Raw genomic sequence first — 57,040 nt, 5'->3', positions numbered from 1 at the left:
GCGCTTTCCAGCGGGCTGCCGGTGACCGTGGGGGCGAACAGGGTCTCGTGGAGGATGTCGCGCACATCGCGACGGGTCTTGCCTTCGATGAAGTACTCGGTGTGCGCCAGGTGCGTCATTTCCTTCAGGTAAGGGCCGAGGACATGCCCGCCGTCTTCGCAAATACGCGCCATCATTTTCAGCTCTTCATCGACCACCATATACAGTTCATCGGCTTCCTTGCGGTCGGCCAGGAAGTCCATGACCTCTGCCAGGTCGGGGCCTGCGGGCGGGTAGCGGTAAGTGCCGCTGATGGGGTTCATCACCGCGAGCCCATCCTTGACGCTGATGTGGCGTTCGGGGGATGCGCCGACGAAGGTGCGGCTGCCGGTGTGAATGATGAAAGTCCAATAGACGCCTTTCTCGCGCTCCAGCAGATGCCGAAAGAACGACAGCGCACTGGCCGGGCCGTACTCGCTGATCTCCGCCAGAAAAGTGCGCTTGATCACGAAGTTGGCGCCTTCCCCGGAGCCGATTTCGTTGTCGATCACCTGACTGACGATCTCGGCGTAGCGGGCGTCGCTGAGGTCGAAGCGTTCATTGTTCAGCTGGATTGGCACGTTGGGCAGTAACCCCAGCAATTGCTCGATGCCGATGGATTGCTGCTCGGTAATCGTCATCGCCAGCAACGGCGACTGATCGTCCACCGCCTCGAAGCCACGTTCGGCGATCTGGCGGTAGGGAATCAGCGTCAGTACATCCAGGCGCGGGGCGCCGATCGAGGGGGCGGGCAGGTCGATATCGGCCAGCACCTGTGGCTCCGTCATTTCGCCGATCAGCACATTCAGCAGCCCGGGGCCGCTGGATTCCGGACGGTACAGGAGGGCAAACGGTTCGGGCGTCGGTTGCAGGATGCGTTCCATGAGGCGGGCGGCGGCTTGGCTCATAGCACCACCTCATCGGTGGTGATGACCATGGCGCAACGGCTGGCGGCATATTCCATGGCCATCCAGTGGTGCTTCTTGCTGAAATCGGCGATGGCGTCGACAACCAGGAAAGGTTGGATATCGTTGGAATACGCATCCACGCTGGAAATCAATACCCCGACATGTGCATACACGCCACACAGGATCAACTGATCGCGCCCGCTGGCGTGCATGCGTTGCAGCAAGTCGGAGTTGAAGAACGCGCTATAGCGCCACTTGGTCAGCAGCCAGTCACCGGGCCTGGGAGTGAGTGCGTCGACGACCTCGCGGTCGGCAGGACTGGCCTTCATGCCCGGCCCCCAGAAATCCTTGAGCAGCCCGCGTTGTTCCTCGTTCATGCTGCCCGGCTGGGCGGTGTAGGCCACGGGCACGCCGTTGTCGGCAGCCCATTTGCGAACGCGGGCGGCATTGCCCACGACTTCGTCACGCAGGGCCTGCGGCAAGGGGCGCAGGAAGTAGCGCTGCATGTCGTGCACCAACAGCACGGCGCGTTCGGGGTCGATGTGCCATTGCGCAAGATTGGAAGGCAGGTCGTGGGTGGTAGGCAGAGCGTAAGGGATGATCGATGGAATGCCGGTCATGGCGACGAACTCCAGTCAAAGGGATGCAAAAGAGGGAGGAGGGCAGGCCTGCCAGGCCATCACCGCAGTAATGGCTTGCCCTGGGTTCAGGCGCGGGTCGCACAGGCTTTTATAGCGGCTGGCCACCTGGCTCAGGCCGGCAGCATCGGAGGCGCACTCGCTGACGTCATCGGGGGTGGTTTCCAGATGCAGGCCGGCGGCCACGCCACCGGCCGAGATCACGGCCTGTTTGAAGGCACTGATTTCCTCGGTGATGGTCTGCACCATGCGGGTCTTGTTGCCACAGGGCGCGACGATGGTGTTGCCGTGCATCGGGTCGCTGAGCCAGATCACCTTGTGGCCGGCATGGCGCACCGCCTCAACCAGCGGTGGCAGGCGTTCGGCAACCTTGTGGGCGCCCATGCGGGCAATCAGGGTCAGCCGGCCGGGTTCGCGCCTGGGGTCCAGGCGCTCGCACAGGCTCAGTAGCTGGTCCCGGGTGATATCCGGGCCGACCTTGCAGGCCACCGGGTTGAGCACTTCGCTGAGCAGCGCGACGTGAGCGCCCGTCAACTGGCGGGTACGTTCGCCGATCCACGGCCAGTGGGTGGAGCCCAGAAATATCCGGCCCTGTTCATCCTGGCGCACTTGCGGCAGTTCGTAGTCGAGCACCAGCATCTCGTGACTGGTCCAGGCCGGGGAGCCGGTGAGCTGCATCTCGCCGGACGGCTCCTTCCATCCCAGGTGCCCCATGATGTCCTGAGCGGCGTGATAGCCGCGTACCAGGCGCTGCGCATCGTGCTGGCGATGGCCGTGGACGGCCTCGCGACCGTTGACCATGTCGCCGCGGTATACCGGCAACTCGACATCGCCAATGCGTTCACTGTGGTTGGAGCGCGGCTTGGCGAACTGCCCGGCGATCCGTCCCACCCGCACCACCGGTTGCCGGGTCACCAGCCGGAACGCGCCGGCCAGAATGTCCAACATCGCGGCTTTGCGGATCACATGATCGCAAGCGCTTTCATCCATGTCCTCGGCGCAGTCACCGCACTGGATGATCATCGCTTCGCCCGCCGCCACCCTGGCCAGCGTGGCGCGCAATACCAGAATGTCTTCGACGCGAATCAGTGACGCGCTGTCCCTGAGGTAGGCCTGCGCATCATGCAATTGCGAGGGTTCGCTCCATTGAGGCTGCTGGACCGCTTCACACTGTAGAACCCGTTTCAGTAAGTCTTCCATGATGCGATCACTCTCCCAAAGGCTCAGGCAGGAATGCCTTCACGCTTGATGTGCGGCACTGGAATACCCAGGGCGCGCAATTGTTGAAATACATTCATGAATTCGCGATTGCGTTTTACTTTGCCGTCTTGCAGTTCGAATGAGTGCAGGAAGTGGTTCTCGTAATAACCTTCCGGGTAACCTGGAAAGAGAATCTTGCCGTGGCCATCACACTCGACCCAGATATGGTTGGGGTCATCGGTTTCAAATACCTTGACGTTGTACCATTCCCAATCAGGAAAGCATTTGAGTGACCAGACTGCATGTTCGGCCAGTTTGCTTTTGCCGCTGATGACAATCGGTGCACCGGTGTCCGTGGTCCATAAGCCGCCTGAACCGTCTTCGGTAAAGAGTTCATGCCGGCGCAGGCGGTCCTGGCCTTTGGTACGCATGTATTGTTCAACCGTGGCGCGGTTCTTGCGACGCAGTTCAGTATCGTCAGCGGTGAGTTGTTGCACGGCGCTATCAGGCATGTTCAAACTCCAATGAATAGAGGGTTTTATGAAGCGGGGATACCTTCACGCTTGATGCTTGGCACCGGGATGCCCAAGGCGCGAAGTTGTTCAAACGGGTTCATGAATTCACGGTTTTGCGTGATCTTGCCGTTGTCCAGTTCGAAGGAATGGATGTAATGGTTTTCGCAATGCCCCTCTGGATAACCAGGGACTCGAGTGGTACCGCGACCGTCACTCTCCACCCAGAAGTGGTTGGGGTTGTCGGTCTCGAACACCCGCACGTTGTGCCACTGCCAGTCCGGGAAGCACTGGTGCAGCCACACGCCGAGCGCGGCCAGTTTGGCGTGGCCTTTAAAAACAAGCGGTTCACCGGTTTCGGTGTTCCAGGAGCCGCCACTGCCATCCGGAGTGAACAACTCATGCCGGCGCAGACGATCTTCGCCGTTGGTGCGCATGTACAGATCGACAGTTGCGCGGTTTTTCCGGCGAAGCTCAAGCTGATCATTAAAGCCGCCAAGTAGAAGTGAAGCAGGCATGGGCGCTGTTCTCCTTAGTTGATTGTGTTTCTTAAAAAGCAATTAAATAATTAGTTAGTTGCGCATGACAAAATTGAACAATATTTAACAGTTGTGCCTTTGGGGCTGTTTTGTGCGGTGTTGTTTATACACCCGCATTTCCGGGGCCTGGAACTACCAGATCTTGTAGTGGCTCAGCAGGAGTGGGGCGCTTTGGAAGCGGTCGGATGGAGTGTTGCATTATTATGAAGGGCGGAGTTCTTGATCGGCTGAGAGGTAGTGGCTTAAGGCTAGTTAGTTGAGTTAGACATAAAAAATATGTCGCTAGTGCGAAGCAGTCTATGGCGCATGATCTTGTGTGTTGACAGGCGTTCAGTTTGGTTTAGTCTCTCCACTTCCCTGGAGTGTTATAGGTGTTCAAAATGGAATTAGGACAGTTGTTGGGGTGGGATGCTTATTTTTACAGTATTTTTGCACAAGCCATAAACATGGAGGAGTTCACAGTTGTTGCATTGAGGGCTTTGCGGGAACTGCGGTTTGATTTTTTTGCCTATGGCATGTGCAGCGCGACGCCGTTCATGCGGCCCAAGACGTATATGTACGGCAATTACCCCCAGCACTGGATACAGCGCTACCAATCCGCAAACTACGCGAAGATCGACCCCACGGTAAAACACAGCAAGGTGTCGTCGGCTCCCATTTTGTGGAGCAACGAGTTGTTCCGGGACTGCCCGGGCCTGTGGTCTGAAGCCAACGACTCGAATCTGTGCCATGGCCTGGCCCAGCCTTCGTTCAACACCCAGGGACGTGTCGGGGTGTTGAGCCTGGCACGTAAGGACAACGCCATCAGTCTTCAGGAATTCGAAGCATTGAAGCCTGTAACCAAAGCGTTTGCGGCTGCGGCCCTGGAGAAAATTTCCGCGCTGGAGGGTGACATTCGTGTGTTCAACACCGATGTGGAATTCAGCGAACGCGAATGTGATGTGCTGCGCTGGACTGCGGATGGCAAAACCTCGGAGGAAATTGGCGTGATCATGGGCGTGTGCGCCGATACCGTGAACTACCATCACCGCAACATCCAGCGCAAGATCGGCGCCAGCAACCGCGTGCAGGCGGTGTCTTACGCCGTTGCGCTGGGCTATATCTGAGGGTCATCGGTGTGCAAGGTCGACTTGGCCGTTATATCAAGCGCTGCGCTTTAATAAGTCCTCGGACATGAAGGCTGAAGGTAAGCGGGCCCCACGGTGGTGTTCACGGTGAGCCGATAGCTTGATGGCGAGGATTTTTTCGTCCTGGTGAGTGATGACTGGCCCCAGGCGTTCGTAGTTGACCCCGTTGATTTTGTAATAGCGTTCCATCGTGCTGTTGACGATACCGACGATGGCATCGGCGCCCGCCAGGCTCGCGGTCTTGAGGGTTTCCCAGAACAAAGGCATGGCCAGTTGCGGCTCGCAAGTGGTGAAGCGCGTCATTTCCCAGATGGCAGCATGCCTGGGCGGTGTGCCGGCGCAGGTATGGCTGAAGACGCCTTCCAGCAGGTTGGGGAGCGTGGTGGGTATGAGACGGGCGCAGCCTACGATTGATCGCTGTTCGTTGAAGGCCAACAGGTAGCGAGCGTACTCGGTATCGTATTGATCCCATTCATAACCGGCCTGATGCGGCGGTATAGGCAATCGCCATCCCAGTTTCTCGACGAATTGTTCATGCCGAAAGCGGCCCAGCATAAGTTTAAGCTCGTCGCTCATAGCGCTCAGCGTATGCTCTTCCATGTGCATGGCAGGGTGTTCCTTGAGGCGGGGAAAGTGCGGTTTTTTATAGAGGACTTGTGGGGGCTTAGCGACTACAAGATCTTGTAGGGTAAGCAGGCGTGGGTGTCGGACAGGGGGACAAGGTAGTGACAGGGATGGGATGAGTTCTGCCATCCGAGGAACAAGCGCGCAGTCGTTCCACTGTCCGGCGTAGATGTTCTGGCGCTGACGCCTAGCTCAAATCATGCAGATCTCGCCCGAGAGGCTGGCTTAAAGACCACTCAGAAAACTTGACCTTCAAACCCTGGCGCTGCGGTGTGCAGCACATGGGACCAACCGTATAGGTTTTCGCCTCTGGAAAAGGTGCAAGCCTGAGCAATGGCCAAGTCACCCCATCTGTTGAATACTGCAAGCGCAGCGCACCCTCGGAAACGGTGATGCGAAGCCAAAAATCGTTCGGGTTGCCGGGGAAGCAGCCAGGCGCCCAGTCCGACTGGCCTTGGGTCAGCACGCTGCTGATCATCGGCGTTCCGTCATTGTTTTCCATGCCTGCCTTGAGCCAAGTCCTCTCATCGAGCCGGACCATAATGCCTGCTTGATCGTACAACTCGCGAAAGTCAGCGTTGACTCTGACCTGGGCCGTAAAGGCTGCTGAAGTAGCAAATCCCAGGAAATGCCCGCTATCGCGTATGAATCCGTAGTGCGTTTCGCGCCAAAAGTCGGTTTGGGCGCCGGTCACTACCTCCAGGGAACCGTCAGTGAAGGTTTGGTAAAGGTTCGGTTTATTCAGCCAATTAGCCTTGCGCCAAATTGACGATTCAAAGTCCTGAACGACCTCTGCAATTCGATTTCTATCCACCATGCTACCTCCAGAGTCTGTTAGCCGTACCTGCGTTGCACGCCAGGTCTTGCAGTGCGCTGGTCCGACGCTGACCCACCTATCATTTGGAACGACCCACTGCACCTTTAAGTCTACCTGTATCAACTTATGTTTAAGGTACAGCGCAATGGATAAGACAATCACCGTCGATAAACTGACTACCACCGACCTTGAGTCCATCAACGAAATATGGCTCGGTGGGACGCATACCCAACTATGCCTGTGGCGCGGCGAACAAGCCTTCACTCACGAAATGATGAGCGAGGGCACCCACGATCAGAATATCCGACGTCTATGCTTGCAGCTGGTCGACCCTGACGATCAAGCTGCCGTGGCCAGCGTTGAGGCAATTGTGCGTGAGCGGCTGAAAGAAATGGGGAAGGAGGGCGAGTTTTATCCCGCTGAGGAGACGGATACTTATCAATAAAGAAGGGAGTCTCGGCCATTGATGGGGCCAACCAAGGCCTGGAATCGTGAGAAAAACGTGTACAAATTGAAAATCATGTACAGTTTTTTTCATTCATGACGATATAGCTGGCAAGGTGCCATGGATCGGGCCCGTAATATTTATGAGTCCAATCGTCATGACTATCTTCTTCAACCTGCGCCGTGATCGCCGCGCGATTCAACAACTGGTAGCTGCAATCACTCGTGGTGTACCGCCACAGGTAGACGGGTGCGCTGAAAGCGCTGCAGTGCTGGATGCCTGGAGGGTTTTTGACTCACTTGATCGCGACTCCAAGTCTCGTATAGATGAGCTTGAGCGTGAATTGGAAGCAGCCCGTGAGATGCTTTCCGAGGCAGCGTCGTCCGCTTCAGCCCATGAAATCCGGTTCGATCTTGTGAACCGAGCTTCCAGCGAGGGGCTATGGGATATGGAGGTCGTCGCCGGCGACCCGGTGAATCCTAGAAATCGTTTTTGGTGGTCTCAGCAATTGCGAAACCTGCTGGGGTTCAGAGATGAACGCGATTTCCCAAATGTCTTGGCCAGTTGGGCCGATCGCCTGCATCCGCAGGACAAACAAGCCACGCTTGATGCGTTTGCCCGCCATCTGAACGATAAGTCCGGGAATACACCCTACAAGGTGAAAAATCGGCTGGCGATGAAGGACGGTTCGTACCGTTGGTTCTATGCCCAGGGAGAAACCCTGCGCGATGATCGCGGGATGCCCATACGCGTAGCGGGGTCTCTGCGGGATATTCATGATCAGCTTGAGCGCGACCAGGAGCACGACGTCATCATCACCCGGTTTGAACTGGCCAGGGAGATGCTCTCGGACGGGTTGTGGGATATGGAAGTCATCGCGGGAGACCCGGTAAATCCAAAGAACCCGTTCTGGTGGTCTCCCCAGTTCCGGCGACTGCTCGGATTTGAAACCGTGGAGGAGTTCCCGGATGTCCTGGACAGCTGGGCATCCAGGCTGCACCCGGACGATAAGGAGCGAAGCCTCAACGCTTTTGGTGCTCACCTGAATGACCGATCCGGTAAAACGCCCTTTGATATCGAGTACCGCTTGAAAATGAAGAGCGGCGAGTATCGATGGTTCAGAGCCAGAGGTCAGACTCGGCGCGACCCCGCAGGCTTACCGCTTCGGGTAGTCGGTGCACTGGTGGATGTCCATTTGCAGCATGAGCAGGAGGCTCTACGACAAGCAGAGGTCAAGCATCAGCGCACGCTTGAGGAAAACATCGCTCAATTGTCGCAGATCGTTGGGACGATTCAGAGCATTGCCAGCCAGACCAACCTCCTGGCGCTGAACGCGGCGATCGAGGCCGCGCGCGCGGGTGAGGCAGGTCGTGGCTTCGCGGTGGTTGCCGACGAAGTTCGCAAGCTGGCAACTCGCACGACTGAAGCCACCGAACAAGCTGCCGGGATGATTACTCGCTGATCAGACTATCTGTCCAGCAGCGACCTAGGGTATCAAGCGTCTCTCGCGTAGTTGGTCGAACACGTCGAAAAACGCTTGATCGCTCGCCTGGTAGGCGGTGAAGCCCAGGGCACGGCTCTTCGACATATCCGTGACAACTTCGATGGGTCGACCCAGGTCTGCATCGGTATGCCAGGGAGATATCAGGCGGCTGATATCGGATTCTTTCAGCCCACGTTCCGCGACTATTTGCGTCCACACGGCCTGATCGTCAGCCATCTGCTGCTCAAGGGGGGAGGGTGAAGCGGGATAATCGGCAGCGGACACGTCGAAGTAGTCGGCGATGCGGCCCCACATCCATTTCCAGCGAAACACATCGCCGTTGGTGACGTTGAATGCCTGATTGGCCGCAGCCGGCGTGGTGGCCGCCCACAATTGTTGTTTGGCCAACTGCCGTGCATCCGTCATATCGGTGAGGCTGTCCCACTGCACGCGTGAACCGGGAAATACAAAGGGACGATTGGTGTGTTTGCAAATCGAGGCATAGACGGCGAGGGTGGTGGCCATGTTCATCGCGTTGCCCACGGCAACCCCGGTGACGGTATGCGGGCGATGAACGCTCCAGGTGAAGCCGTCCTGTTCAGCCGCGGCGAAGAGTTCGTCTTCCTGGGCGTAGTAGAAGTTTTCGATATCCAGACGAGGCTGATCTTCGCGAAACGGTGTGTGCGGGAGGCTGCCTTTACCATAGGCCTCGAATGGGCCGAGATAGTGTTTCAGGCCAGTCACTAACGCTACGTGCTCGACGCTTTTGGCCGGCCGGATGGCGGTTAGTACGTTGCGAACCATGGCGGCATTGACGCGAATGTTCTCGGCTTCCGTGGCTTGCCGTGACCATGTGGTAATGAACACATGCGTAGGTTTCAACCCCGCGAGCGCCTGTTCCAGCGAAGCAGGATCCTGTAGGTCTGCCGCGACAGGTATCACGCCTGGCGCCTGAGACGGGTGCCTGGACAGCGCGGCGACCTGCCAGTTGTTGTCGATGAGTAACTGAGTGATGGCGCTGCCGACGATGCCGCTGGCGCCCACAACCAAAGCTGTATGGGTCATAGGTTTCTCCTGGATTCAGGTTTGGGAGTCCATCCAAGTGACGGAGGTTCAACTGAATCTGATCCGCATGCGCGCCCCTTGATGTGATTTGAGAAACTTTCATGACCTTTTCCCAATAGGGTCACTGGATTGTCAATCCCGACGCGGGTGCGTAAGCTACAGCCATGAACCAACCCTCTATTTCCTCGCGCGGCGTTCGCGGCCCAGCCGATCATGACATTCGCGATCAGATTGTCTCCGCCGCCAACCAGCATTTCAGCCAGTATGGCTACAGCAAAACCACGGTCTCCGACCTGGCTAAAGCTATTGGTTTTTCCAAGGCTTACATCTACAAGTTTTTTGATTCCAAGCAAGCGATTGGGGAAGCTATCTGCGCCAACTGCCTGGCTGAAATTGTTGCGGCGGTCGAACAGGCCATAGACGCTGAGGGTATTTCGTCGACAGAGCGCTTTCGACGCCTGGTCAAAACGTTGATTTCCACGGGTGTAAGCCTGTTCTTCAATGACCGAAAACTCTACGATATCGCGGCGTTTGCCGCATCGGAGAGCTGGCCGAGTTCGCAGGTATACGACGCCCAGATCAAGCGCTTCGTGCTGCAAATCGTGCGTGAAGGGCGGGAAAGCGGCGAATTTGAACGCAAGACACCACTGGATGAAACGGTAGACTCCATACATTTTGCATTGCGGCCTTTCGTCAACCCTTTGCTGCTTCAATACAATCTCGACTTCGTTGAGACAGCCCCGACCCTTACCTCGAACCTGATCCTGCGTAGCCTCATGCCATGACGCCTTGCTGCGCCAGCCTCGCAATCCTTATGTGAAGGTCCAAATAGCCCATCTCTAGCCTCGCGTTCAGCCATCGATGAACCCGTGCAGAAAATATTCGCACGGACCGTGACCATTGACATAATTAGTCACTTGAATAAGCATGGCGTGTCAGTCTAAAAGGGGCACTTACAGAACCCCTCCTGCTGATTCCTTTCGATGTTGAACGAAGAGCGCTAATAATGAAAAAAATCCTCCTCAAAAGTCCGCTTGGGCTGGCTGTCGTGCTTGCTTCTTCCAGTGTGTTGGCCAGCGGTTTTGCGCTCAACGAACAGAGCATCAGTGGGATGGGCTCCGGGTTCGCCGGTCGTTCTTCTTCTGCCGAGGATGCGAGCACCGTCTTCGGTAACCCGGCGGGCATGGCGCGCTTGAAAAGCGAGCAGGTCAGCGTGGGCGGCGCGACGCTGTTCGCGAAGTCCGATATAAGCCACACGCGCAGTACATTCGGTGGTCAGGAAGACGGCGACATGGTGCCGGTGACCACGGTGCCGATGGGGTACTACGTCAAGCCGATTGATGAGCATTGGGCTTTCGGCGTGGGGTTCTATGTGCCGTTTGGTCTGATGACCGATTACGGCAGCGGTTTTGCCGGCCGCTACTACGCCAACAAAAGCGAGGTGACGACCCTTACGTTTCAGCCCACCGTCAGCTATGCCTTCAACGATAAAGTGTCGATGGGGTTCGGTCCCACCATCAACCGCATCAGCGGTGAGCTGTCTGCAATGGTGCCCAATCCGCTCAGCCCCGGCCGCAATGATGGGAAGCTCAAAAGTACCGGGGATGACACGGCTCTGGGTTTCAACGTCGGTATTTTGGTGCAGGCTACAGACCGAACACGTCTGGGGGTGACCTACCATTCCAAGGTCAGCTACCGCCTGGATGCCAAGACCAAGGTCACTGACGGGCTCTTCAGTGTGCTGGGGGTGAACGGCCGCAGCTATGACGCTTCGTTGGAAGTGGACACGCCAGAATCCGTGGATATGTCGATGACTCATCAACTGGATGACGACTGGACCCTGTACGCAGGGAGCACCTGGACTCGGTGGAGTCGGTTCAAGGAATTGACCAGCGAGACCAGGGGATTGCCTGCTGTGTTGAATGCTCAACTGGGTTCCGTCACCGAACAGCAGAACTGGCACGATACCTGGGCTCACGCGATCGGCGCGGCGTACAAGCTCAATGACCAGTGGGTGCTTCGTTCCGGCTTTTCGGTCGATCAGTCACCCACCAATAACACTGATCGAGGGCCACGCATCCCTACGGGCGACCGTAAGGTGTTCAGCGTCGGGGCAGGCTGGACCCCGGCAGACAACGTCACGATCGATGTCGCTTATTCTTACCTGTGGGAAGAGAGTGTCCAGATCAACCACGTCTCCGCGACCCGGGGCGCATACAGTTCCAAGTATAAAAACAGCGCGAACGGCCTTGGGGCATCGGTCAGTTATCGGTTCTGATTGGCGGGTGTTCCATACATCGGCCGGAAGTGGGGCATTGCTTCCGGTCGTTTGGAGCGCATCACGGTGAATGGGCCTGCCTTATCGAGTCGCCACAGGCTGGCGTTCAGGCGCTTCTTGCCAGCCACCGCCGAGCGCTCTGAAGGCGGCGACCGCCGCCCGCGCCGATTCTGTTTGAGCTTGCGCGCGTGCGTCGGACGCCCGTAGCAAGGTCTCGTCGGCGTGCAGAACATCAATCAGGCTGGCTGTACCCTTTTCATAGGCCGTGAACGACGATTGGCGGGCCTGTGTCAGAGCGTCTTCGCCTGTGGTGAGGGTGGTTGCCTGGGCCTCCCGGTTCACCAGTGCGGAGAAGGCGTTTTCGACATCCTCGGTGGCACGCAGTACCGACTGACGGTAAGCGGCGAGCGCTTCGGCTTCCTGCCCCTTGGCTTGATCAATCCGGGCGTTTATGCGGCCGAAATCGAAAAGCCTCCAGCGCAGCCCCAGGACGCCGGCCGACTGGCTGGCACCACTGGTAAACAGGTTGCCGCCGGATACGGCCGTGGCGCTGCCGAGCAATGCGCCAAGTGAAAACTTCGGGTAATACTCCGCAGTGGCCTCACCAATGCGTGCGTTGGAGGCCGCAAGGCGGCGCTCAGCCACAATCAGATCTGGCCGGCGGCGCAGCAGATCGGCAGGCGTTCCTGTGTCGTTCAGTTGCGGCGCCAGAGGAATCGTGCCCTGACTCGCCAATTGTCTTCGATGTGTGCCAGGAGGTGTGCCGAGGATCACATCAAGGGCGTTCATGGCGGCATCCAGGCCGGTTCGCAGGGCCGGTACTGTCGCCTGGACTTGCGCCAGCGCGCCCTGCGTTTGGCGAACCTCATAGCTGGCGGCGAGGCCTTTGCCGTAGAGCAGTTGGACTTTTTCCAACAGTTGCTCCTGGGTTTTGACTTGTCGGTTGGCGATGTCCAGCCGGGCCTGCAATCCCCGGACCGTGATGTAGATATCAGCCGTCTGCGCCGCGATGGCCAGGCGTGTGGCGGCAGCGCCGGCCTCGGAGGCCTGGTACTCCGCCAGTGCGGCCTCGCGCCCGCGTCGCAGGCCGCCAAACACATCCACCTCCCAGCTCGCATCAAGGTTGAGCTCGTAGGCGCTTGCGTATCGATCAAAGCCAGGGGTTGAATTCAACACCTGGCCCAGTGGCGTCTCGACGGACTGATAGGAGCGCGCGGCCTGACCACTGATGTTTCCCGAGGGCAGTAAAGCGGCATTGGCAGCGCCCAGTCCTGCCCGCGCTTGCGTGACTCGCGCCGCCGCTTGTGCCAGGTCCAGGTTCTGCGCAAGGGCTTTAGCGACGAAGTCGGCTAGCTGGGGATCCCCAAAGCTTCTCCACCACGCGACCAGGCTGGCCTGCGTGGGACTCGGCCTGTGTTCAATCGCGGCCTGGCCCATATATCGCTCGGGGAGCGCAGGGTTCGGTCGTTGGTAGTCCGGACCGACCGAGCAACCGACCATAAGGCTGGCGCTCATCAAAAGAGCAAGGGGGCGAGGGGAGGGCATTGAGATTCCTTGAGCCAAATGTCTTGTGACCATCGTACTTTATAGTCACTACTTGTCAATTCACGCTAATCAACAAGTTCAGTAGGTCCATACGGAAGAAGCCGTCCGCAGTTTGTGACGATTGACAAAGATAGTCACAAGCTGAAAACTATGATTTCCATTCTATTATTGAGTCACGGGAATCTATGCGCCGGCTTCGACCTGTCCCTATTGCCGCTTGCTTGTTGCCGCTTGTCCTGACGGCATGTGGCGACTCATCCACCGCTGAAGATCCGCGCACGCAGCCCCCGCTGGTGAGGTCGGCAGCCGTTCAGGGTTCCTCCGCGATCTCGCGTTCATTCACCGGGGTGGTCGCTGCCCGTACTCAGGGCGATTTGGGCTTTCGGGTGTCCGGCAAGATCCTTGAGCGTCTGGTTGACACCGGCCAGACCGTCAAGCGTGGCCAGCCGCTCATGCGCCTCGACCCGATTGACCTGGGTTTACAGGCGCGGGCACAACAAGAGTCAGTCATTGCCGCGAAAGCCCGAGCCAAGCAGACCGCGGATGACGAAGCGCGCTACCGTGACCTGGTCGCTGCAGGCGCGATCTCTGCATCGGCCTATGACCAGATCAAAGCGGCGGCCGATACCGCCAAGGCGCAACTGGGCGCCGCGCAAGCGCAGGCTGACGTCGCCCGCAATGCTTCGGGTTACGCGGTGTTGGTCGCCGATACCGACGGCGTCGTGGTGGAGACGCTCGCCGAGCCTGGGCAAGTCGTCAGCCCGGGGCAGCCGGTGGTTCGGCTCGCGAGGGCAGGGCAGCGCGAAGCGATCGTGCATCTGCCCGAGACCGTGCGCCCGGCAGCCGGGTCTTCTGCGCAAGCGACACTTTATGGCAGTACCACCGGCGCTGTTACTGCAAGGCTCAGGCTGCTGTCGGACGCGGCGGACCGTATGACTCGCACCTTCGAGGCGCGGTATGTGCTGGAGGGCGCGCTGGCGAATGCACCGATTGGTTCGACCGTCACCCTCAGGATTGCCGAAGGCGCGGCTCAGGGGCCGGTGTTGCAAGTGCCCATTGCGGCCATTTATAACCCAGGCAAGGGGGCAGGGGTGTGGGTCATCGCCGGGACACCCGCGAAGGTGACCTGGCGACCTGTCCAGGTCCTGGGTTTGAGCGACGACTCGGCCCGCGTTGCAGGCGACCTCAAGGAAGGTGAGCCTGTCGTTGCCTTGGGCGCCCACCTGCTGCGCGATGGCGAAGCGGTGCGGCTGGCTCAACAGGATGACGCCACGGTTGCGGGGACGCATCCATGAGCGAAGGGCGTTTCAATCTTTCGGCGCTCGCCGTACGCGAGCGTTCGATCACGGTGTTCTTGATCTTCCTGATTGCCGTTGCGGGCATCCTGTCCTTCTTCCAGTTGGGACGTGCGGAAGATCCTCCTTTTACGGTCAAGCAGTTGACGGTCATCACCGCGTGGCCGGGGGCGACGGCCCAGGAGATGCAGGACCAGGTCGCGGAACCCCTTGAAAAACGCCTGCAGGAGCTGAAGTGGTACGACCGCTCGGAAACCTATACCCGCCCAGGCCTGGCGTTCACGATGCTGTCATTGCTCGATAGCACGCCGCCGTCGCAGGTGCAGGAGGAGTTCTATCAGGCCCGTAAAAAACTCGATGATGAGGCGATAAAACTACCGGCCGGTGTCATAGGGCCGATGGTCAACGACGAATTCTCGGACGTGACATTCGCCCTGTTTGCCCTGAAAGCCAAAGGCGAGCCACAGCGCCTGTTGGTGCGCGATGCCGAATCGTTGCGCCAGCGCCTGCTGCATGTGCCGGGTGTGAAGAAGGTCAATATCATCGGGGAGCAGCCCGAACGTATCTTTGTCTCGTTTTCCCATGATCGCCTGGCCACCCTGGGCGTATCGCCTCAGGACATTTTTGCCGCACTGAACAATCAGAATGTGCTCACGCCCGCAGGTTCCATTGAAACCCAAGGGCCCGAAGTGTTCCTGCGCCTGGATGGCGCCTTCGACAAGCTGCAGAAGATTCGCGACACACCTATTACGCTCCAGGGACGCACGCTCAAGCTCTCTGATGTGGCGACGATCGAACGGGGTTACGAAGATCCCAAAACCTTTCTCGTGCGTAACAACGGTGAAGAGGCGTTGCTGCTGGGGATCGTGATGCGCGAGGGCTGGAACGGCCTGGACCTCGGCAAGGCGCTGGATGCGGAGACGGTCAAGATCAACCAGGGCATGCCGCTGGGCATGGCGCTTACCAAAGTCACCGATCAAGCGGTGAATATCGACTCGGCCGTCGGCGAGTTCATGGTCAAGTTCTTCGTCGCACTGCTCGTGGTGATGCTGGTGTGTTTTCTCAGCATGGGCTGGCGTGTCGGCGTTGTGGTGGCGGCCGCTGTGCCGTTGACGCTGGCCGTGGTGTTTGTGGTGATGGAAGCCACCGGGAAGAATTTTGACCGGATTACCCTCGGCTCGTTGATCCTGGCGCTCGGCCTGCTGGTGGACGACGCCATCATCGCTATCGAAATGATGGTGGTAAAAATGGAGGAGGGCTACGACCGCATCAAGGCGTCCGCGTACGCCTGGAGCCATACGGCGGCGCCGATGCTGTCCGGCACCCTGGTGACGGTGATCGGCTTTATGCCCAACGGCTTCGCGCAATCGACCGCCGGCGAGTACACCAGCAACATGTTCTGGATTGTCGGCATTGCGCTCATCGCCTCGTGGGTGGTGGCCGTGGTCTTCACCCCGTATCTGGGCGTGAAGATGCTGCCGGACATCAAGACGGTCGAAGGTGGCCACGCCGCCATCTACAACACCCGTCATTACAACCGCTTCCGCCGGGTGTTGGCGCGGGTCATTGCGCGCAAATGGCTGGTGGCCGTTACCGTCATCACGTTGTTTGTGGTGTCGATCCTTGGCATGGGGCTGGTCAAGAAGCAGTTCTTCCCGACCTCGGACCGTCCCGAGGTGCTGATTGAAGTGCAAATGCCCTATGGCACCTCCATTGAGCAGACCAGCGCCACCAGCGCCAAGATAGAGGCCTGGCTGCAACAGCAGGATGAGGCAAAAATCGTCACGGCCTACATCGGGCAAGGTGCACCGCGCTTCTATCTGGCGATGGCACCGGAACTGCCGGATCCGTCATTCGCGAAAATCGTGGTGCTGACGGACAGCCAGGAGGCCCGTGAGGCCCTCAAGTTCCGTCTGCGCGAGGCGGCTGCCGAAGGCCTTGCGCCGCAAGCGCGGGTCAGGGTCACCCAACTGGTATTTGGTCCGTACTCGCCATTCCCTGTTGCCTACCGGGTGATGGGGCCTGATCCGGTAAAACTTCGCGAAATCGCCGGCCAGGTACAGGATGTATTGCAGGCCAGTCCGATGATGAGAACCGTCAACACCGACTGGGGCCAGCTGACGCCGACGTTGCATTTCAACCTGGACCAGGACCGCTTGCAGGCCGTGGGGTTGACGTCAAGCGCGGTTGCACAGCAACTGCAGTTCCTGCTGGCGGGCGTGCCGATCACGGCGGTGCGCGAGGACATCCGTTCAGTGCAGGTGATAGGCCGCGCGGCAGGCGCTATCCGCCTTGATCCCGCCCGGATAGAAGGCTTTACCCTGGTGGGCACGGCGGGTCAGCGGATTCCATTGTCCCAGGTCGGGCAGGTCGACGTACGTATGGAGGACCCGATCCTTCGCCGTCGTGACCGCACACCGACCATCACCGTACGCGGCGACATCGCCGAGGACCTGCAGCCGCCGGATGTGTCGAGCGCGATGGTGAAGGAGCTGCAGCCGATCATCGACAAGCTGCCTGATGGCTATCGGATCGAGCAAGCGGGTGCAATCGAGGAGTCGGGTAAGGCCGGTAAAGCAATGTTGCCGCTATTCCCGATCATGATTGCCATGACCCTGCTGGTCATCATTTTGCAGGTCCGCTCAATCTCCGCGATGATCATGGTGTTCCTCACCTCACCGCTGGGGTTGATTGGCGTAGTACCAATATTATTAATCTTCCAGCAACCCTTTGGGATCAACGCACTGGTCGGGCTGATCGCGCTGTCAGGCATCCTAATGCGCAATACGCTGATTCTGATCGGGCAAATCCATCACAACGAACAAGAAGGGCTGGACCCTTTTCATGCGGTGGTCGAAGCCACGGTACAACGGGCCCGACCGGTATTGCTGACCGCGATGGCGGCCATCCTGGCGTTCATCCCGCTGACCCATTCCGTCTTCTGGGGGACTTTGGCCTACACACTGATCGGAGGCACGTTGGTCGGGACCATCATGACGTTGGTGTTCCTGCCGGCGATGTACGCCATCTGGTTCAAGATCCGCCCTTAGCCTGAGAACAGCACTCAGGCAGCCAAACCCACCCAAGCACTTTCGACTGATAAATGAAGAGGGCTCAATGAATAATCTCAACGGTCAAAAGCGAATCGTCGTCACGGGCGTCGGCATTGTCGGGCCGCTGGGGTGCGGCGTTGAGGAGGTCTGGAAGCGGCTGTTGGCGGGGCGTTCCGGCATCCGCCAGTTACCGGTCGAGGTTACCGAGGGCACCGGTGTTGCAGTCGGCGGTCAGGTGCCGTCTCTGGAGGAAGACGCCATCGCGGGGTATGACCCGGAGCGCGTCATTTCGGCCAAGGACCGCAAGAAGATGGATCGCTTCATCGAGTTTGCCCTTGTGGCGGCGCACGAGGCGCTTGAGCAGGCCGGCTGGCACCCGACCGAGGAGGCAGACCAGGAAAGGACCGCGACGATCATTGCATCTGGCGTGGGCGGGTTTGGTGTGATTGCCGATGCTGTGCGGACCACCGACACACGTGGCCCGCGCCGATTGTCGCCATTCACCGCGCCGTCTTTTCTGGCCAACATGGCGGCAGGGCACGTCTCCATCCGGCACGGTTTCAAGGGCCCGCTCGGCGCCCCGGTTACGGCCTGTGCCGCCGGCGTACAGGCCATCGGCGATGCGGCCAGGCTCATCAGAAGTGGCGAGGCGGACATCGCCCTGTGCGGCGGTACCGAAGCGGCGATCGACCGTGTGACCCTGGGCTGTTTTGCCGCGGCCCGTGCGCTGTCCACCGGTTTTGCCGAACATCCGCAGCAGGCTTCACGGCCTTTTGATCGGGAGCGCGACGGCTTCGTGATGTCCGAAGGCGCGGGGTTATTGGTGATCGAGTCACTGGAACATGCCGTGGCGCGTGGCGCCAAGCCCCTGGCCGAGCTGGTGGGTTATGGCACCAGTGCCGATGCCTACCACCTTACGGCGGGCCCGGAAGATGGCAGCGGCGCACGGCGTGCCATGGAACAGGCACTGCGTCAGGCTGCTGTCAGTCCTGGCGACGTGCAGCATATCAATGCGCATGCGACATCCACGCAAGTCGGAGACAAGGGGGAGCTGGCCGCCATTCGCTCAGTGTTCGGGAAGGGTTCCGGCGTGGCAATCAGCTCGACCAAGTCTGCCACCGGACATCTACTGGGCGCGGCCGGCGGCATTGAAGCGATCTTTACCGTCTTGGCGCTTCGCGACCAGATCGTGCCTCCCACGTTGAACCTGAATCATGCCGATGAGGCGGCTGATGGGCTTGACCTGGTCAGCCTCAAGTCCCGGGAGATGCCGATCATGAATGCGCTCTCAAACGGGTTCGGTTTTGGTGGTGTTAATGCGAGCGTGTTGTTTCGTCGCTGGGAGTCTTAGTTTGTGGTGTGATGGCGAGCTGCGCTTGGGAGGGGGTTATCCATCGGTAGTCCCTCATTCGCTCTCTACGGGGGCGCCGCCTTTTTCAGGCCGCTGCAGCGCGTTCAGATTGAACGCGCTTGTCTCATTCATGCTGGACCGCCTCAGCTCACTCCGGGGTGATTGATCCCGCCTCTTGATACCCTTTGCGCAGTTTCTCCGCGATCAGCTTTTGCGCTTCACGCGAAGCGCGTTCGGGGCTGTCGAGGGACTTGATCAGAGTCTGGCCCTTGGTGCCGATGCGGCCGAAATTCACCACTACCTCAGCCTCGGTGACGCCGATACGCCAGAACTTGTTGGAATTGCCTTCACCAAAGGTGAACTCGCGCATCAAGGGTATCACTTCAGGGGTAACTGGCGGCTGGGCTTGGATCTCGATGGTTTCCTCTGGCTGCTCCGGTTCTGGAAGTGCAGCGGCTTCCTTGCCCCTTAGTAACGCTTCGATGCGATTGAGTACCTCGTCCTGGTCGCGCAGCCAGTCAATACTGAGCACGTCGATAATCTTCCAACCAAAGCTGCGCAATACCGTCGGACGGAAGATGTAGCGCTCACGCACGTCAGCGGCGGTCGCCATATCACCGTCCAGCAGTACGCCGAGGCTGAAGTGTTCACCACTGGTGTCACTGATCGCGAGGTCGCAGCGGAACTGCGAACGTCCGACATATTCCTGTACCGAATGCCCACGTTTGCGCAACGCGGCGGCAAGCGCGCCGCGCAGGTGGTCCTTGGGCAGGCTGACGGCAAAGGACTGCTTGGCGCCTGGATTGAGGTTGGCGAGGATACCCTGGGAGCGCGGCGCATCCCCGCAGGCACTGGCCTGGGCGAACTGCAGGAATGCACGCAGTGCGCCGGCACCGTCGTTATGGGTGTTGGTGATGGCTTCGGACTCAATGCTGGAAACAATCGCCATGCGCTTGCGGGCGCGACTGAAGATCACATTCAGTCGTTTTTCCCCACCACGCTGGTTGATCGGGCCGAAGTTCATCAGCATCTTGCCGTTCGGTCCTGGCGCGTAGCAAATGCTCAGGATGATCACATCACGCTCATCCCCCTGAACGTTCTCCAGGTTCTTGACGAATAGGCCATTGAACTGGCCGGCGTCTTCACGCACGTATTCGCGCTCAAGCCGTGTGGCAAAGGCCGAGTCGCCGCTGGCCAAGTCTTCCAGGGCCTGCTCGATGGCGCCTTGCTGGGCCTCGGAAAAGGCCACGATACCCAGGCTCAGACCAGTCTCCCGTTGCAGCAGCTCCCGTACCAGGTTAGCGATATACCGCGCTTCGGCCAGGTTGCTGCGGCTGAGGTAGACACCGTCGCTCATCTTCAAGAAGCTGATCGGGCTGTCGAGCAGCGTGTCGGCGCCGCGGATGGCCGCCTGGGCGTCAGTGGAGTCCAGTGCGGTCTGGGCCGGGGCAGGGCGCTCGATACGACGGTCGGGAATGGTGATCAGCCGCCCTTCGTAGAACGCCGCGTTGGAAAAACTGATCAAGGCTTCGTGGCGGCTGCGGTAGTGCCAGGCCAGGAGGGTAGCCGGCAAGTTTCGCGCGGCTTGGCTCAGCAAGCTGTCGGCATCAAGGTTGATTGCGATCTGTTCGCCATCCTCCATGGCAGTCAGTTCGTTATCGTCCTGGTCGCCGGCACTGGAGAAGAAGTTGGTCGGTGGCAATTGCATCTCATCACCGACCACAATCACCTGCTGCGCGCGGCTCAGTGCAGGCACAGCTTCTTCGCTGGGGATCTGACTGGCTTCGTCGAAAATCACCACATCAAACAGGTCCGGCGTCAACGGCAGGGTGTCGGACACCGACAGCGGGCTCATCAACCAGATCGGCTTTAGATCGTTGATCACGCGGCCACTGTCGCCACTCGCCATTTCGCGAATGGAGCGATAGCGCATGGTCTTGCCCAGCTCATGTTCCAGTTCACGGCGGCCTTTGGCGTAGGCTTTCTTGAACTCGCGGGCCTGGGCGTCGAGTTGAGTCACCGACATCGCCGATTGCTTCACATGCTCCAGAAAACGCTGGTGCAATGTGGCGCTTAGCACGTGGGCATTGCTTTTGAGCAGGTTGCCTTCAGCCTGGCTAACCTGGCGCGCCGCCAAATTCAAGGCCGCGCCGTCGAAGCGCGCCAACTGCGGATTGGCGCGGTACAGGCGAGTCAGATTTTCCTGGGCAATCAACCCGTCCAGTGCGCGTTGCGCCAAGGCGTACTGTTGCACGACCGCCAGGCAGACAGGATCGGCTTGGTGCAGCTCATTGAGCAGGGGCAGGGTGTCGGGCAGTTCGTCGAGTTCCTCACGCAGATCGCGCAGGTATTCAGCCAATTCGCCCAGGCTCAGCGCCGGGTCGAACACACAATGTTGCGCAACTAGCTCGGCCAAGCGCGCTACCGGCTGGCGCAGGCTGGCTTCCTGGCGTAAACCGGGCAGGGCGTCCGGATTACCCCGCAGGCCCTCAACCCATTGACGCAACAGTGGTGATGCGCTCAGTTGCTGAAGTAAGGCTTGCAGGTTGTGCACGAACAGGCCGATATCCGGGATGCCATAACGGCCTTGCAAGCGTTGCTGCTCGGCGTGCAGTTCGGCAGTGGCGCGATGCTCGTCGGCCAGGTTGTCCAGCACGCTGCGGAAACTGGGGCGAATCGCGTGCTGGCTGAAGTCGTAGCGTCGTTGCAATTCATTGCGCAGCCGCCACCAGGCAGGTTGCAGCCAACGCAGCAGCGAGCCTTCCAGGCGCTGTACCAGATCGATGGCAGCCTGGGTGTCCTGGGGCGCGAGTTTTTCACGCCAGTGGTGGTTGGATTCACGGGCGTTGTGTTGCTGTACGGCCAGTGCTTGCAACGCCGCCTGCTCGGCGTGCAGCGCTTGGGCGCCTGATGAGCCCGGTTCCAGCAGGTCGAGGTGCGCTGCGAGGTTGGCGCTGGTCAAGTGTTCGGCGGCCTGGGTCAGCACGCACGCGTCCGCCAGGCGAGTGTCCGCGGACAACAGGCTCGACGATGACTCCAGGCATTGCTCGACGCTGTCGATCAGCCCACCGGCTTCATCCAGGAACGCCTTGAGTTGGCCGTACGCATGTTCGTGGGTAATCAGGCTTGAGGCCAAGCGGCTGAAAGGGTGACGTGCGAAGCTGTCGAGGCCGAAACGTTCTTTGATCGCCTGATACACGCGGCCGATCAGTTCGCTTTGTGCCTGCCAATAACGCCATTCGGGTAAACGTTCCAACGCTTCGGGAGGCAGCGTGGCAGCAACGGGCGGCAATTCGATCAGGTGACGTACCAGCTCGCGTACCGAGCATGCCAAGGACTCCGGCATCCCACGCATTGCCTGTTCAAAACGCTCTATCAAACCCAACTGCTGGCTCAGGCCTGCCAGCAAGGTGTCGCGCCTGGCTTGCAACTGCGACGACTGCGCATCGCCGGCTATCCAGCGCTCATAGCACTCGCGCAGGTTGCCCACGAAGGCCTTCTTGTCGGTCTGGGAGTCGTGGATCAGGCAGCACAAATCACCCAGTTCACTTTGCTGCAGGCGATGGAACACCACGTCCAACGCTGCACGTTTTTCACAGACAAACAGCACTCGCAGGCCCCGACCGGCGTAGTCCGCAATCAGGTTAGTGATGGTCTGGGATTTGCCGGTGCCTGGCGGTCCCTGAATGATGAAGTTACGCCCGGTACGGGCCAGGCTGACGGCCGCATTCTGCGTGGCGTCGCCCGCCACCACGTTCCACTGTTCGGGCAACGGGATCGGGTCGGGGGCCTGGACCTCGACGTCCCGAGGCTCAATGGAGAACATCCGGTCAAACGCTTCGTTCTGCGCCGGTTCGTCGATCAACTGTGCATAGTCACGCACCAGCGACATCTTGCGATAATTGAAGTTGGCTAGGGTCACCTGGGTCAGGTCTATGTCCCAGGCGTAGCGATGCCCCTGGTTCTCGGGCAGGGCGAAGGTGCTGTTTTCGGCGCTGCTGGCAACCATCTGGGGGTGTTGATTGCGCAGAACCGGTTTCGCGCCTACGGCCAGGCGTAGCGGCAACTCGCTGGGCAGCACCTTCTGCTGGAACAACTGCAGGCCCAGTGGACGGAAATCTTCGCGGTCGTAGCTGAAATCCGGCTTCGTCAAAGGCGTCGACATGCGCTGGCGCGCACGACGGCGCTGGAAGTGATGCAGATGCTGCACGGCTTTTTGGTGGATCAGTTCGATTTGCGGTTTGCTTTGCAGGCGTAACTCAACGCCGGGCTCGGTCAGTTTGATCTGGCGCGCAATATCGGCGTGAATCTCTTCCAGCGAAGTCTTTTGCAGGTCGACGGTTTCCGGCAACTGGATGTCGTAGAGCTGACGCAATTGATGACGCAGTACCGGGTTGAATTCGGCCTCGGTTTCGTCGCACTGCAACACGAACTGGTCACGTACGCCTTTTTTGCGACTCAATTCCACCGGCAACCACAGCAGCGGGGTGACGATGCGTTCTTCCGGCGTGTCCTTGAGGTTGTGCCAGCGCATGAACGCCACCACCAGGCGAAGGTTACTGAAACCGAATTCGGCGCGGTCGCGGCGGGTTTCCTGGATGATGCGCTCCAGGGACGCCTGCAGCCAGGCCTGGTCTTCGAACCGTAGCCATTGCTGCAGGCCGACAGGTTTACCGCTCAGCACTTGTTCGGAGAATCCGCCAAAGTTGGGCTGCCAGGTGCACAGCGCTTCGGGCCGGATACTTTCAATGCGCATCACCAACGGAACGCTGGCCACGGTCAAGTTGACGTTGGCTTGGGTCGGCCGGAAATACAGCAGGCGATTGCGACGCGAAAGGTCAAACAACCGGTTGCGCAGATGTTCCAGCACCACGGTGCGCCGCGAAGCCGGGCCTTCGGCCTGGGCCAACACACGCTCGACATCCAGGCTGGCCGGCTGCTCGCGCCAGGACTCCAGGCGGCGTGCCAGTGAGCCCACGTCAGTGGCGCGCTCATGGCGGTTGAGCTCAGTCATCTCGACGATAAGGTTGGCCAGCACCGGGTTGAGTCGGCCATTGAGCTGGAACAGATTGCGACGATGCCGGGCAAACGTCTTGAGGTCATTGATATCGGCGAAATCCAGCCCGCATGCCAGGCACGCCAGCAACTGGCCCAGCTGGAATATGTCGGTAATCTCATCGTGGTGCCCGAGGCGATGCTCCCAACTGTGCAGGTCAGGGAGGAACACCGGGTGGTCGATAGTTTGATGCAGATCTTCCTGGACTTGCAGGTCGGTAATGGCCACGCCGCTTTCCGAATCCCGAGTCAGGCGGACTTTGCCGACGACGTTGAGCGCCGATTCCGGATTGGGCTGCACCTGCTTGATCGCGTCCATCGCCAGTCGCGCAGGGACACCCTCGGGATTGCGCAATTGCAGCGTGCGCTCCGGCCCCTGTATCACATCGAAATAACTGAGCTGGGCGACACGCCCCAGTTCATGCAGTTGCGCCACTTGGCGTAGCAGCGGCAGCGCCAGGAACAACACATCGTCTATGGGCACGGCAGCGCCATCGTGGCTATTGAGTAACTCAGTGAATGTGACGGGTTGGATTACTGCGTCCATGTGTCGACCTCCGCTTTGAGCGCACGAACGATCGGGTCGAGCTCACGTTTTGGTAGTTTGATATCGCGCTTGAGCACGTTGATAAAGTCATCGGCGCTGCCGAGTTTCTTGGCGGTGCGCGCGGCGTGCAGCAGGGCTTCATCCCGCACGTCGCGGTCCACCAGACTCAGGTCGAGCATGATGAAGTGCAGGTATTCATGGATGCTTGTGTCGATACGCTCGGCGTTCAGCGTCGCCAGGTCGAGTGGCGTTTCGTTGTCTTTCCAATCGGGAAAGAAACCGCGCACCTGGTTGAGCACAACCTCCGATTGCAATACGAACGCGCCGATGAAATGGGCAATAAAGCTGCGGGTGAGGGCGGTCAACTCGACCTGATCGGTCACGTCCAGGCGATTGAGTGACAACGGCCCGCGCAATCGGCGATCCAGCCAGTCATCCGTCTCCGGGAGTTGTTGCCACCAGCTGTCCACCGCCTGGGAGCGTAGAAACGTCTCCGGATGGGAGATGCCCTCGGATAACGGTGCATCCTTGCCGTCCAGCTCACGGGCCTGCTTCAAGTAGCTGGCGGCATCAACGCTGGTAATCCCGGTGTGAATCTTGACCAGCGACGTAATCGACGCTTCTGGACCATTGGCAACCAGGGCGGCACCGCGGTCGGCATAGATTTCAGTGTGCAGGTTATAGAGACGCGCGGTCTGTTCCAGGCTGGCCGGCGTATTCAGATCGGCCATGGCATGATTGAGAATCCGCTCGGCAGTGAGAAAGTCGCCACTGTGCTCCGACCATAAGCGGTAATGGGCCAACTCATGCCCGAGCAACGCCAGCAGCTCCTGGGCATCCAGGCGCTCAAGAATCGGTCCGTAAAACACCACATGCACTTCACCGGCCAGGTAATACAGGCTCGCATTCATCGCACCGTCGCCAGCCTGGTAAAGGGTTGCGGGTGCCTTGATCTGTAAGCACTGCAGCGCCGTTTCACAGGCTTGATAGGCCTGCGGATGGGTCTCGGGGCTCAGGCGATAGGTGTCACGCAGCAATTGCGCGCGCACGTCCTGGGCATGCTCCTGCTGAACGCCCAAGGACGAGGCCCATTCCCACACGACAGGTTCATGGGCTTTCAAGTAGTCGACCACACGCTGGTGGTAAGGCAGTGGCGTCAGGCTGTTGATGTCCAGCGCGGTGGTACTCATTGTGTTCAAACGTCCTTGAGAGGATACGGCTCCCTATACTGCGGTTGTGCAGCAGAGACCTGGGTCGGCATTCCGGTATCAATGATTGGTAACAAACGCGGAGCATACCTATGGGGAGGGGAAAATACTTGTGAAAGAAAGTGGACGTCAGAGGTGGGATTGTTGAATCAGGGCTTTAGGCTGCTCATAAGCATATGCAGCATAATATCGTATTGAACAAGTGGGCGATGTCAGATGTTCATAAGCAGGTCAACAGCCCAAGAATACTGGCTCAGTGCCCCTGACATGAACGCAACTGTTCATCGATTGATGTTCATAGACCGAGTTTTCCGAGACCCGCGTTAGCCTCGTCCCCGGGATGACTCAACCATTGGTCGACCTCGCCCTGCCTCGGGTTACGCGTGAGCACTACATCATCGGTAACGCCGCGATCAATTTCCCGTATCCGGACGTGTTGGCATTTTTTGTCGTACTGGAATCGTGATTCGGGGTTGTGCAAGGTGTCCCTTGCTGGCATCCATTTTCCGGGAACCACATCGTTTTTTTGGTGACGTCGGGATCTTGGATGCTACTCAGCAGCTAGCCGAGCGAGGCTGGCATGCTGAAGGGGAAACTGCATGGATGGCTGCAGCTAAAGCTTGATAGGCGTGATCAACCTGCTCAATCCGCAAGCTGGTCGCCGTGCTCCGGGTGCCAAGCCGAAACTGGTAGCAGGCTTGGCATTTTCAACGCATTGCACAGACCGCACGTTCAAGCCTGCGAGCTCGGCCAAGGTTTCTTGTGACCACTGGACGACCTCACGCATTTTGCGGATGAGAGCGGCGAACTCCTCAAGGTTCAGCATGCGAGGTTGGCCAGAAGTGTTGGTGTTCATTGTTGGGCTCCATCAGAGGTTGATACGGTTCATGATGAAGAAGCCGTCGATGAGACAACACTAAAGGGGTCCGATAAGCCGGCAGGCAAGGACTTGGTAGGAGTTCGGCGGCTACCAGCCCGCAGCTGATTGCAGGGCGTCCAGCACGTCCTGCAGATACTTTTCACTGCCAAAAGCAAACCCTGCTTCGAGTAGTGGCACTCGATGTTCATCCGTTGAATATTCCTGCGCCAATCGTATGATCCTGTCCTCAACTAGAGAGATCCGGCCTAGGCTGATCTGGCTAGTTTGGTTTCGCTCAATCATGCTGCTCAGCGACTCTTGGTTCACGTCTCGCAATTTCAAGAAATGAAGCAAGCAAAGGAACTCGAAACGCTCATAAAGCAGCTCTGCTGATTCAATTCCCGCAAAGTCAGGCGCCCATCGTGGGACGAGCACACCGGCAAGCCTGTTACTGAAGGGGGCCTTAGCGCGCTCCTGGCCTTCCAAGGTGTTCCAAATCTGGCGGCTGTTGCTCTCGATAAGGAAAGGTGAAAGCTCCGCATTCATCGATAGGATCCGGCCACGTCGCTGGTTCTGCAGCGGAGCATCGAACAATTTAAACAACTCGCCCAGCCGACCGGCTTTCGTCAAACCCAACCCATACCCATAAAACACCATGGCAGCGGGGTAGTGCTTTTGATCCAGCCAGCTCTTGAAACCTTCCTGGGCTTTCTGAGCCTCAGCGTACAGGGCACCGATCGCGTCTAATACCAGCTTGTGTTCGTTGTCAGATCCCCAACGTCCGATGACGGCAGCTAGCCTTACCAAGGGTTCTGTTATCGATTCATAGTCAAGAACCCAATCAATGGGCTGATGCTGGTGCCGCGTTTGACCGCCTGCAAACACAGACGCGAAGTGTCCGATCACCTTGCGCGTCTCATTACAGAACAGATCGTCCATCTGGATACGTTGTTCCGGCCGCGCGAGGAATCGTTTGGCCATTGCCACGCTCATATCCGCTCCCACCGGATTCAGCTGCCTGGACTGCTGGATGGTCTCCAGCTTGACGTTCAGCCCGGTAAAAAAGGTATTGGCATCCCCTGAGGTGATGACCACGGCTTTACGCTGATCAATCAATTCCTGGCCACGGTCGGACAACCGGCCGCGAGAGAGCCAGAACGTGGGGTACCGTCGACTAGGCGCGCGCAGAAATGCTGCCCGCAATGCATGATCCCACTCACCCGACCACCCCGCGACGATCAGACCGAACTCATCGATGATTCGGTCAAGCAACGCGTTAAAGGGTGTTGGGTACACACCCAGTTCTGCGTCAGTGTTCAGAATCCTGGCGTCTTTGTAATCACCATGGATCTTGAAGACGTAGCACTGAGAATGAGTCAGAGGCTCTGCGCCAGAAAGGGTGTCCTCGGAGCTTACGACAGTGGGTTCGATGCCCAATTCGCGTAGTGCGTTCTCCATGAGCCGATCGAAGTTCGTGGTGACGATAACGCGAATGTGGCCCGACTTGACCATTGAGGCGATCGCGCGGTGAGCCGGCGTGGGGGTCTTGAGTCCGTCCTCAAGCTCCTGAGCACTGGGCTCAAGAAAACCCTGAATGATGGCTCGACGTTCCGTCTGCGTGCTGGCGAGCTCTTCCAGCAGGACTGAGTAGTTGGGCTGTTGGCCAGTCGTATTGACATACCATTGAACCCAGTCATCTTGAGGGCGCGCGCCCGCTGCAACACCTGCGCGCTCCACCAGCTCTTTCGTGATCTCCCATCCCGTAGGAATACCCGCAGCCCGGGAAATGCCGGAGCCGACCAGGACGGCATATACCCCTTTGTTCTCGAACATCGAGAAGGCCAGCTGAGTCGTCGGATCTCCAGAGATAACGGTCATTCTATCGTCCTTAATAGCGTTCGCGCCCTGGCGAGATACAGGCGCAAAAAATGGTAAGAAGGGTGAGACTCGACTAGACGATCGATTATTGCAGTCCCATAGCCTGCTTTCTGAACGCGCCAAGGTTCGCTACCCAATTACGAGAGATAACGTGAAGCTTATTGGCAAGGTCGCGGCAGCACTCTGGTGTGAAGAGTGCCGGCAAATCCTCTTGGGCACTAACATACTCAAGAATGTTGCCATGACACAGGGTGTGCCGAACCCTTACGAGTTCCACGTTCTGGCGGGTAGGCAAATTGGTTTCGAAATCTTGCTCACCTGGAAATGCTAAGGCGTCGATTGACATGCCATTGGCCCTAGCTTGGCGCAACAGTGAGTTACTGAGCAGTGAGATATCGTCAACGTTGTCGATTGGGGCAGGGATCTTCACTTGAGCCATCGTATTGCGAAGCGAGCCCTCAATTCCGGTCAGAAATCCAGTGCAAGCCGGCAAGTAGAGTTCATGTTTCAGGGCATCATACGCCTGGATAAAAAGCCAATGGGTTTCCGCGCCCAGCGAATGCTGAAGCCAATAGCTACGCTCGTTGAAGTCCGCCTGCTGTTTTTGCAGGAAACTCTCTAGCTCTTGCTCGTTACCCGACTGCTCACGGTTGTCATTCATACTGGCTACCTCGTTTCAGCCGACTGCAATTGTGGGGCATCTGCCCCGGAACAGGCCTAGGAATCAACAGCGTACCCACGAAACAGAACATCAAAGGGTGTCGGGCTTGGAGATCCATTGCAGCACCTCGTCCACGCCAACTCGATTTGCCTGCGCACGCAGTGTTTTGCCAATTTTGAACGGTGCATCCTCTCTACAACGCTCTGCAAAGCGGACGAAATTCTTATCGGCCGATATGATGATGTCCGCATCAACTAGATGGGTCGCCAGTCGTGTGTCGCCAGGGGTGCCGGTAGTGACTTTGTGCCAAGCTTGAAGAAACTCAAACGATCCACGCAGCCATTGCCGCGGAACTGCGGCGGGGTCTAACTCGTGCAGCCATAATCGATTCATCGACTCTGGCGATGAAAGCATAGCGGGCACGTCAATTTCGCTATCGAGCCATTCTCTCACCGCACTCTCATACACCTGCAGTTCCGATTTGAACATGTGCAGACTGGGCATCCGCCAGTAATGCACGGGCTTTCCAGTCCAGCCTGGAGTGCCAGCCTCTGGGACATGCCCGACGTACTGTAGGTGTGTATCTCCGCCAGGCTTGGTTTTCTTCATGCGCTCCCTTATCGCGAACGACTGCTCCACAGCCAAGCGTTCTTCTTCGTCCCGTCGAACACTTTCATTCGTTGGTGGTGTTTCGATCTCCCGGCGCGCGCGATCCCAGTAGCCTCCGGTTCGCCTTACCCAGTCGTACCTGACCCGATTGAACTCCCTAAGGTTAGGTTCGGCTATGACCCACTCAGGTCGAAGCTTGATGATCTCTGACTTGAGCTCCGCGCATTCGCTGAACACCTCGGGCATCAGTCGCTTCCAGTCCTTTTTTGTCAGTAGCTGCAGAACCTTGCGGCGGGCTTCCGGAACCGGCAGTTGCTGTACCTCATCCACCACGGCAGGGGAGACGACAATCTCAACGTCTGCTGCCCTAGCGACCGCTGCAAGCTCACAGCCAGCATCCTCATTCGCGATGTAGCTCCAAATGTTTGTATCCAAAAAAAATCGCATCAACGCTGTCTCAATCCTAAAGTAGTAAGCGTACTACGCTGTAAAAGCCGCCAAATATTGGATCACCCTAGATCAAACATCCACTGGAATCCTTCGACTGCGCCTACCTTTCAGAAAGCGTGTCTGCGTGGTATATGCATCTGCAAACACGTCTTCGGCTGGCCCGAAAGGGGCGAGCGCTTTGGTACGCAAGAGCAGGGCGGGGAATTGAGTTTACTAAGCCATTAGGTCGGCATCGCCGCCCGCGTTCACCGCATGGAGTCGAACGTTTCGATAGATCACCGAAAAGGCTAAGCTAGGGTTCGCGACGTCGGCTATCAGCCTCAGAGGTTTTGGTCAGTCGCCGCAGCATGGATAGAGTGATGCCCGCGATTTCCCCCTTACTACTTGAAGGCCGATTAGGACTCCCCGATTTCGAGATCCTCTAAGTTTCTGCGTCGGCAAAGCCAGCAGATTAGATTCACTACAGAATGAGATTACCGGGATGGGCAGAGTCCAAAGGATGCGGGAAGAGGAAATGGAGCGCGGCTATTCGAGCGTTGAGGATACCTATGTATGCGAGAGGTGCATTCAAGACGCTGGGCTGAAAAAATTCGTAAGGAGACATCGTAGTCCCGGTACCTGCTCCTACTGCGATAGATCAGTCAAAGTGTCCGCCATGGATAATGTGATAGAGCACGTGGTGAACAGCCTCTGCTTGGAGTGGGGCGATCCAGCCAATGAAGGACTTCCCTACGAGACCCGAGAAGGTGGGTGGCAAGGTAATGTTTACAACATTTATGAGCTGCTTTACGACGTAGGCCCCGATTGCCCAGAAGAGATTCTAGATACAATTGCCGGGTCAATTCATGACACCGGATGGTGCGAGAAAGACCCGTATTCTCTCCCTCTTCACAAGATATTGGTCTACGGCTGGCAGAGCTTCAGTAAATTCATCACTCACACCGCGCGGTTCGTCTTTTTCAGGGCGGTCAACCCAGCATACGATCGTGACCAGCATGACGAAATGAACCCGGTTGACATCCTGGAGACCTTGGGCCGGGTTGTGGGAAGTCTAGGTCTTATTGATACGGTTCCGGGCGGGAAAAAAATTTATCGCGTTCGGATCGTCGACCAGGACGAGTTGATAACGCAGGCCAAGGATCTTGGCCCACCTCCAGCCGAACGAGCAAATATGCCTAATAGGATGAGCCCAGTAGGCATTCCGATGTTCTATGGTGCATTTGATCTCAATACAGCCATTCGTGAGATTTACGAGCCTGACAATGCGAAGGGGAAGAAGGTCGCCTCGGGCGAGTTCACTGCTCTTCGAGATCTTAGAGTGGTGGATCTATCGAAGTCGCTTCCTGTTCCCAGCCTCTTCGATCCAACACTCCAGAAGCTGCGTAACTATTACCGGTTCATGAATAACTTTATCGACGATTTCACCAAGCCAATTGAGCGTAGTGATAGAGCACACGCTGAGTACGTGCCCACCCAAGTGGTGACAGAGTATTTTCGACATGTGTATCGGACTGGAGATGGAGCTCAGATAGACGGAATCATCTACCCCAGTTCAAAGACTGGGCAGAAGGCGATCGTGATTTTCGCTGACTCTACTGCATGCACTGATGCCGAAGAAACGCAGGGAAGTGGAGCGCTTCTGAGGTTGGACAGGGCGGTCGATGTCAGCTTGGATGTATATGCAAATGTTGAAAACATCGAAATTTTTTGACCAGAATAGGCGTTTTGCGCTGGTTGATAATGCCTGGAGTCTGGTGCGCCGGAGCTTCAAGGAAGCGCATTGTGGTCGTCTCATTTATTCTTAGCGTTGCCGAGCTGTCCGCTATCCCATGCTTCCGTGAGTTCGTCTATCCGATCCGCGATCTGAGGCTTTTTCGATAGGAAAAGGCAGCGTGTGTTGCCGAAAAATTCCTCCACCAGACTAGCTGACTATATGGCTGCGGCCGGCTGGAACTCAGGTAACATGCGAGTCGCGGCGCATTGCGCTTTGACTGATGGAGTAGTTGCGTGGGAAGGACGTTCGCATTCGTCGATGAGTCTGGCAATCATGACCTGGATACGTCGAAATCGGGAAGCTCTGGCTTCTTTGTGATCTGCTCGATCATCATAGCCGAGAAAAATCTGTTGGGGGCCTACGAGCGAGCAGAAGCGCTGCGCTTACAGCACTTTCAAACGGGTGAGATTGTAGTGGTCAACTAATCCCGGACACGACGTTAAGTTTTTTCTCGGCCTGAGGCGGGGCCAGCCCATCGTTGAACTGGTGCGGTCGAATCCAGTTGTACCGATGCATCAGGTAATGATTGATGTCTCGGTGCGCTTCGTGAGCCGTCATGTAGCCCACACTCGCTACCCATTCAGTTTTCAAACTGCGAAACACGCGCTCTATTGGCGTATTATCCCAACAGTTTCTACGACAACTCGTAAGCGTCCGGCAGACACACCTTGACCACACCATTCTCCCCCGTGCTCCTCAAAACCACGCTCATTTGCAAGGCTTTAGTAAGCGCTTGGTTAAGTCACCGTGGTTCGGAATTCGCGCTTAGAAAACTCAATAGATAGTGAAGTGGGACGCCTCAGACCTCGGCAGATGGTGCGGATAAGATAAAGATTCGGTCGTCTTGGATTACCAGACCCATTCTCCGCGCCTTAGCTTCGGTTATCAGCGCCCATTATCAGACTGAGGAGCTTTTTAGCAGGTCAACTCCGAGCGCGAGAACGTTCGTTCAGCTACTGCCCTTATGCTGATGAGGTTGCCAGATTTGCACGGGCCCACTCCTCAGCGGTCGTGACTTGAGTCGACTGCTGCGCGTTGAAAGTGCCTGCTTTAGGCCAGGCCACGCCTCTGCCCTGGGCGAACACAGCGCGGTACTTCTTGATGTGATGCGTTGGGTCTCTCTCCAATTCTTGGAGCAAGTACGGAACAGTCCACACGTTACGTTTGAACGGGCGACCCAGTACACGTTCGAGGAGGCTCGCAACCTCTCCGTACGTCACTGTATCTCCCGAGAGGTACACAATCTGATCGCGGAAGCGAGGTTCGAAGAAAACAATTTCCGCTGTCAACGCACCAATGTCTTCTGGAGTCGTGAGCGTCACGCTGGTCTCAAGACTGCCTAGCGCGTTCACGGTATCGTTTTCGAAGTCAACCACCTCGAATACTGGCTCGAATAGAAAGCTGGTGAACATACCCGTCGAGATGATTACCCATTCAGTTTTATCCTGGGCGCGAAGCAATTCGCGTACATCAAGCTGAGCATCGAACAGATCTTGAGGACTGCCCCGACCGATTACCTCGAAGTCGACACCAAACTGCCAAGGAAAGTAGCGCTTCACACCGGACTTGAGAGCTGCTGTAGCCAGCTTCATCGGGGTTTCCCGGCCTGCAACCATGCCTGCGCAGCCTATTACGGTATCGAACCGTGCGAACACTTCAGCCAACTGATCGATTGAATTATTCACGAGATCTGCGGCCACCATCTGGATGCCAAGATCTCGAAGCTCATCGATTTCGACCTTTTTCTCGGGCACCTGAGTGTTGATGGTCGAATCCCTGAGCAGGACGCTGATTGTGGAGCCGGGCGCGCGCTTTGCTACTCGCGCAAGATTGCGCAGAACCGGCAGCCCAAGCTCACCGGCGCCTAGAACGAGAATGGATTGGGGGGAAAGCTGGGTCACTTCGGTCATGATTTCTCCTGAGACCTGTTGCCTGTAAGATGAACAAATGCTTGCACGATTAGGCAACGTTCGTAAGAAGGCACACCTGTGATACCAGAGAATGAAATGACCGATCAGGAGGCTCTCAGCCAGGCAGAAACAATTTGCCGAACGCTTAGAGAAGACGATGATGGCGTCAGACGAGAAGTGCTTGCTCACGCAGGTAGCCGCTGGTCGTTAGGTATTCTGCATGCCCTGGGGGTTTACGGCACGATGCGCCATGCCGAAATAAAAAGGCAGATGACTGGGGTGACTCAGCGGATGTTAACCAAGACGCTACGCTCCATGGAGCGGGATGGGCTAGTGGTTCGGCGGGAGTTCGGTGAGATTCCGCCACGTGTCGAGTATGAGCTGACGCCGCTGGGTATGGGACTGTTGATCCGCATGTCACCTATCTGGACTTGGGTTGTCGAGAACGTTGAGGATTTCCGCAAGGCGCGGCGTATTTTCGACAGTCAGGATGACAAAAAACCCGCATGGCAAATACCTCCATCGACACCATTAGATTCAGACGCGTCGGACTGAATGTAGCTCATAGCGTGTTAGGAGCCCTGTGCCCATTGATGCGGTAGTAATTGGTCAATTGCACTGGCCCTCTGTGTCGGCAACCGCGTCAGTACATCCTTGAGATACGCGAACGGATCATGCCCATTCATGCGTGCCGATTGAATCAAGCTCATAATTGCCGCCGCTCGTTTACCGCTGCGCAGTGATCCGGCGAAGAGCCAATTCGAACGGCCAAGGGCCCAAGGCCGGATCGTATTTTCGACCCGATTGTTGTCGATGGGCACAGCACCATCATTGAGGTAGCGCGTCAGCGCTACCCAGCGTTTCAGGCTGTAATCCAGAGCCTTGGCTGTGGCCGAGCCCTCGGGCACAAGTTCGCGCTGAGCCAGCATCCATTCATGCAACTTCTCCGCGATAGGAATCGCCATTTCTTGACGTAATCGCCAGCGATCTTCATCGCTCATCTCTTTGGCCTTTCGTTCAACCTCGTATAGGCCGCCGATTGAGTGCAGCGCCTGTTCGGCCAGTTGGCTTTTGTTCGCCACATGCAGGTCGAAGAACTTGCGGCGAGCATGGGCCATGCAGCCGATTTCGGTGATGCCCCCTTCGAAGCCGGCCTTGTAGCCTGCGAAGCCATCGCAGACCAGCTTGCCGTTCCAAGTGCCCAGGAAGTTGCGCGCATGTTCGCCAGCACGGCTCGGGCTGAAGTCGTAGACTACCGCCTTCAGTGCCGAGAATGGTGTCGTGCAGTAGGCCCAGACATACGCTCGGTGCGTTTTCTTTTCACCCGGTGCCAGCATCTGCACGGGTGTTTCATCGGCATGGACGACTCGCTGGGCCAGCACTGCCTCGCGCAGTGCTTCCACGAGCGGTTGCAGTTGTACGCCGGTTTGACCCACCCACTGCGCCAGTGTCGAACGGGCGATGGGCAGCCCGGCGCGGCCGAAGATTTTCTCTTGGCGATACAGCGGCAGATGGTCGGCGAACTTGGCCACCATGATGTGGGCCAGCAGGCCTGCGGTCGGGACGCCTTTGTCGATGACGTGCGCCGGTACCGGCGCCTGGATTAGCGTTTCACACTGCTCGCAGGCCCACTTTCCACGGATGTGACGCTCGACGGTGAATACGCCGGGCGTGTAGTCGAGCTTTTCGCTGGCATCTTCGCCGATGCGCTTGAGGGCGCAGCCGCACTGGCAGTGGCTGTTGTCCGGTTCGTGATGGATCAGTGTGCGAGGAAACTGCGGTGGCAGCGGTGCGCGCTTGGGTTGCTGGCGCACTTTGGCTTCGACAGGTGCCGGTTGCAGCGCCTCAAGTTCGGCTTCGATAGCGGCGATATCCGTATCGATCAAGTCGTCGAGCAGGCTGGCTTGATCCGGGCTCAACTGCTCGCTGCGCTTGGCAAGCTTGAAGCGTTTGAGCAGCGCGATCTCGTGGGCCAGTTTCTCGTTGACCGACTTGTGATGAGTGATTTGCTTGTCCATTGTCTCGACGCGCTGGATCAACTGCGCCGCCAGGGCACGCAGTTGTTCAGGGTTTAATTGATCGAGATTTGGATGCAAAGTCATGCCGCCGATTTTGCCAGAGAGGGCTGATGGCGACGATAGACTGATGGGCCAATTGCGCTGGCAAGCACGCCATGGCAGATGTTAAGCATCGAGATGATTCCGCCTGCACCGACGCGCTGCCAAGGTAAACCGAGCACCAGGGCCTGAAGTTGCTCGGCATCCAACTCAACTTCGGAGCCGTGTCGCACACCCGGCCAGAAGAAGCGTCCTTGATTCAAACGCCGGGCGGCAAGCCAAATCCCCACGCCGTCATGCACCAGCACTTTCATTCGATTGGCGCGGCGGTTGGCGAACAGATAGGCACAGTGCGGCTTCGCCGCACCGAACACCGCCACGACTCGTACGAGCGCGGTTTCAGTGCCGGCGCGCATGTCCATGGGCTCGGTGGCGAGCCAGATGGAATCGACGCGGATCATCGCAGCAGGTCTCGTAGGAAAGCAGAACACGCCGCTGCATTTTCTGCTGGCCAACTCACCACGACTACACCTTTGGATGCGGCACTTCGATTCGGATCGTGGCAGGAAGGGCCTGATGCATCGGCACCGGCGGCGAAGTCTTGACCGGGATGAAGGCAGTTTGCAGTGCCAGGTTTTTCTGCGCATGCACCCGAATCCATTTACGGACGAGGTTTGCATTGAGGTTGTGGGTCAAGGCGACATTGGCAATTGAAGGTAAGGGGCCGGCGAACACACCTTCCGACCTTGGCCAATAAGGGTGATTGTGTCCGCGTAATTTTAAGCGGACGCAATTACCCTTAATGTCAGGATCGCCATGCGTGAACGTAAGTCCTATTCAAAATCCTTCAAAGCCCAGGTCGTCCACGAGTGCCAGCAGCCTGGTGTTTCCGTGGCGGCTATTGCGATGAGTCACGGTATCAACGCTAATGTCGTGCGCCGTTGGCTACCGCTTTATCGTGATCAACAGACAATCGCGCTGCCAGCTTTCATTCCTTTGAAAGTCGAACCACAGCGAAAAACCGAAGCGTTGGCGATCATCGAGTTACCACTTGGCCAACAAACGCTCACGGTAAAGTGGCCAACTTCCGATCCCGAAGGATGCGCCCGATTCATCCGTGGGCTCGCTCAATGATCCGCATCGACTCCATCTGGCTCGCCACTGAACCGATGGACATGCGAGCGGGCACCGAAACCGCATTGGCCAGAGTGATCGCGGTGTTCGGTGCGGCGAAGCCGCACTGTGCTTATCTGTTCGCCAATCGCCGAGCCACACGGATGAAAGTGTTGGTGCATGACGGCTTCGGTATCTGGCTGGCTGCTCGCCGCTTGAATCAAGGCAAATTTCACTGGCCTGGCATTCGTCATGGCTCTGAAATGGAACTGGATACCGAGCAACTTCAGGCGTTGGTGCTGGGCCTGCCATGGCAACGCGCGGGCTCCGGCGGCGCGATCACACTGCTTTAGCGGCTGCCATTAGCCTATCGGTCTATCGCCGCGAATAGTCTGGTCTGGCAAAATCGGCACCATGACTTCGCTCCCCAATCTCGATCACCTGACCCCTGAACAACTGCGCGCTTTGGCGGCGCAGTTGATACAGCGTGTCGAGACACTCGACCAGCAAGTCGAGACGATGGGCAAGACGGTCGAGACCATGGGCAAGAAGATCAACCGCGATCAAACGGTGATCGAGAAGCTGACCCACGAAATCGCCCAGCTCAAGCGCTTGAAGTTTGCCAAGCGCAGCGAGCAGATGAATCCTGAGCAGGCCAGCTTGCTCGATGACCTGATCGATACCGATATCGCGGCGATTGAGGCCGAGCTTCAAGCCTTGCAAACCGCGCCAGCGGCGACCGAGAAAAAGCAAAAGCCCAAGCGCACCGCGTTGCCGGCAGAGTTTCCACGCACGCTGATCCATCACGAACCGGACAACACCCACTGCCCATGCGGCTGCGCCCTCAAGCGCATCGGTGAGGACGTCAGCGAGAAGCTGGACTACACGCCCGGCGTGTTCACCGTCGAACGCCATGTCCGTGGCAAGTGGGTATGCGATGAGTGCGAAACGCTGATCCAGGCACCCGTTCCGGCACAGGTCATCGACAAGGGTATCCCGACCGCCGGGCTGCTGGCCCACGTCATGATCGCCAAGTTTGCCGACCACCTGCCGCTTTACCGCCAAGAGTCGATTTTCGGTCGAGCGGGCCTGGCGATTCCACGTTCCACTTTGGCTCAATGGGTTGGCATTACCGGCGTGCAGTTGCAGCCCTTGGTTGACGCGCTGCGCGATGTGGTGCTTGGGCAGCAGGTCGTCCACGCTGATGAAACACCGGTGCAGATGCTTGCGCCAGGCTCGAAGAAAACGCACCGTTCCTATGTTTGGGCCTACGCCACCAGCCAGTTTTCGGACGTGGCAGCGGTGGTTTATGACTTCAGCCCCAGCCGCGCCGGAGAACATGCTCGCAACTTCCTGCAAGACTGGAAGGGCAAACTGGTGTGTGATGACTTTGGCGGCTACAAGGCCAGTTTCGAACTCGGTGTGACCGAGATCGGCTGCATGGCCCATGCCCGGCGCAAGTTCTTCGAATTGCACGCCACCAACAAGAGCATGCTCGCCGAGCAGGCCCTGCGCTACATCCAGTTGCTGTACGAAATCGAGAGCGAAGTCCGCGATCTGGAGCCGGATTTACGGCGCCGAATACGGCAAGAAAAAGCCGTCCCGGTGATGGATAGACTGCATACCTGGATGATCGCCCAGCGCGACCTCGTGCCTGAAGGTTCGGCTATTTGCAGAGCACTGGATTACAGCCTGAAACGCTGGGCAGCGCTGTCGCGCTACCTCAGTGATGGGGCGGTACCTATTGACAATAACTGGGCAGAGAACCAGATCCGGCCGTGGGCGCTGGGACGCAAAAACTGGCTCTTCGCTGGATCGCTGCGTAGCGGCAAACGAGCGGCGGCGATCATGAGTCTGATCCAGTCTGCGCGGCTGAATGGCCATGATCCGTATGCCTATTTGAAGGATATCCTCATGCGTTTGCCGACGCAGCGGGCGAGTGAGATCGATCAGTTGCTGCCGCATAAGTGGCAGCCGGTCTAATCACGCAAGGCGTGATGCCCGGACGCATACAATTGAAGTGTCAGGATGGGCGCACTCAGTAATGACCTGGGCCTTGAAGGACTTGGAATAGGAACGGCGTTCTTGTGGCATGGGCGTCCGCTTAAAAAGGCTAAAAATGGTGTCCACTTAAATTTAGGTGGACACCATCGCCTTAACCGATGGCATCAGGAAGATGTGTTGCTCGGACGGTTACGTTCAGCCGGTCGCACCATATGAGTGATCAACTACCCAAACTCTTCTTTACCGACGACGACTCTACCGGCGTCTTGCTGGGAGCCCCTGAACCGGATTTCCCTACCCGACTGGATGACATGCCTTATCCCCGGTCAGATTGGTTCCTGTGGCATTGATCACAACGTCGGAGCTTGAATACGTTCGTGATGGCGGACAAGGAGCACGCGAGGATCTGGTAAGCCGTTTGCAGGCTGCGGACATCGGCCATATGAGCAGCCTGCATCGTTTTGCACCGCGCAGCTCTCGAAAGCTGGCGAAGCGAACGGCAGTTTTTTAACTCTTATGGCAGCTTTGGGTCGTTTACTGACTCTCACGATGTGCAGAAAACGGCCGATTCTGTTGAAAAAGTAGGCCTTGGTTTCCACTGCAGAAAAGTACGCGTCTGAGATTGAAATCCTCATTTTTGGTTGAGGCTTCCGGGCTCAGACTTCACGTAGCAACGTGCAAAAGTTGCATTTTCCACGGTCAATATCCGGGCAGTTTGAGCGGAGCGACTTTTTCAACACAATCGGCCAAAAGGAGTCAGTCAAATGTTTCTACGAAGCTAGGGGCTATTCAGTCACGTAACACACCACACCCTAAGGAGTAAGTAGAGAGGACCAGCAACAGCGAGCGCACCGTGCGCCGTTGCACATGTGCGACGGAGCTTATTTTTGCGGCACCACATTCCGGTCTAGGAAACGGTGGATTTCGCCACTGATCTCGTTCAAGTGTGTTTCCAGTGCGAAGTGCCCGGTATCGTAGAGATGTACCTCAGCTTTGGGAATATCACGCTTGAACGCGTTCGCTCCTGCCGGGAGAAAAAACGGATCGTTCTTTCCCCATACGGCCAACATCGGCGGCTGATATTTGCGGAAATATGCCTGGAACTCGGGGTAGCGCTTCACGTTGGTCGCATAGTCTCCGAACAAATCCAACTGGATTTCATCGTTACCTGGTCGCGACACGAACGCGTAATCCAAGGTGTAAGTTTCCGGTGCAACCCTGTCAGGGGCCGCTACGCCATGCGTGTATTGCCACTTGATTGATTCTGGCTTGAGCAACTCGCGCAATGCGTTGCGGTTCTCGGCATTGGGAGCGTTCCAGTAACGTTGAATAGGGTTCCAACCCTCGCTGAGGCCTTCAACGTAAGCGTTGCCGTTTTGGCTGATGATTGCGGTGATTCTATCGGGGTGTGCGACGGCCATCCGCCAGCCTACAGGCGCACCATAGTCGAAAACTTGAAGCGCGTAGCGCTTCAGCGCAAGCGCTTCAGTAAACCCGTCCATGGTTTTGGCGATGTTGTCGAACGTGTATGAGTACTTCGCGCGATCAGGGCTGTCCGAGAATCCAAAACCCGGGAAGTCGGGGGCAATCACGTGGTAACGGTCCGCCAGCTTCGACATCAAGTCGCGATACATGAAGGATGAGGTAGGGAACCCATGAAGCAACACGATGGTTGGCGCCGAAGGGTCGCCCGCTTCCCGATAGAAGATGCTGACCCCTTTTACCTCGACAAAATGGTGTTGGACGTCGCTTGCGCTTTGACGGCTAATGTCCGCCGCTTCGACTCCTGCGCTGAGAAGCGCTGCACTGAGGGCCGTTGCCGTTAATAAACTTTTAATGCTCATACAAACTCCTTGGACACTGAATGAAAAAGATAAGTGGTCTATCAGGCGGTGAGTTCATGGCTTGTCGAGCGTCAGGCGCACCCACTTGATAAGGCTATATTGACTGTTTCAATAAACCTGCATAATCAGAGAATATCGGTAATCTCTCTACCAAATATTGGAACATTCCATGGACAGATTTGAGGCAATGAAGCTGCTCGTGGCTGCGATTGATGCTGGCAGCCTGACGGCGGCCGGCCGGCTAGCCGACATCCCCCTTCCCACCATCAGCAGGAAAATTTCTGACCTGGAGATGCTGATAGGTAGCCGCTTATTGATTCGAACCACGCGCAGGCTCTCGTTGACTGATGCAGGGGTGGCTTACGTGGCTGCGGCGCGCCGAATATTGGAGCAGTTGGAGGTGGCCGAACGCGAAGCTGCCGGAGAATTCATTGCCCCCAAAGGCGAGCTGGTCCTGACCGCGCCAATCATGTTCGGTCGGCTGCATGTGCTGCCGATCGTCAACGCGTTTTTAGGGGAGTTTTCCGAAATCAACATTCGGCTTTTGCTTTCAGATCGCAACGCGCACCTCGTTGACGACCACGTGGACATGGCGGTGCGCATCGGAACACTCGCTGACAGCGGCATGATCGCCACTCAGGTGGGGGCCATGAGAACTGTAATTTGCGCCAGTCCCAGGCTGCTGGAAGCGTATGGAAGACCTGAATGTCACGCAGATCTGCAGCATTTGCCAACCGTGCGACTTGACGCCCCTATGCCTTTTCAACACTCAAAAGATGGCGTGACAGAATCAACGAGGCGGATTACACCGCGCTTATCGGTGACGACCGCTGAAGCCGCAGCGCAGGCTGCCATTGATGGCGTTGGAGTCGTTCAGTTATTGCACTATCAAGTCGCGGAAGCGGTCAGCGAGGGACTGCTGGAGATTGTGCTGGATAAATATGAGCCTTTGTCGGCGCCTATCAACCTGATTCACATGTCACCTGGGCAAATGCCCCTGAAAATGAGGCGATTTCTGGATTTTGCTATTCCTCGGTTTCGTCAACGGCTGGATCAGTAAACTCAGCGATGGAGTGCGTATTCAATAGTGGCTCGCAGCCTTGCGCAGCGGGCAGCCGCGAGAAAGCAATAGGACACGCCAACTACGTGGGCTCAGGTCTAGAAACCTCTAAGCTGGCTATTGTTATTTTGGCTTTAGTCGCCGGACAACCAGTCGACGAAAAAAGCCATTGCCGAAGGCTGGCCCCCCCTCGTCATGTTGATGGCTGCAATCGCGGGAATTTGTCATTTTCCACAAGGTGGTTAAGAACAAAATCAAAAGACTGGAACCTCAACCACAGGTACGATAACGACCCAAGCCGATAGGCTCCGAAGGTTTAGAAATTGTTCATGGCATTCATTGCTACCTGCGTTGTATCCCTATTATTTTGGACTGTTGTTTCAGTAATCACAGGGGCTGAGGAGCCTTGGGACCTGGCTAGTTACTGGACGATTATCTATCCCGCTGCGCTAGCGCTGTCAGTAATCCTTGGGGCAGCACTAAGAAGCTCACAATGGTCCGCAGGCGGCATCGTAATGCTCTCTCAGGTCCCAGTAGTCTTGGCGATTTCTGGTGCATCCCCGTTGCTAGGCGTCGGTATCATCTATGCGGTCCTTCTCTCAATTCCAGCGATAGCCCTGTCATGGCTCGCCGGCAAATTGCGCTCAGGTATGAAAGGACGATGGGCATCTGCGAAGAAATGAAGGCAGATCCTCGCGCAAAGCCAAGACAGAGTGTGCTTAAGTTATCAATTTTGTTGAGCTCGCTGCGCTACGTCGCAAAGCCATCGGCGCAACAGTTGGGCTGCCTCGCCCAACACCACATCTTTGGCCTGCACCAGATAATAACCCTTGCCAGTCTTTAGTACCGCGTCAAAGACAGGCATGAGAAGGCCTCGTTGTACGTCTTCCTCAACCAGCCAAGGGCTGGTGAGGACTAAACCTTGATCGCGCCGCGCCGCGTCGATTGCCAGCTCAGACTGATCGAATTTGAGACTGCTGGAGAAGCTATCGAGAGACATCCCGACCGATGATAACCATTGAGACCAGTGGGCATGAGACGTCGTATAGAGCAAGGTTGCTCCCAGCAAACAATCAAGGCTATGTAACTGGAGCCGTTCGCGGTAAGCCGGGCTGCAATAAACCCTTACCTCATCTGGCAAGAGCAGTTCTGCGTTCACGTCACTGCCATACCCATCGAAATGCCGCACGGCCAGGTCGCAGGTAGCATCATTGAAGTCCACGGTATCGGTGGATGCGCTCAGGTGCAGTTGCACCTCTGGATGACGCTCCGTGAACAATGGCATCCGCTTTGCGAACCAGGAGTTAGCGAACGCCGGCGGCAGGCTTAAACGTACCTGCCTGTCCCTAAGACCTCGGACGGCGAGATTGGCGATCTCTAGCTGGCGAAGCGCCGGCTTCACCTGTTCCCAATAGCTCAGAGCTTCAGCCGTTGGTTGTAGCCTGCGCACATTACGCACAAACAGCGGCGTTCCTAGCCAACCTTCCAGCTTGCGAATTTGTTGCCCTACGGCTCCCGGCGTCACAAACAGCTGGCTTGCCGCAAGACTGACGCTTCCCGTTCGCATGACCGCGTCGAAACAAGCGATGGCCCGAAGGGGCGTATCAGCTCTCATAACGTAGTTTTTCTCTTCTATAGGCTGAAAACACATGATTTGTAGCTGCTTGTGTACTTTCGCACAATCGAAGTTCGCCGCAGGGCAACAACAGATCCCAACTTCCAAGGAAAAGCCAATGCCGATTGTCCGAGCAACCTGGTTTGACGATAAATCACCAGAGGTGATAAGCAGGTCGTCGCCGACAAGTAAAGGGGTGCGCAGATCAAAAGGTGTCGATAAATGAGGAAGTCAGTAGACGGAGCCGCCACGGCGGTGATGGTTCTGCTATGCCTCATATGGGGTGCCCAGCAAGTGGCGATGAAAGCGGTTGCGGGCGACATAGCCCCTATCATGCAGGTCGCCTTTCGCTCCGGAGTCGCTGCATGCCTGGTCTGGCTAATAGGAAAATGGATCATGCGGGAGGTATGGTTACCAAACATTTGGTGCCGCTCCGGGTTAGTCGTGGCCGTTTTGTTTGCCGCTGAGTTTCTATTTGTTGCGCAAGGACTACGCTGGACAAGTGCTTCGCATATGGCGGTTTTTCTTTATACCGCGCCGTTATTCGCCGCCATCGGCCTGCACCTGCGCCTGCCGGAGGAGCGTCTTAGTTCACTTCAATGGCTTGGCATGTCTTTAGCATTCGCGGGTATTGCCATCACCTTTCTCATGCCGCGTGATGGGGTCGCTACTCAGCTAGCCATCACAGACAGTCTGCTGGGCGATCTGCTGGGTTTGTGCGCAGGTGCTGCATGGGGATTTACGACGGTAGCGGTGCGTACCAGTCGCCTTAGTGAAGCGCCGGCAACCCAGACCCTGTTTTACCAACTGGCAGGTGCCTTTCTCCTTCTGTTGCCTTTAAGCCTGCTAGCGGGCCAAAGCCCAATGATTTTTTCAAACGGTGCAGTAGCCAGCCTGGTTTTCCAGACATTAATCGTGTCAGTAGCAAGCTACTTAATCTGGTTCTGGATGCTTCGTCGCTACCTCGCAGCTCGCCTTGGCGTGCTGGCTTTCATGAGTCCGCTCTTTGGCGTATTCATGGGTCATCTATGGCTTGGAGAACAGACGAGTTTCGGATTTCTGCTGGGTGCAAGCCTCACTATTGTTGGCCTGCTGGTAGTGAATCTCAGCAAGGCGGGCGCACAGGCTCAGGAGAAAAGAGGTTATCTGAGACCCAAAAATCGCAAGGAGAAGGTAACACCCTCATAGTGTTGGCGCATCCAGAACCACGCTCATTCAACAGCGCCTTGAAAGACGTAGCTGTCAAACGCTGGCGAGCTTGGTCATACGCGCATGGCGAACGTGTACTAATCACCAGTGCCTGCTCTAGAGCGTCTTAAATATTTGTATACGGTAGCCCGTGATAGAGATAACAGCTCGCAGATATAATTGGTTGCATTGCGGAGCGCAAAGACGCCGCCTTTATCCATTTCACCCATCAGTGCCACCATTTCTTCTGAAGTTAGCGACGCCAACGTCACCCTACGAGCCCTCAAAAACTCATCCATAATAGAGTGCGCTAACTCTTGAAAATCTGTGGCAAACAATGCCGGAGGCTTCTCGACTGTATTTTCAAGACCTAAAAATGATGCAGCGATTTCTGCCATCCCGCTCATGACAGTGATGTCAAAATTTACGCATAAGAGCCCGATCTGAATTCCGTCAGGATCTCGGAGCACCGCGGTAACCGACCTTAGCTGCCGGCGATCAAAGTTCACCTTTCGATAAGGGCCCGAAACATCTCCATCGAATGAGGCCCCATCGTTGATATCAGTCAATGAACTGTCGCCGACCCGCCGCTGAGAGAACACATTGAAGATATGTGCAATCTTTCCGGAGGCCAGGTCATGAATAATAACCTCGGCGTGCGGATCCAGGAGCTTGGCAATCGCTTGGGCGCTGCTGATGTAATTATCTAGATGTTTATTCACGGTAAAATTCTGCCTCGAAAAAACACAAAATGTAAGCCATAGACTAAATGTATTTTTGTGTTATGGTTATGCCCGCTTTCACTGAAGCACCCGATTGTAGTGCCATATCCCCGCTGACGGCGGCGAGTAGCCGCCAGTCAGCCGGGTAAGCGCAACGCCCGTCTTTCAATAGTCGATGGAGCAATCGATGAATATCTACACTCAAGCGCAAATCATGAGTTTCTTGTGCCCGAGAGACGCTGCTGCGCTGATTGCAGAAGGATTCATTGCCCATGCTAACGGACGGGTGCAGCTACCTCCGGTTCAGAGCTTTCAGTTCCCGGCCAGCAACGGTGACTGCTGCGTGAAGTCGGCTTGGATGCTAGGAGACGAGGTTTTTTCAGTCAGGGTCTCGGCGGGTTTCTACGACAATCCCGCGAAGGGTTTTTCCAGTAATGATGGGTTGACGCTGATTTTCTCGGCCTTGACGGGGCAACCCGTCGCTTTGCTTCGGGATGGCGGGTGGCTGACCTCAATGCGTACAGCGCTAGCAGGGCAAATCGTGGCGAGGGCTATGGCGCCTTCACAGGTGAGAGGCATTGGTGTGGTGGGTACTGGCGACCAGGCACGCATGCAATTGGAACAACTGATGCCCGTCACTGCCTGTCGACGCTTGACGGTTTACGGTCGTAACCAACAAGGTTTGGAACAATACTGTGAATTTGCCGAGGCTTTAGGTTTTGATGTTGCTGCCACCCACGATGCAAAGGACGTTGCGACCAACTCCAACCTGATCGTCACTGCTACCCCCTCTCACGAAGCAATCATAGCGAATGAATGGGTCAACCCTGGGACACACATCACGGCTATTGGCGCAGACAGCCTTGGCAAGCAGGAGCTGGATGTGCACCTGGTTGCACGCGCAGATGTCATTGTCGTGGACTCAATAGAGCAATGTTGCCAATTCGGTGAAATTTCAGCGGCCTTCAAATCCGGCCTGATCGACAAGGGCAGGCTTGTAGCACTCGGCAGCGTATTGAGCGGTCACGCCATCGGACGACAGGACGATACGCAGATTACCGTTGCAGACCTCACAGGCCTAGGCGTACAGGATGCTCAGATTGCGAAATGCGCTATGGCATCATTAGCGCACTAGTGGATAGCGAAGCTATTAGGACGGGGTTTAAATGATGAAGCTTGACCCATCAGGAGTCAGTAAGACCGCGGTGATTCAATGGGAGGCCCATGCGTGCTTGCCATTGATTCCCGGACAGGATATGTCCCGCCTGAACAGGTACCGAGAAGCCGGCTTCCATCATGTGTCGATCAACGTTGGCATGGACATGACCCCGTTTGAAACCGTGATGCGAACGATTGCAGGTTTTAGAAGCTGGCTGGCTCATCACCCTGAAGACTTTGTCCTGGTGGCCACCATTGACGATATCTACCATGCGCATACGTATCGAAAGCTCGCGGTCTCCTTTGATCTCGAAGGTTCAAATATGCTGCTACAGGATCCTGCGATGGTGGAACTGTTCGCAAGCTTGGGGGTTCGCCAAATGTTGCTTGCCTACAACCGCGACAACAGTTGTGCTGGCGGCTGCCATGGAGCAGGTACCGGATTGACCCCCTTGGGACGCACAGTCGTACAGGGCATTAATACCGCGGGAATTATTATTGACTGTTCGCACGCCAGCAAACGCTCAAGTCTTGAGATTATGGAAATTTCACAGCACCCCGCCATTTTCTCTCACACTAACGTTAAAGCGATTTTTGACCACCCGCGAACAATCGACGACGAACAAATATTCGCGTGTGCCGCTCAAGGTGGAGTGATCGGACTGACAGGCTTAGGCATATTCTTAGGTGACCCATCCGCTTCTGTAGACACTTACATTCGACAAATCGACTATCTGGCAGAGCGCATCGGGACAAGCCATATTGGCATAGGCTTGGATACCGAGTTTTACCCTGAGCATAAAGATTTGCCAGAAGGTGAAGAAGAGGACGACTGGTGGCCGACTGAACACTATGGCCAGATGAACGGCCATGTTCAGTTGCAGCCAGAGACACTGGGTGAGGTCGCACACCAACTAACACGCCTGGGTTATTCAGATGCGGATATCCAAGCGATCTACGGTAATAATTTCATGCGAATTGCAGAGGCAACCTGGCCAGGGTCGAAGGCTGTGACTTGAATGGCACCCCATTACAGCGCTTGACTCTTTGATCAATTGGATGAGCAACTATAAGTGCCGTATAGCGCTTCATTGGTCGTAAACCGGGCGAGCAGATCGTGGAACTCGAAGTTCAGGATAATGTAGGCCGACATATCCTCTCGCTGGACAGCGTCAGCCATGCTATCGAGCACTCTGCTGATATGAGTAGAAGCATCAGGCGTAAGATTTTGAGTGACCAATTCGCCAATCAGACTTTCGGGCGAAATTCGTACCTGATAGATCTGGACGGCCTGGCTCAAGTCAAGCCGACGCACACGAACCCCGCAATTCTTCTCTTCTCGAAAATCACCAAGCCTCACTCTTCCAGCATGCGAAATGCCTCACGCACCGGTCCCCTGGAAATCCCCAAGTCATTGGCAATTTGCGCTTGGGATGGGAGGAGGGGCTTAAAGGTGGCGACCTGAGTGCCTTGGGCATGGGGCGCTCGGACTACGAAACCTTCATGGCGCAGGAGCCGCAAGACCAACGTAATGCCTTCCGGGTACTGGCGCGCAGCGGTGATTTGCCGAGCGAGCTGCTGATGGCGGGTGAACATGTCCCCGCCGAAACGGTTGCGAGTCTACGCAAGTCGATCGTGGATAACTCGGCAGCGTTGATCAACAGCATCAGCCAAGGTTGAAAAACTTAACGTCGTGTCCGGGATTAGTTGACCACTACATGCACCGTTTGCATGGATGAGTTACTCATGCGCCACGTTCCCCACAGCCAGAGACAGCGAATCACCAAGAATGCGCCACAAAGCGGTAAGACGCCGACAGTAGGTGCCTTCACTACAGTAAATCAACTCGACATGAAGACTGTCGATAACCGCGATATAAGCATCCTGAAACATCGAAATCTCGTTCGCCGACAGTGCTGGATACCTGTTCTCAAGGCTTGCGCCAAAGCGTTCGCGAAGACGATCCAGATAGGCTTCAAAGCCACTTGTAACCGATGCCTTTAACTCCGAAGGCGGAAAGAACGCCGTGCGCAGCAGGAAACGCAGAGCAGCGGAAGACTCGTAGCGGTTTGAAAGATTGTCCGTGTACAGCTTGCCAGGCTCGTCATCATTCGCCGGGACGCTTCCAAACATCTCTTCGATATAGTGCCTCTCCGTCGCCAGCGCCAGATTCAGCACGGCGTTGAACAGATCATCCTTGCTCTTGAAGTGCGCGTATAACGAGGGCTTGCGCATACCTGCCACGACAGCGATTTCATTGAGCGACGAGGCGTCGTATCCCCGCTCAGCGAAATGCACCAGAGCGATATCACAGATTCTGCTTGCCGAAGGGCTCAGCACTTTCATCGGGATGACCTTTTAATTCAATGATTTAACGCGGTGATGTGCTCGGCTCTGCCTTCGCGCACACTGACATAGGTTAGCGCACCCACCATAACGGCGCAGACTATCAGGAATGCGCACCAGGCAGTGGCGCCATAGCTGCTCGCCCAACCGGTCAACGGTGTGGCGAAGGCCGAGATGCCAAGCTGAAACGCGCCGAGCAATGCAGCCGTTGAACCCAGGGCAGTGGTTTGCGAAGACATCACCAGCGTCATCAGTGAGGTTTCTGCAATCCCCAATCCAAGCAGTGCTATCGCGACACCGGCAGCCAGCCAGTACAAACTAGAACCAGATACTGCTGCGCCGTAGGCCATGACAGAACCTGCAAAGATGCAAAAAGCTCCTGTCGTTGCCATGCGGGCCAAACCGTACTTGCCCACCAGTCTGGTCGCCACGACTGCCCCTATGAGAATCGCGATGCCGGTTGCGCCAAACAGCGTACCGAACTGGGCAGCAGGCAGTCCGTACTCCTTCTGATAAACAAATGTAGCGCCGCCCACATAGGCAAAGAGAAAGAAGAACACTGCTGACAGCGCTAAGGCGGGCCTTAGAAAACGACCGTCTTTTGCGATGCGCGCATACGTGCGTATCGCCAGTCGCATATTCAATGGCTCGCGCTTTTGCATTGGTAGTGTTTCAGGCAAAACGGCCATCGAATTCACCGCCACCAGCGCACCGAGAACAGCCAGTACCAGCATGACGGCCCGCCATCCGAAATGCGCCTCAATGTAACCACCCAACCCCGGGGCGATGATGGGAGCAACACCTTGAATGGTCAGCAGCAGGCCAAAAAGTTTTGCTGCCTGAACGCCCTGAGTGACGTCACGCACCATGCTCATGATGACTACCAACGTCAAAGCACTGCCTATCCCTTGGGCAAATCGTGCCACGAGTAGCCACTCAAGGGTTGGTGCTGCTCCTGCAGCCAGCGCACTCAAACTGAACAGCAACAAGCCTGCTATCAGTGGACGTCGACGGCCAAAGGCGTCAACTACCGGCCCGAACAGCAATTGCCCAAGCCCCATTGCCAACAAAAAGACCGTGAGCGTCAGCTGAATGCTGGCAACACTGGTCGAATAATCAACCGCCATTTCGGGCAGGCTTGGCAAATACATATCGACGGCTGAGGGCCCCAGTGCGGCGATGGCGCCCAAGGCAGTGGCAAACTTCAATGAAGGATTGCCGAAATGACTTTTTTCCATAACAAACTCATGATGGGCTTCCTACCGGAAGGTAGGAAGGCGGAATAAGGTTAACGAGAACCTGGAGGCAAGGTCAAGTAGTTATTTTTTAGTGATCAGGCCGCATCGGCCAGAGCGCCGCGCAGGGCAGGCGTACGAGAGTGTTTTAGGCTTAAGCTCAAGGTGCTTTTTGAAGGAACGGCTGAAGCGAGCGGAGCCTGTGAAACCCATTTGAAAGCGGTGGAGGTAATCGAATCTGTGCGGAAAAACGGGTTGGCCAAATCGGTTGCGCTACGTTCGACTCTGGCGCGCTGAATGGATCGGCAGACGTTGCATCCTCCCGCACAACTGATGGGGCGGAGAGGGCGGTCATCTCGCTCCAGGAATTGTTGCCGGTGCTGGCCTAGTCGATACCACGAGTTCAGGAATAAAAAGCCGAAAGGCTTGCAGACGCGCCAGAAAACATGCCGACGACCCCGTAGCCGAGGCAATTTGGAGACAACACAGAGGACGTGATGCTGCCGGTTCCTAGCGTCACGCATAGCCCACACGCCAGTAGGATGCCTAGCGCCAAGGGTGGTCACTTTGTGGGTGCGATTGGCGGACATACGACAGGCATTGATCCAGGCTCTTTGGGCTGATGGCCTGGATACGCTCAATGATTGAACCTACACCGTCAGAGCAAGGCTTGCCTGCGAACCAGGCACCTTGGTATATCAGGCAAACCGCGTCATCGCCCTCGCGGGCAAGCCTCGCTCCAACAGATGGCCTCCAATACCTCTTACAAGCGAAACCTCGACACCATGCTGTTCAGGTCTACCGCCAGGCGGGTCAACTCGCCGCTGGCGGCGCTGGTCTGGGCGGCGCCGTTGGAAGATTGCGTCGACAGGTCCCGGATGTTGACCAAGTTGCGGTCCACTTCACGGGCGACTGCAGCCTGTTCTTCCGCAGCGGCGGCGATGACCAGGTTACGCTCGTTGATCTCGATCACTGCGGTGTTGATGGTTTCCAGCGCCAGGCCTGCGCCTTTCGCGATGTTCAGGGTAGATTCAGCACGGTCAGTGCTGTTACGCATTGAACTGACTGCTTTTTGAGTACCGCCTTGAATGCTGCCAACCATGCGTTCAATTTCGCTGGTGGACTGCTGGGTGCGATGGGCCAAAGCGCGTACTTCATCGGCGACAACCGCGAAGCCGCGACCGGCTTCACCGGCCCTGGCCGCTTCGATAGCTGCGTTCAGCGCCAGCAGGTTGGTCTGATCCGCCAAGCCACGAATCACGTCCAAAACCTTGCCGATGTCGCGGGACTCTTCCGCAAGATTACCAATCAGATCGGCGGTGCTTTGCACATCCCCGCTCATGCGTTCGATAGCGTTGACGGTTTCGTGAACCAGATCCCGGCCATCGCCTGCTGACGCCGTCGCGTTTTTTGACGCCTCGGAAGTGCTCACTGCGTTACGCGCCACTTCTTCGACGGCGCTGGTCATTTCGTTGACTGCAGTCGCAGCTTGCTCTATTTCGTTGTCCTGCTGCGCAAGGCCACGGGCGCTTTCATCGGTAACTGCGTTCAGCTCCTCGGCAGCGGAAGCCAGTTGTGTTGCGGATCCGGAAATACGCATTAAGGTATCGCGCAGTTTCTCCTGCATTTTTTGCATGGCTAGCAGCAACCGACCCGCTTCGTCAGTGCCATCAACCTTTATGGGTCGGGTCAGATTACCTTCGGCGATGGTTTCAGCCGCTTCAAGTGCCAACGCTATCGGTTGGGTGATGCTCTTGGTCAGCAGCCAGGCAAACAGCATAGTCAGTAGCGAGGCAATAATGAGGAGGCCGACAACCCAGTTGAACGCAGAGCTGTACTGGTCAGCAGCGGATTGATTGATGATAGCCAGCTGGGCGTTATTGAAGTCAGTAAGCCTACCCAACGCTACGTTGATCTGCTCAGCGTTAGCCGCAGACTCGGCGTTCAGCACGCGCGTTAGCTCCTGCAGATCGCCAGCCCGACTGAGGGTAACAAGGCGCGTTTCAATTTTGCGATATTCACCCATCAGCCGCATATAGTCGTTGTAGTCGGATTGCTCTACAGGAGATGAAATCAGTTTGGCGTATGCTGCCTGCGACTTGTTAAGTTGTTGGTTTTGTTCCTCAAGTAATTCGATGGTCCTGTTCTGAATATTCGGTTCGCGATCAGTCAACAGCCGATGCGATAAAACCCGCATACGGACGCCCGTCACCGTGAGAGCATTCAGGGTCTGAAAGCTAGGGACGCCATTTATCGCGATATCGTCGCCAGCTGCTCGGATCTTGCTCATCTGAGACAAGGCGAAGAGGCCGAGAATCAGCATGAGCGCGCCTATCAGGGAGAACCCCAGAAATGCGCGCGGAGCAATGTTCATTGTTCTTATTGTCATGGTTTTCCCAGAGCGTGGAATGTGCTCCCCGCAAGCAGCGGCGGATGGCCCAGCGCATAAGTTTTTATAGGTCGCTTGATGACACACTTGAGCGAAAACAGCTGTGTCCCGCATATTAAAACTGATAGTGCCCACTCACTAATTTGCATACATCGACTGATGTTGGCTCGATGCAGCCCGATTGCGACAATCTTCAACTCAAACGACCTGGATGCGATTTTCGTTCAGTTGGTAGAGACTCGCTAACAAGGTTGCATATTTCCCTTACAGAATCAGCTCTAGAGGCTGCGGCAGCGTGGCAGAAGATGCTGTGCATAATGGTGCTCAAGGATAGGGGATGGTCGGTTCGATGCCGGCGAACACCGCGCCAGCGCCGTCGTACGTCGCTTCGCCGAGGAAAGCATGCTGTGTCACTACCATGGAGTCGCGTACGATCCATTGCAGGCGATTGTCATTGAAGATGGCTGCAGTCCCAGCCAATCGATAAGCCTTCATGACTACGTCCGCTCCGGTATGAGCTGCATGGGTGGCGCTGAGGCGCAATAAGTTAGTCTGCTGCACGGTCACCGGGTTACCGGCGATGAGCGAGGCCCATACAGCTTCGGCGGATTCGTAGAAAAACGCCTGGGCGCTTCGCAGCATCGCCTCTGCCTTACCCAGTTCGCTGCGGTAATAAGCGCGATCACCCAAGCGCGGGGCACCGGTAACAGTCTTGGTGCTGCCCGACATTGTGATCACCAAATCCAGTGCTGCACGTGCCAGCCCAAGGTTAACGGCGGCGTGAACTTGCGCCTGGTAGGAAACGGACGGGTAATGATAGAGGGGCTCGTCAATTGTGGAGGCACTGCCACGCACGAAAGTCCACTCGCGTTGGATGTTCTTTTGGTGCAATTTGAGGTCATGGCTTCCCGTCCCTTGCATTCCGACAACATTCCAGTTGTCGAAGATCTGCACTTCGCTTGCCGGGAACACAGCGGTCAGCGGTTTGCCTGCCGTCGGTCCTCCACCGTTGGCCGATGTGCCACCGATGCCTACACCAATCCAGTTGGCACCTTTGCACCCACTAGCGAACCGCCAGTGCCCGCTGACTTCCCAGCCATTTTCAGTCTCTTTGGCGGGTTGTAGAGGGTAAAGGCCGCCAGCATAGACCTGGTCTGGCCCGTTGGCATAAATCAACGCTTGGGTTGCCGGGGGGAGTGCCGCCAGGTAGATGTTGGCTGAGCCGAACGCGGTCACCCAACCGACCGAACCGTCGGCTTCGGAAACCCGCTCTACGATGCGCAGGAACTCGGCTGGAGGCAGCGCGTCGCCACCGAAACATTTGGGAGTACTGGCGCGGAAGATACCCACTGCTTTCATTTTTTCGATCATGTCTAAAGGGACATGGGAGCGTTGATTAAACTCGCTGCGACGCTCGGCAATCTCCGCGATCACATCATCCAGGGAAATCGCCTTGATGCTGATTGGAGCGCCTTTACGTGTGTCACGATCATCGAAATTGTTTTTGCTGTTCATGTTTATTGTTCTCTGGCTAGGGCGATTGCATACACGCTCAGAATGCGTGGGCTGATAAGAAAAAATCAAATTCGGAATATGAATAAGCTAAATAATCCGTGCGAATTAACTGTCGTGCCATGCGCCTCTAAAGGGGAGGGCGTTTAAGGGCGATGGCTATTCCTGCTGTCAATAGTGCGTATGAGTAAAGCGAATTTGACCGAATGAACAATCCCTCTCAACATGGATTCACCAAGTCAATAATTAAACGGTGAAGGTTATGGTTAGCGATCAATCAAAACAACATTTTCGGCAAGCGCTGTCATTATTGTCTGCGGCGGTGAATATCATTACTACCGATGGCCCCCATGGTCGCTTCGGATTAACTGCGAGTGCGGTCTGTTCGGTCACTGATACACCCCCAACATTATTGGTTTGCATCAACCGTAACAGTTCAATTCATGAAGCGTTGCTGGGCAACAGGGCGTTATGCGTAAATATACTGACCGGTGATCTGGAGGGTGTTGCGCGACAGTTTGCTGGTATGACCGACCTGCCGCCTGCTGAACGTTTTGCCGACCAGGATTGGCGGACAGGCTCCTCGGGCCTACCGGTGTTGAACGACGCCCTAGCAAGCCTCGAAGGGAACATAGTAGATATCAAGGAAGTCGGATCGCACTCGGTATTATTTGTCGAAATTAACCAAATTCAGGTCCGTGAAGAGGGGGAGAGTCTGATTTACTTTGGGAGAAACTTTCACCGTCTGGGGCGGCCTGCAGCCGTCAACGTACAGACTTCGGCGTCCTGAATAATTGCAGTTCCCCATTCGCGGGTGACAGGGTTTATAAACAATGCCCGCACGCCTCATTTGATGTGAACTCCAGTATGGCTGCCGGAGGCAAACAGACTAATGATTAACCCGCGCAGCCAGGTTATCCCGGCATCCGATAGGAAACGGCTATGGCAATAAAGTCCCACCGAAATTGATGGCAATTCGATGGGCAGACTCAGCAGCCGATAGCGCTGGTCGCGGTTTAGCTGCATGGCAATGGCACGCGGCAGAATCAATGCCAGATCAGTGTTGGCAACGATTTTCGGGGCAATCGTAAAGTTAGGTACTTTCAGAGCGATTTCGCGCGCAATGCCGGCCTTTCCAAATGCTGCATCGGCGGTTAGGCCATGGCCGGTAATATTGCTCGAAACGTCAACATAGCGCAGGGCGAGTAGGTCCTGAACGCTCAATTCATTTTCCTGAAAAGGATGGCCGTTGCGCAACAGACAAATGAATTCATCGTCTAGCAAGTTTTCGTAGATGCATTCTTCACCAAGTTCCACCAGATAGCCTATCGCGATATCTACATCACCTTTGCGCAATGCCATAGCCAGTTGTTCTATAGGCATTTGACGCACATCCAGGCGTACTTTCGGCGCCTCGCGCGCTAGCACTTCCATCACCGTCGGTAGCACATAAAGTTGCGACATATCCGACATGGAGATGCGAAAAGTACGATCCGCTGTTTTCGGTTCAAAGTTCGAAAACATCATTAATGCGCTTTGAATAATAGTCAGCGCATGTTCAATGGGGCCGTGCAGGCGGATAGCTGCGTCAGTCGGCTCCATCGACGTTGCTGTTCGTACGAACAGCGGATCGTCAAACACATCGCGTAGTCGACGCAGTGCATGACTGACGGCGGGCTGGCTGAGGTGTAGGCGTTCGGCCGCGATTGTCAGGTTGCGGTGTTCCCAAATAACCACAAAAGTCCTGAGAAGATTCAGATCGATCGTGGCCATGTTGATGTGCGTCATTTATTTACCACGAGCCTTACGCGTGATGCTGGAAAAGACGCCGTCGCGGTATATCCAAGCATGTATCAGCGCTGCGCAAAGATGTCCTAACACAAGCAGAAACAGAACCCAGGCGAATAACCCATGTGCGGCCCGAAACCAAGCGTAAAGCGCGGAGCTGACAGGAGCAATGGGTGGAAGGTTCCAGCCCACGAACATGGTGACAGGCCAATTTCCGGCAGAGAGCGTCGCCCAACCGAGCAGTGGCAGGCAGAGCATCAGCAAGTAGAGCAATAGATGCGAAACATGCGCCGCCATTGCCTGCCAGTACGGTACGCTGGCAGGCAATGGCGGCGTGGTGCTTAAAAGCCGATTGCTTAGACGCAGGATAGCCAAAAGAAGAATGGCGATTCCCAGAGGCCTATGAAGATCAATGAGCCAGGGACGCAGGCTCAGAGAAGACATCATGCCGACGCCTATAAATAGCATGGCCAGGATAAGTACAGCCATGAGCCAATGGAGCACCCGTGCCGCGAAATTGAAATTTTGCACACCGGTGTGCTTCTGCTGGGTATGCATTATTTGGTTTCCTTTTTGCCAACCGCGTCAGTGGCTTTACCAAAACCGATTTCTCTTAACCTGGCGTTATAGGACTGGGAATAAATACCCGCACGGGCTGCAAGCACCGGATCGTCTGAAAGTGCTATTCCTGAAGGTACAAGCGTAGGGTCAAAGTTAATGTCACGACATGCCCCATGAGTTTGCTCTACCACCTGGTTGACCTCTAGCGTCCCAGCGATTACCTCCTTGCGATTGCTCGGCCATGGTTGAGAAGGGTCGTTCACCGGATCTCCTGCCTCGGCCAGTTGGAATACCAGATCCCAATACAAGGGTGCTACACCCACACGCTGAGTTATTTCATCAAACAGGAAGTCATGACTGGCTTGCGCATGAGCCTCTTTGCTCAACATCTCTACAGCCGCACGAGGGCGCATGGACCAGCGCACAGGTTGACGTTTTCCATCCGCTGCAATGAGTACGAAGGCGTTGATGGAATTATATTCGGTTCCTGCAAAACTGGCCGGCCAAGTTGCGTTCGCCTCTCGCTCTACAGACTTGCGAGCCTCTGGATATTTTTGAAAAAACGCGGCCACCTTGTCCGGGGCTGGTTGTCCAGTCCC

Annotated in this window: 49 protein-coding genes and 6 pseudogenes (2 of these 55 running past the window's edge); 23 read left to right on the top strand and 32 right to left on the bottom strand. The window is 56.6% G+C overall.

Going from position 1 to position 57,040, the window contains the following annotated elements; genetic code table 11:
• The 5 genes in view from MRY17_RS12860 to MRY17_RS12840 are tightly spaced (at most 26 nt apart) and all read right to left on the bottom strand, a layout consistent with a single transcriptional unit that may run on beyond the window.
• Positions 1–902, bottom strand: the 5' portion of a protein-coding gene (locus MRY17_RS12860; protein WP_431768390.1) for an anthranilate synthase family protein. The gene continues 988 nt to the left of window position 1, outside the view; only the first 902 of its 1,890 coding nucleotides appear in the window; its start codon is at positions 900–902; the stop codon falls past the left edge of the window.
• 20 nt (positions 903–922) lie between these two features.
• Entirely contained in the window at positions 923–1,546 is a 624-nt protein-coding gene (locus MRY17_RS12855; RefSeq protein WP_191952855.1) for an isochorismatase family protein, read from the bottom strand.
• 15 nt (positions 1,547–1,561) lie between these two features.
• Positions 1,562–2,764 (bottom strand): 3-deoxy-7-phosphoheptulonate synthase, encoded by a 1,203-nt coding sequence (locus tag MRY17_RS12850; RefSeq protein ID WP_191952854.1) that lies wholly within the window; start codon positions 2,762–2,764, stop codon positions 1,562–1,564.
• Between the two features lie 23 nt (positions 2,765–2,787).
• Entirely contained in the window at positions 2,788–3,276 is a 489-nt protein-coding gene (locus tag MRY17_RS12845) for a PhzA/PhzB family protein (RefSeq protein ID WP_181284311.1), read from the bottom strand.
• Between the two features lie 26 nt (positions 3,277–3,302).
• Positions 3,303–3,794, bottom strand: a complete 492-nt coding sequence (locus tag MRY17_RS12840) for a PhzA/PhzB family protein (RefSeq protein ID WP_191952853.1) — start codon at positions 3,792–3,794, stop codon at positions 3,303–3,305.
• Between the two features lie 401 nt (positions 3,795–4,195).
• Here MRY17_RS12840 and MRY17_RS12835 point away from each other — a divergent pair, with 401 nt between their 5' ends.
• Positions 4,196–4,921: an autoinducer binding domain-containing protein gene (locus MRY17_RS12835; RefSeq protein WP_181284309.1), complete on the top strand. Its 726-nt coding sequence runs from the start codon at positions 4,196–4,198 to the stop codon at positions 4,919–4,921.
• Between the two features lie 36 nt (positions 4,922–4,957).
• Here the strand turns inward: MRY17_RS12835 and MRY17_RS12830 are convergent, their stop codons facing one another.
• Positions 4,958–5,548 (bottom strand): acyl-homoserine-lactone synthase, encoded by a 591-nt coding sequence (locus tag MRY17_RS12830; protein WP_181284308.1) that lies wholly within the window; start codon positions 5,546–5,548, stop codon positions 4,958–4,960.
• A 205-nt stretch (positions 5,549–5,753) separates the two neighbouring features.
• Positions 5,754–6,332 (bottom strand): DUF1349 domain-containing protein, encoded by a 579-nt coding sequence (locus MRY17_RS12825; protein WP_243353935.1) that lies wholly within the window; start codon positions 6,330–6,332, stop codon positions 5,754–5,756.
• Positions 6,333–6,528: 196 nt separating this feature from the next.
• Between MRY17_RS12825 and MRY17_RS12820 the strand changes: the two genes are divergently transcribed.
• The 3 genes and pseudogenes from MRY17_RS12820 to MRY17_RS26640 form a co-directional block, all read left to right on the top strand.
• A complete protein-coding gene (locus MRY17_RS12820) occupies positions 6,529–6,828 on the top strand; it encodes a hypothetical protein (protein ID WP_181284306.1) in 300 nt (99 codons plus the stop codon).
• Between the two features lie 142 nt (positions 6,829–6,970).
• Positions 6,971–7,996: pseudogene (locus MRY17_RS26420) on the top strand (PAS domain-containing protein); the annotation flags it as partial.
• A 57-nt stretch (positions 7,997–8,053) separates the two neighbouring features.
• Positions 8,054–8,281 (top strand): annotated as a pseudogene (locus MRY17_RS26640) (methyl-accepting chemotaxis protein); the annotation flags it as partial.
• A gap of 33 nt (positions 8,282–8,314) precedes the next feature.
• Here MRY17_RS26640 and MRY17_RS12805 read toward each other — a convergent pair.
• Positions 8,315–9,376 (bottom strand): SDR family oxidoreductase, encoded by a 1,062-nt coding sequence (locus tag MRY17_RS12805; RefSeq protein ID WP_191952852.1) that lies wholly within the window; start codon positions 9,374–9,376, stop codon positions 8,315–8,317.
• Positions 9,377–9,540: 164 nt separating this feature from the next.
• Between MRY17_RS12805 and MRY17_RS12800 the strand changes: the two genes are divergently transcribed.
• Together MRY17_RS12800 and MRY17_RS12795 are read left to right on the top strand one after the other, a co-directional pair.
• Complete coding sequence (locus tag MRY17_RS12800) at positions 9,541–10,161, top strand: TetR/AcrR family transcriptional regulator (RefSeq protein ID WP_124432708.1); 621 nt, start codon at positions 9,541–9,543, stop codon at positions 10,159–10,161.
• A gap of 221 nt (positions 10,162–10,382) precedes the next feature.
• Complete coding sequence (locus tag MRY17_RS12795) at positions 10,383–11,654, top strand: OmpP1/FadL family transporter (RefSeq protein WP_243353892.1); 1,272 nt, start codon at positions 10,383–10,385, stop codon at positions 11,652–11,654.
• 81 nt (positions 11,655–11,735) lie between these two features.
• Here MRY17_RS12795 and MRY17_RS12790 read toward each other — a convergent pair whose 3' ends face one another.
• A complete protein-coding gene (locus tag MRY17_RS12790; protein ID WP_243353891.1) occupies positions 11,736–13,199 on the bottom strand; it encodes an efflux transporter outer membrane subunit in 1,464 nt (487 codons plus the stop codon).
• 185 nt (positions 13,200–13,384) lie between these two features.
• Between MRY17_RS12790 and MRY17_RS12785 the strand changes: the two genes are divergently transcribed.
• The 3 genes from MRY17_RS12785 to fabF all read left to right on the top strand — a co-directional run bounded on the left by MRY17_RS12785 (position 13,385) and on the right by fabF (position 18,898).
• Positions 13,385–14,494 (top strand): efflux RND transporter periplasmic adaptor subunit, encoded by a 1,110-nt coding sequence (locus MRY17_RS12785; RefSeq protein WP_181284302.1) that lies wholly within the window; start codon positions 13,385–13,387, stop codon positions 14,492–14,494.
• Positions 14,491–17,544, top strand: a complete 3,054-nt coding sequence (locus MRY17_RS12780) for an efflux RND transporter permease subunit (RefSeq protein WP_243353890.1) — start codon at positions 14,491–14,493, stop codon at positions 17,542–17,544. The genes MRY17_RS12785 and MRY17_RS12780 overlap by 4 nt, the downstream gene beginning before the upstream one ends.
• A 67-nt stretch (positions 17,545–17,611) precedes the next feature.
• Positions 17,612–18,898, top strand: a complete 1,287-nt coding sequence (gene fabF / locus MRY17_RS12775) for a beta-ketoacyl-ACP synthase II (protein ID WP_243353889.1) — start codon at positions 17,612–17,614, stop codon at positions 18,896–18,898.
• A gap of 148 nt (positions 18,899–19,046) precedes the next feature.
• Here the strand turns inward: fabF and MRY17_RS12770 are convergent, their stop codons facing one another.
• The gene (locus tag MRY17_RS12770; protein WP_243353887.1) at positions 19,047–24,500 is read right to left on the bottom strand and encodes a WGR domain-containing protein; all 5,454 of its coding nucleotides are present in this window, start codon (positions 24,498–24,500) and stop codon (positions 19,047–19,049) included.
• A complete protein-coding gene (locus MRY17_RS12765) occupies positions 24,488–25,690 on the bottom strand; it encodes a M48 family metalloprotease (RefSeq protein WP_243353886.1) in 1,203 nt (400 codons plus the stop codon). Before MRY17_RS12765 ends, MRY17_RS12770 begins: the two co-directional genes overlap by 13 nt.
• A 358-nt stretch (positions 25,691–26,048) precedes the next feature.
• On the opposite strand from MRY17_RS12765, the gene MRY17_RS26415 reads away from it, so the two are divergent.
• Positions 26,049–26,174, top strand: a complete 126-nt coding sequence (locus tag MRY17_RS26415; protein ID WP_262020186.1) for a hypothetical protein — start codon at positions 26,049–26,051, stop codon at positions 26,172–26,174.
• 501 nt (positions 26,175–26,675) lie between these two features.
• Here the strand turns inward: MRY17_RS26415 and MRY17_RS12760 are convergent.
• The 3 genes from MRY17_RS12760 to MRY17_RS12750 form a co-directional block, all read right to left on the bottom strand.
• The gene (locus MRY17_RS12760) at positions 26,676–28,445 is read right to left on the bottom strand and encodes an SIR2 family protein (RefSeq protein WP_243353884.1); all 1,770 of its coding nucleotides are present in this window, start codon (positions 28,443–28,445) and stop codon (positions 26,676–26,678) included.
• Positions 28,446–28,530: 85 nt separating this feature from the next.
• Complete coding sequence (locus MRY17_RS12755) at positions 28,531–29,106, bottom strand: hypothetical protein (RefSeq protein WP_124377935.1); 576 nt, start codon at positions 29,104–29,106, stop codon at positions 28,531–28,533.
• 90 nt (positions 29,107–29,196) lie between these two features.
• A complete protein-coding gene (locus MRY17_RS12750; RefSeq protein WP_090515864.1) occupies positions 29,197–30,162 on the bottom strand; it encodes a PIN domain-containing protein in 966 nt (321 codons plus the stop codon).
• A gap of 484 nt (positions 30,163–30,646) precedes the next feature.
• Between MRY17_RS12750 and MRY17_RS12745 the strand changes: the two genes are divergently transcribed.
• Positions 30,647–31,876, top strand: coding sequence for a HEPN-associated N-terminal domain-containing protein (locus MRY17_RS12745; RefSeq protein ID WP_262020185.1), 1,230 nt, complete (start codon positions 30,647–30,649; stop codon positions 31,874–31,876).
• 80 nt (positions 31,877–31,956) lie between these two features.
• On the opposite strand, the pseudogene MRY17_RS12740 reads toward MRY17_RS12745, so the two are convergent.
• A pseudogene (locus tag MRY17_RS12740) lies at positions 31,957–32,085 on the bottom strand (AbrB/MazE/SpoVT family DNA-binding domain-containing protein); the annotation flags it as partial.
• 87 nt (positions 32,086–32,172) lie between these two features.
• Between MRY17_RS12740 and MRY17_RS12735 the strand changes: the two are divergent.
• Positions 32,173–32,364: a DUF3800 domain-containing protein gene (locus tag MRY17_RS12735; protein WP_124377934.1), complete on the top strand. Its 192-nt coding sequence runs from the start codon at positions 32,173–32,175 to the stop codon at positions 32,362–32,364.
• Here the strand turns inward: MRY17_RS12735 and MRY17_RS12730 are convergent.
• A pseudogene (locus tag MRY17_RS12730) lies at positions 32,357–32,584 on the bottom strand (integrase core domain-containing protein); the annotation flags it as partial. The gene MRY17_RS12735 and the pseudogene MRY17_RS12730 sit on opposite strands and share 8 nt — an antisense overlap.
• Positions 32,585–32,901: 317 nt before the next feature.
• Entirely contained in the window at positions 32,902–33,849 is a 948-nt protein-coding gene (locus MRY17_RS12725) for an aromatic alcohol reductase (protein WP_003173940.1), read from the bottom strand.
• Positions 33,850–33,945: 96 nt separating this feature from the next.
• Between MRY17_RS12725 and MRY17_RS12720 the strand changes: the two genes are divergently transcribed.
• Positions 33,946–34,404 carry a winged helix-turn-helix transcriptional regulator gene (locus MRY17_RS12720; RefSeq protein WP_003429427.1) on the top strand — a complete coding sequence of 153 codons (459 nt, stop codon included), beginning with the start codon at positions 33,946–33,948 and terminating at the stop codon, positions 34,402–34,404.
• A 17-nt stretch (positions 34,405–34,421) separates the two neighbouring features.
• On the opposite strand, the gene tnpC (MRY17_RS12715) is transcribed toward MRY17_RS12720, so the two are convergent.
• From tnpC (MRY17_RS12715) to MRY17_RS12705, 3 genes are all read right to left on the bottom strand, one after another.
• Positions 34,422–35,951, bottom strand: a complete 1,530-nt coding sequence (tnpC, locus tag MRY17_RS12715) for an IS66 family transposase (RefSeq protein WP_243353883.1) — start codon at positions 35,949–35,951, stop codon at positions 34,422–34,424.
• Positions 35,948–36,367, bottom strand: coding sequence for an IS66 family insertion sequence element accessory protein TnpB (gene tnpB / locus MRY17_RS12710; RefSeq protein ID WP_243353882.1), 420 nt, complete (start codon positions 36,365–36,367; stop codon positions 35,948–35,950). The genes tnpC (MRY17_RS12715) and tnpB (MRY17_RS12710) overlap by 4 nt, the downstream gene beginning before the upstream one ends.
• 64 nt (positions 36,368–36,431) lie before the next feature.
• Complete coding sequence (locus MRY17_RS12705; protein WP_243353881.1) at positions 36,432–36,641, bottom strand: hypothetical protein; 210 nt, start codon at positions 36,639–36,641, stop codon at positions 36,432–36,434.
• Between the two features lie 81 nt (positions 36,642–36,722).
• Between MRY17_RS12705 and tnpA the strand changes: the two genes are divergently transcribed.
• The 4 genes and pseudogenes from tnpA to MRY17_RS12685 all read left to right on the top strand — a co-directional run.
• Positions 36,723–37,040, top strand: coding sequence for an IS66-like element accessory protein TnpA (gene tnpA, locus MRY17_RS12700; RefSeq protein ID WP_213627872.1), 318 nt, complete (start codon positions 36,723–36,725; stop codon positions 37,038–37,040).
• Entirely contained in the window at positions 37,037–37,372 is a 336-nt protein-coding gene (gene tnpB, locus MRY17_RS12695; RefSeq protein WP_243352525.1) for an IS66 family insertion sequence element accessory protein TnpB, read from the top strand. The genes tnpA and tnpB (MRY17_RS12695) overlap by 4 nt, the downstream gene beginning before the upstream one ends.
• Positions 37,373–37,433: 61 nt before the next feature.
• Positions 37,434–39,002: an IS66 family transposase gene (tnpC, locus tag MRY17_RS12690; RefSeq protein ID WP_243352524.1), complete on the top strand. Its 1,569-nt coding sequence runs from the start codon at positions 37,434–37,436 to the stop codon at positions 39,000–39,002.
• Between the two features lie 218 nt (positions 39,003–39,220).
• Positions 39,221–39,534 (top strand): annotated as a pseudogene (locus MRY17_RS12685) (hypothetical protein); the annotation flags it as partial.
• Between the two features lie 370 nt (positions 39,535–39,904).
• Here MRY17_RS12685 and MRY17_RS12680 read toward each other — a convergent pair.
• On the bottom strand, positions 39,905–40,867 hold the full coding sequence (locus MRY17_RS12680) for an alpha/beta fold hydrolase (protein ID WP_206433587.1): 963 nt from the start codon (positions 40,865–40,867) through the stop codon (positions 39,905–39,907).
• Positions 40,868–41,036: 169 nt separating this feature from the next.
• Between MRY17_RS12680 and MRY17_RS12675 the strand changes: the two genes are divergently transcribed.
• Complete coding sequence (locus MRY17_RS12675; RefSeq protein WP_003173935.1) at positions 41,037–41,927, top strand: LysR family transcriptional regulator; 891 nt, start codon at positions 41,037–41,039, stop codon at positions 41,925–41,927.
• A gap of 727 nt (positions 41,928–42,654) precedes the next feature.
• On the opposite strand, the gene MRY17_RS12670 is transcribed toward MRY17_RS12675, so the two are convergent.
• The gene (locus MRY17_RS12670) at positions 42,655–43,542 is read right to left on the bottom strand and encodes a LysR substrate-binding domain-containing protein (RefSeq protein ID WP_241194370.1); all 888 of its coding nucleotides are present in this window, start codon (positions 43,540–43,542) and stop codon (positions 42,655–42,657) included.
• Positions 43,543–43,764: 222 nt separating this feature from the next.
• Between MRY17_RS12670 and MRY17_RS12665 the strand changes: the two genes are divergently transcribed.
• Positions 43,765–44,730: a DMT family transporter gene (locus MRY17_RS12665; protein ID WP_243353880.1), complete on the top strand. Its 966-nt coding sequence runs from the start codon at positions 43,765–43,767 to the stop codon at positions 44,728–44,730.
• 98 nt (positions 44,731–44,828) lie between these two features.
• On the opposite strand, the gene MRY17_RS12660 is transcribed toward MRY17_RS12665, so the two are convergent.
• A complete protein-coding gene (locus tag MRY17_RS12660) occupies positions 44,829–45,452 on the bottom strand; it encodes a helix-turn-helix transcriptional regulator (RefSeq protein WP_042944678.1) in 624 nt (207 codons plus the stop codon).
• 187 nt (positions 45,453–45,639) lie between these two features.
• On the opposite strand from MRY17_RS12660, the gene MRY17_RS12655 reads away from it, so the two are divergent.
• Positions 45,640–46,587 (top strand): ornithine cyclodeaminase family protein, encoded by a 948-nt coding sequence (locus MRY17_RS12655; RefSeq protein ID WP_003173932.1) that lies wholly within the window; start codon positions 45,640–45,642, stop codon positions 46,585–46,587.
• A gap of 31 nt (positions 46,588–46,618) precedes the next feature.
• On the top strand, positions 46,619–47,629 hold the full coding sequence (locus MRY17_RS12650) for a membrane dipeptidase (RefSeq protein WP_232291306.1): 1,011 nt from the start codon (positions 46,619–46,621) through the stop codon (positions 47,627–47,629).
• A gap of 32 nt (positions 47,630–47,661) precedes the next feature.
• Here MRY17_RS12650 and MRY17_RS12645 read toward each other — a convergent pair whose 3' ends face one another.
• The gene (locus MRY17_RS12645; RefSeq protein ID WP_050784861.1) at positions 47,662–47,925 is read right to left on the bottom strand and encodes an FCD domain-containing protein; all 264 of its coding nucleotides are present in this window, start codon (positions 47,923–47,925) and stop codon (positions 47,662–47,664) included.
• Positions 47,926–48,032: 107 nt separating this feature from the next.
• Between MRY17_RS12645 and MRY17_RS12635 the strand changes: the two genes are divergently transcribed.
• Complete coding sequence (locus tag MRY17_RS12635; RefSeq protein WP_003173930.1) at positions 48,033–48,290, top strand: hypothetical protein; 258 nt, start codon at positions 48,033–48,035, stop codon at positions 48,288–48,290.
• Between the two features lie 60 nt (positions 48,291–48,350).
• On the opposite strand, the gene MRY17_RS12630 is transcribed toward MRY17_RS12635, so the two are convergent.
• The 5 genes and pseudogenes from MRY17_RS12630 to MRY17_RS12610 form a co-directional block, all read right to left on the bottom strand.
• On the bottom strand, positions 48,351–48,956 hold the full coding sequence (locus MRY17_RS12630) for a TetR/AcrR family transcriptional regulator (protein ID WP_003173929.1): 606 nt from the start codon (positions 48,954–48,956) through the stop codon (positions 48,351–48,353).
• 17 nt (positions 48,957–48,973) lie between these two features.
• Entirely contained in the window at positions 48,974–50,194 is a 1,221-nt protein-coding gene (locus MRY17_RS12625) for a multidrug effflux MFS transporter (protein ID WP_186750702.1), read from the bottom strand.
• Between the two features lie 760 nt (positions 50,195–50,954).
• A complete protein-coding gene (locus MRY17_RS26635) occupies positions 50,955–51,791 on the bottom strand; it encodes a methyl-accepting chemotaxis protein (RefSeq protein ID WP_407728588.1) in 837 nt (278 codons plus the stop codon).
• Positions 51,792–51,809: 18 nt separating this feature from the next.
• Positions 51,810–52,565 (bottom strand): annotated as a pseudogene (locus tag MRY17_RS26630) (MCP four helix bundle domain-containing protein); the annotation flags it as partial.
• A 339-nt stretch (positions 52,566–52,904) separates the two neighbouring features.
• On the bottom strand, positions 52,905–54,095 hold the full coding sequence (locus tag MRY17_RS12610; protein WP_243353878.1) for an acyl-CoA dehydrogenase family protein: 1,191 nt from the start codon (positions 54,093–54,095) through the stop codon (positions 52,905–52,907).
• A 259-nt stretch (positions 54,096–54,354) separates the two neighbouring features.
• Between MRY17_RS12610 and MRY17_RS12605 the strand changes: the two genes are divergently transcribed.
• The gene (locus MRY17_RS12605) at positions 54,355–54,882 is read left to right on the top strand and encodes a flavin reductase (protein WP_243353877.1); all 528 of its coding nucleotides are present in this window, start codon (positions 54,355–54,357) and stop codon (positions 54,880–54,882) included.
• Between the two features lie 56 nt (positions 54,883–54,938).
• On the opposite strand, the gene MRY17_RS12600 is transcribed toward MRY17_RS12605, so the two are convergent.
• The 3 genes in view from MRY17_RS12600 to MRY17_RS12590 are tightly spaced (each overlapping or abutting the next) and all read right to left on the bottom strand, a layout consistent with a single transcriptional unit that may run on beyond the window.
• On the bottom strand, positions 54,939–55,880 hold the full coding sequence (locus MRY17_RS12600) for a LysR family transcriptional regulator (RefSeq protein ID WP_243353876.1): 942 nt from the start codon (positions 55,878–55,880) through the stop codon (positions 54,939–54,941).
• Positions 55,881–56,438 (bottom strand): cytochrome b, encoded by a 558-nt coding sequence (locus MRY17_RS12595; RefSeq protein ID WP_243353875.1) that lies wholly within the window; start codon positions 56,436–56,438, stop codon positions 55,881–55,883.
• Positions 56,438–57,040: the 3' portion of a catalase family peroxidase gene (locus MRY17_RS12590; protein ID WP_003173924.1), read on the bottom strand. 474 nt of this gene lie beyond the right edge of the window; 603 of the gene's 1,077 nt are visible here — the last part of the coding sequence; the start codon falls outside the window, past its right edge; the stop codon is at positions 56,438–56,440. Before MRY17_RS12590 ends, MRY17_RS12595 begins: the two co-directional genes overlap by 1 nt.

The organism is Pseudomonas orientalis (genome assembly GCF_022807995.1).
Classification (GTDB): domain Bacteria; phylum Pseudomonadota; class Gammaproteobacteria; order Pseudomonadales; family Pseudomonadaceae; genus Aquipseudomonas; species Aquipseudomonas orientalis_B.
The sequence above is the reverse complement of the archived record's forward strand: the minus strand, read 5'-3'. Positions and strand labels throughout refer to the sequence as shown.

Coding starts and splice junctions, on each gene's coding strand:
- MRY17_RS12855 (WP_191952855.1), bottom strand. CDS start 1,546: ATGACCGGCATTCCATCGATCATCCCTTACGCTCTGCCTACCACCCAC.
- MRY17_RS12850 (WP_191952854.1), bottom strand. CDS start 2,764: ATGGAAGACTTACTGAAACGGGTTCTACAGTGTGAAGCGGTCCAGCAG.
- MRY17_RS12845 (WP_181284311.1), bottom strand. CDS start 3,276: ATGCCTGATAGCGCCGTGCAACAACTCACCGCTGACGATACTGAACTG.
- MRY17_RS12840 (WP_191952853.1), bottom strand. CDS start 3,794: ATGCCTGCTTCACTTCTACTTGGCGGCTTTAATGATCAGCTTGAGCTT.
- MRY17_RS12835 (WP_181284309.1), top strand. CDS start 4,196: ATGGAATTAGGACAGTTGTTGGGGTGGGATGCTTATTTTTACAGTATT.
- MRY17_RS12830 (WP_181284308.1), bottom strand. CDS start 5,548: ATGCACATGGAAGAGCATACGCTGAGCGCTATGAGCGACGAGCTTAAA.
- MRY17_RS12820 (WP_181284306.1), top strand. CDS start 6,529: ATGGATAAGACAATCACCGTCGATAAACTGACTACCACCGACCTTGAG.
- MRY17_RS12805 (WP_191952852.1), bottom strand. CDS start 9,376: ATGACCCATACAGCTTTGGTTGTGGGCGCCAGCGGCATCGTCGGCAGC.
- MRY17_RS12800 (WP_124432708.1), top strand. CDS start 9,541: ATGAACCAACCCTCTATTTCCTCGCGCGGCGTTCGCGGCCCAGCCGAT.
- MRY17_RS12795 (WP_243353892.1), top strand. CDS start 10,383: ATGAAAAAAATCCTCCTCAAAAGTCCGCTTGGGCTGGCTGTCGTGCTT.
- MRY17_RS12790 (WP_243353891.1), bottom strand. CDS start 13,199: ATGCCCTCCCCTCGCCCCCTTGCTCTTTTGATGAGCGCCAGCCTTATG.
- MRY17_RS12785 (WP_181284302.1), top strand. CDS start 13,385: ATGCGCCGGCTTCGACCTGTCCCTATTGCCGCTTGCTTGTTGCCGCTT.
- MRY17_RS12780 (WP_243353890.1), top strand. CDS start 14,491: ATGAGCGAAGGGCGTTTCAATCTTTCGGCGCTCGCCGTACGCGAGCGT.
- fabF (WP_243353889.1), top strand. CDS start 17,612: ATGAATAATCTCAACGGTCAAAAGCGAATCGTCGTCACGGGCGTCGGC.
- MRY17_RS12770 (WP_243353887.1), bottom strand. CDS start 24,500: ATGGACGCAGTAATCCAACCCGTCACATTCACTGAGTTACTCAATAGC.
- MRY17_RS12765 (WP_243353886.1), bottom strand. CDS start 25,690: ATGAGTACCACCGCGCTGGACATCAACAGCCTGACGCCACTGCCTTAC.
- MRY17_RS26415 (WP_262020186.1), top strand. CDS start 26,049: ATGACTCAACCATTGGTCGACCTCGCCCTGCCTCGGGTTACGCGTGAG.
- MRY17_RS12760 (WP_243353884.1), bottom strand. CDS start 28,445: ATGACCGTTATCTCTGGAGATCCGACGACTCAGCTGGCCTTCTCGATG.
- MRY17_RS12755 (WP_124377935.1), bottom strand. CDS start 29,106: ATGAATGACAACCGTGAGCAGTCGGGTAACGAGCAAGAGCTAGAGAGT.
- MRY17_RS12750 (WP_090515864.1), bottom strand. CDS start 30,162: ATGCGATTTTTTTTGGATACAAACATTTGGAGCTACATCGCGAATGAG.
- MRY17_RS12745 (WP_262020185.1), top strand. CDS start 30,647: ATGGGCAGAGTCCAAAGGATGCGGGAAGAGGAAATGGAGCGCGGCTAT.
- MRY17_RS12725 (WP_003173940.1), bottom strand. CDS start 33,849: ATGACCGAAGTGACCCAGCTTTCCCCCCAATCCATTCTCGTTCTAGGC.
- MRY17_RS12720 (WP_003429427.1), top strand. CDS start 33,946: ATGACCGATCAGGAGGCTCTCAGCCAGGCAGAAACAATTTGCCGAACG.
- tnpC (WP_243353883.1), bottom strand. CDS start 35,951: ATGACTTTGCATCCAAATCTCGATCAATTAAACCCTGAACAACTGCGT.
- tnpB (WP_243353882.1), bottom strand. CDS start 36,367: ATGATCCGCGTCGATTCCATCTGGCTCGCCACCGAGCCCATGGACATG.
- tnpA (WP_213627872.1), top strand. CDS start 36,723: ATGCGTGAACGTAAGTCCTATTCAAAATCCTTCAAAGCCCAGGTCGTC.
- tnpB (WP_243352525.1), top strand. CDS start 37,037: ATGATCCGCATCGACTCCATCTGGCTCGCCACTGAACCGATGGACATG.
- tnpC (WP_243352524.1), top strand. CDS start 37,434: ATGACTTCGCTCCCCAATCTCGATCACCTGACCCCTGAACAACTGCGC.
- MRY17_RS12680 (WP_206433587.1), bottom strand. CDS start 40,867: ATGAGCATTAAAAGTTTATTAACGGCAACGGCCCTCAGTGCAGCGCTT.
- MRY17_RS12675 (WP_003173935.1), top strand. CDS start 41,037: ATGGACAGATTTGAGGCAATGAAGCTGCTCGTGGCTGCGATTGATGCT.
- MRY17_RS12670 (WP_241194370.1), bottom strand. CDS start 43,542: ATGAGAGCTGATACGCCCCTTCGGGCCATCGCTTGTTTCGACGCGGTC.
- MRY17_RS12665 (WP_243353880.1), top strand. CDS start 43,765: ATGAGGAAGTCAGTAGACGGAGCCGCCACGGCGGTGATGGTTCTGCTA.
- MRY17_RS12655 (WP_003173932.1), top strand. CDS start 45,640: ATGAATATCTACACTCAAGCGCAAATCATGAGTTTCTTGTGCCCGAGA.
- MRY17_RS12650 (WP_232291306.1), top strand. CDS start 46,619: ATGATGAAGCTTGACCCATCAGGAGTCAGTAAGACCGCGGTGATTCAA.
- MRY17_RS12630 (WP_003173929.1), bottom strand. CDS start 48,956: ATGAAAGTGCTGAGCCCTTCGGCAAGCAGAATCTGTGATATCGCTCTG.
- MRY17_RS12625 (WP_186750702.1), bottom strand. CDS start 50,194: ATGGAAAAAAGTCATTTCGGCAATCCTTCATTGAAGTTTGCCACTGCC.
- MRY17_RS26635 (WP_407728588.1), bottom strand. CDS start 51,791: ATGCGTATTTCCGGATCCGCAACACAACTGGCTTCCGCTGCCGAGGAG.
- MRY17_RS12610 (WP_243353878.1), bottom strand. CDS start 54,095: ATGAACAGCAAAAACAATTTCGATGATCGTGACACACGTAAAGGCGCT.
- MRY17_RS12605 (WP_243353877.1), top strand. CDS start 54,355: ATGGTTAGCGATCAATCAAAACAACATTTTCGGCAAGCGCTGTCATTA.
- MRY17_RS12600 (WP_243353876.1), bottom strand. CDS start 55,880: ATGACGCACATCAACATGGCCACGATCGATCTGAATCTTCTCAGGACT.
- MRY17_RS12595 (WP_243353875.1), bottom strand. CDS start 56,438: ATGCATACCCAGCAGAAGCACACCGGTGTGCAAAATTTCAATTTCGCG.